This is a genomic window from Edwardsiella sp. EA181011 (assembly GCF_000800725.1).
Taxonomy (GTDB): domain Bacteria; phylum Pseudomonadota; class Gammaproteobacteria; order Enterobacterales; family Enterobacteriaceae; genus Edwardsiella; species Edwardsiella anguillarum.
In genome coordinates, this window is the sequence record NZ_CP011364.1 from 1,667,378 (window position 1) to 1,725,048 (window position 57,671).

The 57,671-nt window shown below is 61.1% G+C and carries 46 protein-coding genes, 3 tRNA genes and 4 pseudogenes (1 of these 53 cut by a window edge); 31 read left to right on the top strand and 22 right to left on the bottom strand.

The features are described from left to right. Positions 1–27 precede the first annotated feature (27 nt). The 5 genes from QY76_RS07385 to QY76_RS07405 form a co-directional block, all read right to left on the bottom strand. Positions 28–102, bottom strand: a tRNA-Gln gene (locus tag QY76_RS07385). Positions 103–124: 22 nt separating this feature from the next. Continuing rightward, positions 125–209, bottom strand: a tRNA-Leu gene (locus QY76_RS07390). Between the two features lie 19 nt (positions 210–228). After that, a tRNA-Met gene (locus QY76_RS07395) sits at positions 229–305 on the bottom strand. A gap of 230 nt (positions 306–535) precedes the next feature. Further along, the gene (gene asnB, locus QY76_RS07400) at positions 536–2,197 is read right to left on the bottom strand and encodes an asparagine synthase B (protein WP_045427882.1); all 1,662 of its coding nucleotides are present in this window, start codon (positions 2,195–2,197) and stop codon (positions 536–538) included. Positions 2,198–2,418: 221 nt separating this feature from the next. Further along, positions 2,419–3,177 carry an HAD-IIA family hydrolase gene (locus QY76_RS07405; protein WP_045427879.1) on the bottom strand — a complete coding sequence of 253 codons (759 nt, stop codon included), beginning with the start codon at positions 3,175–3,177 and terminating at the stop codon, positions 2,419–2,421. A gap of 176 nt (positions 3,178–3,353) precedes the next feature. On the opposite strand from QY76_RS07405, the gene QY76_RS07410 reads away from it, so the two are divergent. Further along, a complete protein-coding gene (locus QY76_RS07410) occupies positions 3,354–4,121 on the top strand; it encodes an alanyl-tRNA editing protein (protein ID WP_034164184.1) in 768 nt (255 codons plus the stop codon). A gap of 19 nt (positions 4,122–4,140) precedes the next feature. Here the strand turns inward: QY76_RS07410 and QY76_RS07415 are convergent, their stop codons facing one another. The 3 genes from QY76_RS07415 to nagB are packed head-to-tail and all read right to left on the bottom strand — an operon-like array spanning position 4,141 to position 7,368. Next, on the bottom strand, positions 4,141–5,367 hold the full coding sequence (locus QY76_RS07415; RefSeq protein ID WP_034164185.1) for an N-acetylglucosamine repressor: 1,227 nt from the start codon (positions 5,365–5,367) through the stop codon (positions 4,141–4,143). Between the two features lie 23 nt (positions 5,368–5,390). Then, on the bottom strand, positions 5,391–6,545 hold the full coding sequence (nagA, locus tag QY76_RS07420; RefSeq protein ID WP_034164186.1) for an N-acetylglucosamine-6-phosphate deacetylase: 1,155 nt from the start codon (positions 6,543–6,545) through the stop codon (positions 5,391–5,393). Between the two features lie 22 nt (positions 6,546–6,567). Next, positions 6,568–7,368: a glucosamine-6-phosphate deaminase gene (gene nagB / locus QY76_RS07425; protein WP_015462098.1), complete on the bottom strand. Its 801-nt coding sequence runs from the start codon at positions 7,366–7,368 to the stop codon at positions 6,568–6,570. Between the two features lie 325 nt (positions 7,369–7,693). Here nagB and nagE point away from each other — a divergent pair, with 325 nt between their 5' ends. The 5 genes from nagE to QY76_RS07450 all read left to right on the top strand — a co-directional run bounded on the left by nagE (position 7,694) and on the right by QY76_RS07450 (position 16,648). Continuing rightward, positions 7,694–9,718: an N-acetylglucosamine-specific PTS transporter subunit IIBC gene (gene nagE, locus QY76_RS07430; protein ID WP_071844136.1), complete on the top strand. Its 2,025-nt coding sequence runs from the start codon at positions 7,694–7,696 to the stop codon at positions 9,716–9,718. A gap of 227 nt (positions 9,719–9,945) precedes the next feature. Continuing rightward, positions 9,946–11,613 carry a glutamine--tRNA ligase gene (glnS, locus tag QY76_RS07435; protein ID WP_045427875.1) on the top strand — a complete coding sequence of 556 codons (1,668 nt, stop codon included), beginning with the start codon at positions 9,946–9,948 and terminating at the stop codon, positions 11,611–11,613. Between the two features lie 562 nt (positions 11,614–12,175). Continuing rightward, a complete protein-coding gene (locus tag QY76_RS07440) occupies positions 12,176–13,573 on the top strand; it encodes an OprD family outer membrane porin (protein WP_034164189.1) in 1,398 nt (465 codons plus the stop codon). Positions 13,574–13,630: 57 nt separating this feature from the next. After that, positions 13,631–13,963: a ChiQ/YbfN family lipoprotein gene (gene chiQ / locus QY76_RS07445; protein WP_034164190.1), complete on the top strand. Its 333-nt coding sequence runs from the start codon at positions 13,631–13,633 to the stop codon at positions 13,961–13,963. Positions 13,964–13,981: 18 nt separating this feature from the next. Then, the gene (locus tag QY76_RS07450; RefSeq protein WP_034164270.1) at positions 13,982–16,648 is read left to right on the top strand and encodes a beta-N-acetylhexosaminidase; all 2,667 of its coding nucleotides are present in this window, start codon (positions 13,982–13,984) and stop codon (positions 16,646–16,648) included. A 199-nt stretch (positions 16,649–16,847) separates the two neighbouring features. Here QY76_RS07450 and fur read toward each other — a convergent pair whose 3' ends face one another. The 4 genes from fur to QY76_RS07470 form a co-directional block, all read right to left on the bottom strand. Next, positions 16,848–17,297, bottom strand: a complete 450-nt coding sequence (gene fur, locus QY76_RS07455) for a ferric iron uptake transcriptional regulator (RefSeq protein WP_034164191.1) — start codon at positions 17,295–17,297, stop codon at positions 16,848–16,850. Between the two features lie 275 nt (positions 17,298–17,572). Next, positions 17,573–18,100 (bottom strand): flavodoxin FldA, encoded by a 528-nt coding sequence (gene fldA, locus QY76_RS07460; RefSeq protein WP_034164192.1) that lies wholly within the window; start codon positions 18,098–18,100, stop codon positions 17,573–17,575. A 184-nt stretch (positions 18,101–18,284) separates the two neighbouring features. Beyond that, the gene (ybfE, locus tag QY76_RS07465) at positions 18,285–18,563 is read right to left on the bottom strand and encodes a LexA regulated protein (RefSeq protein WP_034164271.1); all 279 of its coding nucleotides are present in this window, start codon (positions 18,561–18,563) and stop codon (positions 18,285–18,287) included. A gap of 213 nt (positions 18,564–18,776) precedes the next feature. Continuing rightward, complete coding sequence (locus QY76_RS07470) at positions 18,777–19,559, bottom strand: alpha/beta fold hydrolase (RefSeq protein WP_370634786.1); 783 nt, start codon at positions 19,557–19,559, stop codon at positions 18,777–18,779. A 263-nt stretch (positions 19,560–19,822) separates the two neighbouring features. Here QY76_RS07470 and seqA point away from each other — a divergent pair. Both seqA and pgm read left to right on the top strand, forming a co-directional pair. Beyond that, positions 19,823–20,361: pseudogene (gene seqA / locus QY76_RS07475) on the top strand (replication initiation negative regulator SeqA). Positions 20,362–20,390: 29 nt separating this feature from the next. Beyond that, a complete protein-coding gene (pgm, locus tag QY76_RS07480; protein WP_034164195.1) occupies positions 20,391–22,031 on the top strand; it encodes a phosphoglucomutase (alpha-D-glucose-1,6-bisphosphate-dependent) in 1,641 nt (546 codons plus the stop codon). A gap of 83 nt (positions 22,032–22,114) precedes the next feature. Here the strand turns inward: pgm and kdpE are convergent, their stop codons facing one another. The 6 genes and pseudogenes from kdpE to QY76_RS07510 form a co-directional block, all read right to left on the bottom strand. After that, positions 22,115–22,804 (bottom strand): two-component system response regulator KdpE, encoded by a 690-nt coding sequence (kdpE, locus tag QY76_RS07485; protein ID WP_034164196.1) that lies wholly within the window; start codon positions 22,802–22,804, stop codon positions 22,115–22,117. Beyond that, complete coding sequence (gene kdpD / locus QY76_RS07490; protein WP_045427872.1) at positions 22,801–25,509, bottom strand: two-component system sensor histidine kinase KdpD; 2,709 nt, start codon at positions 25,507–25,509, stop codon at positions 22,801–22,803. Before kdpD ends, kdpE begins: the two co-directional genes overlap by 4 nt. A 26-nt stretch (positions 25,510–25,535) precedes the next feature. Continuing rightward, positions 25,536–26,141 (bottom strand): potassium-transporting ATPase subunit KdpC, encoded by a 606-nt coding sequence (gene kdpC / locus QY76_RS07495; protein WP_034164198.1) that lies wholly within the window; start codon positions 26,139–26,141, stop codon positions 25,536–25,538. A gap of 11 nt (positions 26,142–26,152) precedes the next feature. Beyond that, a pseudogene (gene kdpB, locus QY76_RS07500) lies at positions 26,153–28,218 on the bottom strand (potassium-transporting ATPase subunit KdpB). 17 nt (positions 28,219–28,235) lie between these two features. Continuing rightward, positions 28,236–29,933, bottom strand: a complete 1,698-nt coding sequence (gene kdpA / locus QY76_RS07505) for a potassium-transporting ATPase subunit KdpA (protein ID WP_034164200.1) — start codon at positions 29,931–29,933, stop codon at positions 28,236–28,238. Next, positions 29,933–30,022, bottom strand: coding sequence for an ATPase (locus QY76_RS07510; protein ID WP_034164201.1), 90 nt, complete (start codon positions 30,020–30,022; stop codon positions 29,933–29,935). Before QY76_RS07510 ends, kdpA begins: the two co-directional genes overlap by 1 nt. 409 nt (positions 30,023–30,431) lie before the next feature. On the opposite strand from QY76_RS07510, the gene QY76_RS07515 reads away from it, so the two are divergent. The 6 genes and pseudogenes from QY76_RS07515 (at position 30,432) to QY76_RS07540 (ending at position 36,258) form a co-directional block, all read left to right on the top strand. Further along, positions 30,432–30,632, top strand: a complete 201-nt coding sequence (locus QY76_RS07515; RefSeq protein ID WP_034164202.1) for a YbfA family protein — start codon at positions 30,432–30,434, stop codon at positions 30,630–30,632. Positions 30,633–30,732: 100 nt separating this feature from the next. Continuing rightward, positions 30,733–31,686, top strand: a complete 954-nt coding sequence (locus QY76_RS07520; protein WP_034164203.1) for a DUF1722 domain-containing protein — start codon at positions 30,733–30,735, stop codon at positions 31,684–31,686. A gap of 8 nt (positions 31,687–31,694) precedes the next feature. Beyond that, entirely contained in the window at positions 31,695–33,125 is a 1,431-nt protein-coding gene (gene phrB, locus QY76_RS07525) for a deoxyribodipyrimidine photo-lyase (protein ID WP_034164204.1), read from the top strand. A 54-nt stretch (positions 33,126–33,179) separates the two neighbouring features. After that, a pseudogene (locus QY76_RS07530) lies at positions 33,180–34,185 on the top strand (MBL fold metallo-hydrolase). A gap of 56 nt (positions 34,186–34,241) precedes the next feature. Continuing rightward, the gene (locus QY76_RS07535; RefSeq protein ID WP_034164206.1) at positions 34,242–34,985 is read left to right on the top strand and encodes a type 2 GTP cyclohydrolase I; all 744 of its coding nucleotides are present in this window, start codon (positions 34,242–34,244) and stop codon (positions 34,983–34,985) included. Between the two features lie 610 nt (positions 34,986–35,595). Beyond that, positions 35,596–36,258 carry an acyl-homoserine-lactone synthase gene (locus QY76_RS07540; RefSeq protein WP_034164207.1) on the top strand — a complete coding sequence of 221 codons (663 nt, stop codon included), beginning with the start codon at positions 35,596–35,598 and terminating at the stop codon, positions 36,256–36,258. Here QY76_RS07540 and QY76_RS07545 read toward each other — a convergent pair. The 3 genes from QY76_RS07545 to QY76_RS07555 form a co-directional block, all read right to left on the bottom strand. After that, positions 36,239–36,958, bottom strand: coding sequence for a LuxR family transcriptional regulator (locus QY76_RS07545; protein ID WP_034164208.1), 720 nt, complete (start codon positions 36,956–36,958; stop codon positions 36,239–36,241). The two genes, QY76_RS07540 and QY76_RS07545, sit on opposite strands and share 20 nt — an antisense overlap. A gap of 761 nt (positions 36,959–37,719) precedes the next feature. Continuing rightward, positions 37,720–38,058, bottom strand: a complete 339-nt coding sequence (locus QY76_RS07550) for a zinc ribbon domain-containing protein YjdM (RefSeq protein ID WP_034164209.1) — start codon at positions 38,056–38,058, stop codon at positions 37,720–37,722. 289 nt (positions 38,059–38,347) lie between these two features. Beyond that, positions 38,348–38,884 (bottom strand): GNAT family N-acetyltransferase, encoded by a 537-nt coding sequence (locus tag QY76_RS07555; RefSeq protein WP_034164210.1) that lies wholly within the window; start codon positions 38,882–38,884, stop codon positions 38,348–38,350. A gap of 236 nt (positions 38,885–39,120) precedes the next feature. On the opposite strand from QY76_RS07555, the gene nei reads away from it, so the two are divergent. After that, positions 39,121–39,972, top strand: coding sequence for an endonuclease VIII (gene nei / locus QY76_RS07560; protein ID WP_034164211.1), 852 nt, complete (start codon positions 39,121–39,123; stop codon positions 39,970–39,972). Here nei and QY76_RS07565 read toward each other — a convergent pair. Continuing rightward, positions 39,969–41,252 carry a citrate synthase gene (locus QY76_RS07565; RefSeq protein WP_012849416.1) on the bottom strand — a complete coding sequence of 428 codons (1,284 nt, stop codon included), beginning with the start codon at positions 41,250–41,252 and terminating at the stop codon, positions 39,969–39,971. The two genes, nei and QY76_RS07565, sit on opposite strands and share 4 nt — an antisense overlap. 632 nt (positions 41,253–41,884) lie before the next feature. On the opposite strand from QY76_RS07565, the gene sdhC reads away from it, so the two are divergent. From sdhC to tolA, 16 genes and pseudogenes are all read left to right on the top strand, one after another. Further along, a complete protein-coding gene (gene sdhC, locus QY76_RS07570) occupies positions 41,885–42,274 on the top strand; it encodes a succinate dehydrogenase cytochrome b556 subunit (RefSeq protein WP_034164272.1) in 390 nt (129 codons plus the stop codon). Further along, complete coding sequence (sdhD, locus tag QY76_RS07575; protein ID WP_034164273.1) at positions 42,268–42,615, top strand: succinate dehydrogenase membrane anchor subunit; 348 nt, start codon at positions 42,268–42,270, stop codon at positions 42,613–42,615. Before sdhC ends, sdhD begins: the two co-directional genes overlap by 7 nt. Then, positions 42,616–44,382 carry a succinate dehydrogenase flavoprotein subunit gene (sdhA, locus tag QY76_RS07580; protein WP_034164212.1) on the top strand — a complete coding sequence of 589 codons (1,767 nt, stop codon included), beginning with the start codon at positions 42,616–42,618 and terminating at the stop codon, positions 44,380–44,382. It begins immediately after the preceding gene. An 18-nt stretch (positions 44,383–44,400) separates the two neighbouring features. Further along, complete coding sequence (locus QY76_RS07585) at positions 44,401–45,117, top strand: succinate dehydrogenase iron-sulfur subunit (RefSeq protein WP_034164213.1); 717 nt, start codon at positions 44,401–44,403, stop codon at positions 45,115–45,117. Positions 45,118–45,379: 262 nt separating this feature from the next. Then, positions 45,380–48,187, top strand: a complete 2,808-nt coding sequence (gene sucA / locus QY76_RS07590; protein WP_034164214.1) for a 2-oxoglutarate dehydrogenase E1 component — start codon at positions 45,380–45,382, stop codon at positions 48,185–48,187. A 55-nt stretch (positions 48,188–48,242) separates the two neighbouring features. After that, entirely contained in the window at positions 48,243–49,454 is a 1,212-nt protein-coding gene (gene odhB / locus QY76_RS07595; RefSeq protein WP_045427869.1) for a 2-oxoglutarate dehydrogenase complex dihydrolipoyllysine-residue succinyltransferase, read from the top strand. 86 nt (positions 49,455–49,540) lie between these two features. After that, positions 49,541–50,706, top strand: a pseudogene (gene sucC / locus QY76_RS07600) (ADP-forming succinate--CoA ligase subunit beta). Then, positions 50,706–51,578, top strand: coding sequence for a succinate--CoA ligase subunit alpha (gene sucD / locus QY76_RS07605; RefSeq protein WP_045427866.1), 873 nt, complete (start codon positions 50,706–50,708; stop codon positions 51,576–51,578). Before sucC ends, sucD begins: the two are co-directional and overlap by 1 nt. 626 nt (positions 51,579–52,204) lie before the next feature. Then, positions 52,205–53,767 carry a cytochrome ubiquinol oxidase subunit I gene (gene cydA / locus QY76_RS07610; RefSeq protein ID WP_034164218.1) on the top strand — a complete coding sequence of 521 codons (1,563 nt, stop codon included), beginning with the start codon at positions 52,205–52,207 and terminating at the stop codon, positions 53,765–53,767. 15 nt (positions 53,768–53,782) lie between these two features. Further along, positions 53,783–54,922, top strand: coding sequence for a cytochrome d ubiquinol oxidase subunit II (gene cydB, locus QY76_RS07615; protein ID WP_034164219.1), 1,140 nt, complete (start codon positions 53,783–53,785; stop codon positions 54,920–54,922). Positions 54,923–54,941: 19 nt separating this feature from the next. After that, a complete protein-coding gene (gene cydX / locus QY76_RS17835; protein ID WP_071844137.1) occupies positions 54,942–55,052 on the top strand; it encodes a cytochrome bd-I oxidase subunit CydX in 111 nt (36 codons plus the stop codon). After that, positions 55,052–55,345 (top strand): cyd operon protein YbgE, encoded by a 294-nt coding sequence (gene ybgE, locus QY76_RS07620; protein WP_034164274.1) that lies wholly within the window; start codon positions 55,052–55,054, stop codon positions 55,343–55,345. Before cydX ends, ybgE begins: the two co-directional genes overlap by 1 nt. A gap of 249 nt (positions 55,346–55,594) precedes the next feature. After that, positions 55,595–55,990 carry a tol-pal system-associated acyl-CoA thioesterase gene (ybgC, locus tag QY76_RS07625; protein ID WP_034164220.1) on the top strand — a complete coding sequence of 132 codons (396 nt, stop codon included), beginning with the start codon at positions 55,595–55,597 and terminating at the stop codon, positions 55,988–55,990. Next, positions 55,987–56,670 (top strand): Tol-Pal system protein TolQ, encoded by a 684-nt coding sequence (gene tolQ, locus QY76_RS07630; RefSeq protein WP_034164221.1) that lies wholly within the window; start codon positions 55,987–55,989, stop codon positions 56,668–56,670. Before ybgC ends, tolQ begins: the two co-directional genes overlap by 4 nt. 12 nt (positions 56,671–56,682) lie before the next feature. Then, on the top strand, positions 56,683–57,105 hold the full coding sequence (gene tolR, locus QY76_RS07635) for a colicin uptake protein TolR (protein WP_012849402.1): 423 nt from the start codon (positions 56,683–56,685) through the stop codon (positions 57,103–57,105). Positions 57,106–57,234: 129 nt separating this feature from the next. After that, on the top strand, positions 57,235–57,671 hold the start of the coding sequence (gene tolA / locus QY76_RS07640; protein ID WP_045427862.1) for a cell envelope integrity protein TolA. It continues 736 nt past the right edge of the window; only the first 437 of its 1,173 coding nucleotides appear in the window; its start codon is at positions 57,235–57,237; its stop codon lies off the right edge, out of view.

Below are 57,671 nucleotides of genomic sequence, written 5' to 3' on the forward strand. Positions count from 1 at the left end.
ATCCAGTCTCCATCGAGACAGAAAATATGGCTGGGGTACCAGGATTCGAACCTGGGGATGGCGGGATCAAAACCCGCTGCCTTACCGCTTGGCGATACCCCATCCGACACAAGCCGGGTTGAAATGGTGCGGGAGACGAGACTTGAACTCGTACACCTTGCGGCGCCAGAACCTAAATCTGGTGCGTCTACCAATTTCGCCACTCCCGCCCACTTGCGTAATAAAGAGTGGTGGCTACGACGGGATTCGAACCTGTGACCCCATCATTATGAGTGATGTGCTCTAACCAACTGAGCTACGTAGCCGTTCTTTATTCGCTAGCCTTCATCGGCGTTGCGGGGCGCATTATGCGGATATGGGGGGGAAGCGTCAACCCCTTTTTTAGCAGAAACGCCATCGTCGCGCACGTTTGCCGATTGATTATACAGGTCGGCGTGAAAAGCAGCAAAAGTCGGTGAAAAGTAGGCTAACGCCGGCCTGACAGGGGGAGTCGGTGCGGCGCGCCCGCTAGGGAAGAGGGCGCTGCCGCGGGAGGTTAATAGGCGGACTGGTGTACGCCGACGGCGCGTCCGGAGGGGTCGTCCATTTTACGCAGGGACGCGTCCCACTCGATGGCCTTGGCGGAGGAGCACGCGACGGAGGGGCCACCGGGCACGCACTCCGCGGCGCTCGGCAGCGGGAACAGCTGCTCAAAGATATCGCGGTACAGGTAGGCCTCCTTGCTGGTCGGCGTGTTGTGGGGAAAGCGGAAGCGGGCGTTGGCCAGCGCCTGGTCGCTGACCTGGACGGCGGCGGCCGCTTTCAGCGAGTCTATCCAGCTGTAGCCGACGCCGTCGGAGAACTGCTCCTTCTGGCGCCAGGCGACGCTGGCCGGCAGGTAGGACTCGAAGCATTCGCGCAGCAGCTGCTTTTCGATGCGTCCGTCGCCGCACATCTTGTCGCGCGGGTTGAGGCGCATGGCCACGTCTAAAAACGCCTTGTCGAGGAACGGAACCCGCGCCTCGACGCCCCAGGCGGCCATCGCCTTGTTGGCGCGTGCGCAGTCATACATATGCAGCGCCAGCAGCTTGCGCACCGTCTCGTCGTGGAACTCTTTGGCGTTGGGAGCCTTATGGAAATAGAGGTAGCCGCCGAACACCTCGTCGGCGCCTTCGCCGGAGAGCACCATTTTGATCCCCATCGCTTTAATTTTACGGGCCATCAGGTACATCGGCGTCGAGGCGCGGATGGTGGTGACGTCGTAGGTTTCGATGTAGTAAATCACGTCGCGGATGGCGTCCATACCCTCTTGGACGGTGAAGTGGATCTCATGGTGCACCGTGCCGAGGTGGTCGGCGACCTCTTGGGCGGCCTTCAGATCCGGCGCCCCCGGCAGGCCGACGGCAAAGGAGTGCAGCTGTGGCCACCAGGCGGCGCTGCGCTCGTCATCTTCGACGCGGCGGGCGGCAAACTTCTTGGTGATGGCGGAGATAATGGACGAATCCAGCCCGCCGGAGAGCAGAACCCCGTAGGGCACGTCGGACATCAGGTGGCTTCTGACCGACTCCTCCAGCGCGCAGCGCAGCGCGGCGGCGTCGGTGGGGTTATGTTCGACGGCGGCATAGTCGAACCAGTCGCGCCGGTAGTAGCGGCGGATCTCGCCGTCGCGGCTCCACAGGGCGCTGCCGGCGGGGAATTCACGCAGCGTCCGGCATACCGGCACCAGCGCCTTCATCTCGGAGGCGACAAACAGGTTGCCGTGCTCATCGTGCCCCATGTACAGCGGGATGATCCCCAGGTGATCGCGGCCGATCAGATAGGCGTCCCGCTCGGCGTCATACAGAATAAAGGCAAACATGCCGCGCAGCTGGTCGAGGAAGTCCGGGCCATACTCCTGGTACAGCGCCAGGATCACCTCGCAGTCGGAGCCGGTCTGAAACGCATAGCGATCGCCCAGGCGTTCACGCAGCGCCTGGTGGTTATAAATTTCACCGTTGACCGCCAGAACATGGGTGCGCTGTGCGTTGTACAGCGGCTGGGCGCCGGTGTTGACGTCGACGATAGACAGGCGCTCATGGGCCAGAATAGCGCGTTCACCGGCATAGATGCCGGACCAGTCCGGGCCGCGGTGGCGCATCAGTCGGGACATCTCCAGCGCTGTCTTGCGCAGCGCCTGCGGATCGGTTTTCAGGTCGAGCACTCCAAAGATCGAACACATAGCGTTTCCCCTACGGCATTGGCGGTATCAGGTGGCGCGGCGCCCTGCGGCGCGGCGGATGACATCAACATGCGTCATCCGATGAATGAAAATCAAGTATTTTGCTCTGGCGGGATAAAAAAGTTTTTTGCTGGCGCTTATTTTTAGATAGATTTCAAAAAAAACGCGATTTTATTGAAGAATATCTAAAAAAAGGCGGCCGTGGCCGCCGCAGGGGGCGATTACAGAATGTCGATGTCGGCCACCGACGGATAGATATAGCTGGGGCGGAAGGGCATGGTGTCCACGTCTTCCAGGGTGGAGACGCCGGAGAGCACCAGAATGGTCTCCAGTCCTGCCTGGAAGCCGGCCAGAATATCGGTTTTCAGGTTATCGCCGATGATAACGGTGCTTTCCGAATGGGCCTGCATCTTGTTCAGCGCGGCGCGGATAATCCACGGGCTGGGTTTGCCGACGTAAAACGGCGCGCGGCCGGCGATCAGCTCGATGGGCGCGCACAGGGCGCCGCAGGCGGGAAAGAAGCCGCGGCCGTGGGAGTCGGGGGTGGTGGCGATAAAGCGCGCGCCGTGGGCGACGAAGTAGGCCGCCTTGTGGATCATCTCCCAGTTATAGGAGCGGGTCTCGCCGACGATCACGAAGTCCGGGTTGATGTCGGTGATGGTGAAGCCGGCCTTGTACAGCTCGTGGATCAGCGCCCCCTCGCCGATGACGTAGGCTTTCTTGCCCTCCTGTCGCTTGAGGAAGTCGGCGGTCGCCATGGCGGAGGTGGAGGTATAGAACACCTGCTCAGGGACGTCGATGCCGGCGGAGGCAAAACGGTTGGCCAGATCCTGCCCGGTCTGCGCGGGGTAGTTGGTCAGGATCACCAGCGGCATCTCCTGCTGCTGCAGCCGCTGTAAAAACTCACGGGCGCCGGGAACCGGCGTATTGTCGTGCATCAGGACGCCGTCAATATCGCAAATAACGCTTTTTATTGTCATAGCTGAGAGCTTCTCGTTGATAATGCAGTTAGTGACTATACCACGGCTGAGCGTATTATCGCCCGCTTCACGCCGGGCCGGGGCGGCAATCAGAGGGTGCCGTCGCCGGTCCGCTGGGGTAGAGTCAGAGGGACGTACGTGCGGGGATACCCAGATCAGGATAAATGAGGACGAATATGGAATTTCACTATGACCGTGACCGCGTCTATGCGCAGCCGGCGACGCAGCGGGTATATAACCAGGAGCCCTACCTGACCCGCCTGGAAGCTACGCTGCTGTACCTTGAAAACGATCTGGCGGTGTTCGACAGGACCATCTTCTACGCCGAGTCGGGGGGACAGGTTTGCGACGTCGGGTCGATCCGCTCCGCCGCGGGCGGAACGCCTTGCCCGGTGGTCGATGTGCAGCACCGGCTGGGGCATAAGCTGTATATCAAGCGCGAGGGGGTCAACGTACCGCTGGTGGACGTGGAGACGCGGATCGTACACCGCCTGGCCCACGCGGCGGATCTGCAGCCCGGCGACCGCGTTATCATGCAGATCGACTGGCCGCGGCGCTACGCCATCATGCGCCACCATACGCTGGCGCACTTTCTGTTCTCCGCCATTAACCGCCACTTCAGCGCCGGCGTCGGCGTCAAGGGGTGCACCATCGATGCGCAGAGGGCGGTGTTCTCACTGGATAAGAAGCTGAGCGAGGATGACTTCTCCGCCATTCAGGCCCATACCCGCGATATGCTGGCGCAGGCGCACCCCTTGGCGGTAGAGCCGGCGCCGGAGACGGACAGCCTCTTCTATTGGCGCTATGGCGAGACGCTGATCCCCTGCGGCGGCACCCACGTGCAGGCACTGTCCGAGGTCAGCGACGCGGCGATCTTTTTCCATAAAAAGAGCAGCGGCCGCGAGCGCAGTCGGATCGCTATCGCGCTGCAGCCCCTGGTATAACCGACGCGCCGCGCGATTCTCAGTCGTGATGCTCCAGCAGACGCTGCAGCAGCGCGCCGTTCAGCATGGCGCGCTTGACCAGCGCGAAGGCGCCGATGGCGGAGCGGTGGTCGAGCTCGGAGGTGACCACCGGCAGGTTGTGGCGAAAGTTTTTCAGCGTCTGGGTCTGAATGCAGCGCTCGATGGCCGGCAATAGGATCTTGCCGGCTTCGGTTATCTCGCCGGCGATGACGATCTTCTGGGGATTGAACAGGTTGATGGTGATAGCGATAGCGCGCCCCAGGTTGCGCCCGACCCGTTCAATCACCTCGACGGCTAAACTATCGCCGCGGTTGGCGGCCCGGCAAATGGCGTTGATGGTACAGCCGTCGGCCGTCAGGCTGCTAGGGTAGCCCTGCTCCAGCAGGCGACGGGTATGCTGTTCGATAGCCGCATTGGCCGCCACGGTTTCCAGACAGCCAAAGTTGCCGCAGTGGCAGCGTTCTCCCAGTGGATCTATCTGGATATGGCCGATCTCCCCGACGTTGCCGTTGCTGCCGAGGAAGATGTTCTCATCGACGATGATCCCGGCGCCGGTGCCGCGGTGCAGCCGCACCAGGATCGAGTCCCGGCAGTCGCGGCTGGCGCCGAAGTAGTGTTCGGCCAGCGCCAGGCTGCGGATATCGTGACCGATAAAGCAGGCCAGGCGGAAGCGCGCCTCTAGGCGTTCAACCAGCGGCCAGTCGCTGACCGTAATGTGTGGCATGTAGCGGACGATACCGAGATCCGGATCGACCAGCCCGGGCAGCATCAGGGCGATGGCTATCAGCTCGCGGATTTTGCGCTGGTAATCGTTAATGAAGTGGTCGATGGCCTGAAACAGGGCGTGCTCGACGGTCTCCTGGGTGCGCTGCGGCAGCGGGTAGTGCGTCTCCGCCAGCGCCTTGCCGCTGAGGTCATACAGGGTGATGGTGGCGTCGTGGCGCCCCAGGCGAATGGCGATCGCCTGGAAGCGACGCGTCTCGGTGACGATGGAGATGGCGCGCCGCCCGCCGGTGGAGGCCTGCTGATCGACCTCTTTGATCAGCCCGCGCTCCAGCAGCTGGCGGGTGATCTTGGTGACGCTGGCGGGGGCCAGCTGGCTGTATTCGGCAATCTGAATCCGTGAGATCGGACCCTGCTGATCGATCAGGCGGTAGACCGCCGCGCTGTTCAGCTGCTTTACCAGATCGACGTTACCAATTTGTCCCTGTCCGCCAGTGGCCATCACTCTCTCACCTGTGTTGTCATTCAACCGCCGCGCTGGTAGACGGTTTCGCCGTTAACGATGGTCGTGGTTACCCGGAAGTCGCGGGTAAACGCCGTCAGGTTGGCGACCTTACCCGGCTCGATGCTGCCCAGCCGCTGCGCGACGCCGATGGCGCGCGCCGGATAGAGGCTGGCCATGCGCAGAGCTTCATCCAGCGCAATGCCGACGTGCTCAACGCTGTTTTGCACCGCCTCTATCATGGTCAGCGCCGATCCGCTCAGCGTACCATTTTCATCCACGACCAGCCCATTGCGGTAATATACTGTTTTCCCCGCGAAAATGAAGCTGTCAATGTCTGAACCCGCCGGCGCGGTGGCGTCGGTGACCAGCACCAGGTGGTCGCCCTTGAGCTTTTTCGCCATGCGGATGTTCGGCCAGGCCACGTGGTGGCCGTCGGCGATGATACCGGTATACACCTCAGGGGTGTCGAAAATGGCGCCCATCAGCCCCGGCGCGCGGCCGCTGATCGCCGGCATCGCATTGTAGAGGTGGGTGGCAAAGCGCATTCCGGCGGCGAAGCCGCGGCGCGCCTCTTCGTAGCTGGCGTTGGAGTGGCCGGCGGAGACCACGATCCCGGCGGCGCGTAGCTGTTGAATGGCCGCGTCGTCGCTCATCTCCGGCGCCATGGTCACCTTGACGACGGCCTCGGCGTGGCTGCAGATAAAGTCGAGCATGGCGCGATCCGGGCGGCGGATATAGCGCGGGTTATGGGTGCCCTTTTTCTCCAGGCTGATATAGGGCCCTTCAATATGCAGCCCCAGCGCCTGGTTACGCTGGCGGCGCAGATAGGACTGCATCACCGTAATACCGCGTTGCATCATGGCGTCGCTGCAGGTGATCAGCGTCGGCAGGTAGCTGGTGCAGCCGGCACGCTCGTTGGCGCGCTGCATGATCTCCAGCGTCTGCTCGCTGACGGCCTCTTCGCTGTCGTTAAACTGCACGCCGCCGCAGCCGTTGAGCTGAACGTCGATAAAGCCGGGGGCCAGGATGGCGCCGCCCAGATCGCGGGTGGCGATATCCGGTGCGAGCGCAGACTCGGGACAGATTTTTTCAATTAAACCATTGGCGATCACCACAGCATGGTCGTCAAGAATATCGTGGCCGGTATAAATCCGACAGTGAGTTAAGGCGTACATCACATTCCCCCGGACGTAATTATCAGAGATCTTTCATATTTTCCGCTTCGAGCTCGCGGAAATAGTTAACGGTTTTAACCTTCAGCTCCATGGTCGCCGGCTGATCGCAGACCACCACGGACTTAGGATGCAGCTGCAGGGCGCTGATAGTCCACATATGGTTGACGCTGCCCTCGACCGCGGCCTGCAGCGCCAGGGATTTAGCGTGACCGGTTACCAGGATCATCACCTCTTCCGCGTCCAGCAGGGTGCCCACGCCGACGGTCAGCGCATACTTCGGCACCAGACTGATGTCGCCGTTGAAGAAGCGGGAGTTGGCGATGCGGGTATCTTCGGTCAGGGTCTTGATCCGGGTGCGCGAAGCCAGCGAAGAGGCTGGCTCATTGAAGGCGATATGCCCGTCGTTGCCGACGCCGCCCATGAACAGATTGATCTTACCATAGGCGCGGATCTTCTCTTCGTAGCGGCGGCACTCGGCGTCCACGTCCGGCGCGTTACCATTTAACAAATTGATATTTTCTTTCTGAATATCAATATGGTTGAAGAAATTATTATACATAAAGCTGTGATAGCTTTCCGGGTGTGATTCTGCCAGACCTACGTATTCATCCATGTTGAAGGTGACGACGTGGCGGAAGCTCACCTCACCGGCCTGATAGAGTTCGATCAGACGCTTATAGGTTTGCAGCGGGGTGCTACCGGTCGGCAGACCCAGCACAAACGGGCGCTCGGCGGTAGGCTTGAACGCGTTGATGCGCTTAACGATATGGCGGGCAGACCACAGGCCAACGTCGGTCGCGTTATGCAGCGGAATAAGTCTCATAGGGCACCTTTTACAAAACGGGAAACTGAACGAAAAGCGGGTTCGGCGCCGGTGATGACCCATTGGCTCCCGGCTCTCCTGCGAAGGAGCCTACCGCGCCGATTGATTTTTCGAATAATAAAATAAGTTTTCATAGATAGCCAGCCTGCAGACAACATTTCACCTATTGTTGGTGATAATAATCACAAATCAGGAGGTTTTAATTTGCGGAGAAAAATAATTTTTTTACACTCTCCAGTGTGGTTCATATTATCAACAAAATACTTAAATCAGTGATGATGAGACCGGCAGTGCCCTTTGCATTGTAGGTCCAATAGGGGGAAATGTGAGTATTCTCGGTTATTTGCAAAAGGTAGGCCGCGCGCTGATGGTGCCGGTAGCGACGCTACCGGCCGCAGCAATACTAATGGGTGTCGGTTATTGGATCGACCCGGTCGGCTGGGGAGGAGACAACGCGCTGGCGGCGTTCTTCATCAAGTCGGGCTCAGCCATCATCGATAATATGTCGGTGTTGTTTGCCATTGGTGTTGCGTATGGTATGTCCAAAGATAAAGACGGCGCGGCGGCGCTGGCCGGCTTTGTCGGTTTCTTGGTGGTGACCACCCTGTGTTCACCCGCCGCGGTGGCGATGATCCAGAAGATTCCTGTGGATCAGGTTCCTGCCGCCTTCGGTAAGATCAATAACCAGTTTATCGGTATCCTGGTCGGTATCATCTCGGCCGAGCTGTATAACCGCTATAGCAGCGTTGAGCTGCCCAAGGCGCTCTCCTTCTTCAGCGGCCGCCGTCTGGTTCCGATCCTGACCTCGTTCCTGATGATCATTCTGGCCTTTATCCTGATGTATATCTGGCCGGTGATCTTTAACGGTCTGGTGAACTTCGGTGAGCATATCCAGAAGCTGGGCTCCGTGGGGGCCGGTGTGTATGCCTTCTTTAACCGTCTGCTGATCCCGGTCGGTCTGCACCACGCCCTGAACTCCGTGTTCTGGTTTGACGTCGCCGGCATTAACGATATTCCGAACTTCCTGGGCGGCGCCCAGTCCATCGAGAGCGGTAAGGCGGTGGTCGGTATCACCGGTCGCTATCAGGCAGGCTTCTTCCCGATCATGATGTTCGGTCTGCCGGGTGCGGCGCTGGCCATCTACCACTGCGCCCGTCCGGAGAACAAGGCGAAGGTCGCCGGTATCATGTTGGCCGCCGCGTTTGCCGCCTTCTTTACCGGGATCACCGAGCCGCTGGAGTTCTCCTTCATGTTCGTGGCGCCGGTGCTGTACGTGCTGCACGCCATCCTGACCGGTATCTCCGTCTTTATCGCGGCCAGCATGCACTGGATCTCCGGCTTCGGCTTCAGCGCCGGCCTGGTGGATATGGCGCTGCAGTCCCGTAACCCGCTGGCGACGCACTGGTATATGCTGATCCCGCAGGGGCTGGTCTTCTTCGTTATCTACTACGTGGTGTTCCGTTTCACCATCACCAAATTCAACCTGATGACGCCGGGGCGTGAGCTGAGCGGCGCGGGTGAAGAGGTCGATGGCAACGATGAAGATCTGGATCTGACCAAAGACGCGGACGTCAGCGAGCTGGCTCGCCAGTATATCGCCTGCGTCGGCGGCTCCGCCAACCTGACCGGTATCGATGCCTGTATCACCCGTCTGCGTCTGACGGTGAAGGACTCTTCGCTGGTCAACGAAGCGATGGCCAAGAAGCTGGGCGCCTCCGGCGTGATCCGCCTGAACAAGACCAGCGTACAGATCATCGTCGGCTTCGTGGCCGAGAAGATCGCCAACGCGATGCGCACGGCGGGCACGGTACCTGCCGCCGCGGCAAGCGCCGCCGCCCCGACCGCGCCAGCGGCGAAGGCCCAGGCGACGCCAAACGCCGCCGCCGGCGTCCACTCGACGCTGGTATCACCGATCACCGGTGAGGTGGTGGCCTTGAGCGAGGTGCCGGACGAGGCGTTTGCCAGCAAAGCCGTCGGCGACGGTCTGGCGGTGCGTCCGACGGATAAGATGGTCGTGGCGCCGGCCAACGGCACCGTGGTGAAGATTTTCAACACCAACCACGCCTTCTGTCTGGAGAGCGATGACGGTGTGGAAGTGGTGGTGCACATGGGGATCGATACCGTGGCGCTGAACGGGCAGGGCTTTAAGCGCCTGGTGGAAGAGGGAGATGTGGTGAAGGTCGGCCAGCCGGTGCTGGAGATGGATCTGGATTACCTGAACGCCCATGCGCGCTCCATGATAAGCCCGGTGGTGGTCAGCAATATCGATGACTTTGGCGGCGTGGGGGCGTTGGCCTCCGGTCAGGTGGTCGCCGGTCAGAGCAAGCTGTATACCCTTCTGAACAAGTAACGCCGCCGTCATACGGTTGCGTCACGCGGCGGGGGGCCCGAGAGGGCCCCCCGTTTTTTTTATTGTCCGGAGCCGGGGGAGGGCGCGGCGCGGCGCGCTTATCCGCTACTTCCGCGGAGATCACAAAAAAAACGTCGGTATTTTACCGATAGAACGGTTGTTTCCGCCCGAGGGTTGTTAGATCATGGAACGATGAGAACGCGTTTTTTGGCATAGAGGAACAGAAGATGAGTGAGGCTGAAGCCCGCCCAACCAACTTTATCCGTCAGATCATTGATGAAGATCTGGCGTCCGGTAAACACACCAGCGTGCATACCCGTTTCCCGCCGGAGCCAAACGGCTACCTGCACATTGGCCACGCCAAGTCCATCTGTCTGAATTTCGGCATCGCCAGAGACTATCAAGGGCTGTGCAACCTGCGCTTCGATGATACCAACCCGGTCAAAGAAGACATCGAATACGTTGAGTCCATCAAGCGTGACGTACAGTGGCTGGGCTTCGAGTGGAGCGGCGCGGTGCGTTACTCCTCTGACTATTTCGATCAGCTGCATCAGTACGCCCTGGAGCTGATCGGCAAAGGGCTGGCCTATGTGGATGAGCTGAGCGCCGAGCAGATCCGCGAATACCGCGGCACCCTGACCTCGCCCGGGAAAAATAGCCCGTTCCGCGACCGCAGCGTGGAGGAGAACCTGGCGCTGTTCGAAAAAATGCGTCTGGGCGAGTTCGCCGAAGGCAGCGCCTGCCTGCGCGCCAAGATCGATATGGCGTCGCCGTTTATCGTGATGCGCGACCCGGTGCTGTATCGGATTAAGTTTGCCGATCACCACCAGACCGGCAATAAGTGGTGCATCTACCCGATGTACGACTTTACCCACTGCATCTCCGATGCGCTGGAGGGCATCACGCACTCCCTGTGCACCCTGGAGTTCCAGGACAACCGTCGCCTGTACGACTGGGTGCTGGATAATATCTCGATTCCGTGCCATCCGCGTCAGTATGAATTTTCGCGCCTGAACCTGGAATACGCCATCATGTCCAAGCGTAAGCTGAACCTGCTGGTGAGCGAGAAGATTGTCGAGGGCTGGGACGATCCGCGTATGCCGACCATTTCGGGTCTGCGCCGCCGCGGCTATAGCGCCGCCGCCGTGCGCGAGTTCTGCCGTCGTATCGGGGTGACTAAGCAGGGCAACAACGTCGAGATGGCGGCGCTGGAGTCCTGTATCCGCGACGATCTCAATGAAAACGCCCCGCGCGCGATGGCGGTGCTGGATCCGGTGCGCCTGGTGATCGAAAACCTGCCGGCCGACAGCGTACAGCTGCTGACCATGCCGAACCACCCGAGCAATCCGGAGATGGGCAGCCGTGAGATGCCGTTCGCCCGCGAACTGTACATCGATCGCGCCGACTTCCGCGAAGAGGCCAACAAACAGTACAAGCGTCTGGTGCTGGGCAAAGAGGTGCGTCTGCGCAACGCCTACGTGATCCGCGCCGAGCGCGTAGAGAAAGACGCCGACGGCGAGATCACCACCATTTACTGCAGCTACGATGCGGACACCCTGAGCAAGGATCCGGCGGATGGCCGCAAGGTGAAAGGGGTGATCCACTGGGTGTCCGCCAGCCATGCGCTGCCGGCGGAGTTCCGCCTATACGATCGCCTGTTCAGCGTGGCGAACCCGGGGGCGGCGGAGGATTTCCTCTCCACCATTAACCCTGAGTCTCTGGTTATTCGTCGCGGTTTCGTCGAGCCGACGCTGGCCGCAGCGGTGCCGGGGGTGACCTACCAGTTTGAGCGTGAGGGCTACTTCTGCGCCGACAGTCGCTACTCCTCCGTCGAACATCTGGTGTTTAACCGCACCGTTGGCCTGCGCGATACCTGGGCCAAAGCGGCGCTCTGAACGACACGGCGCACGGCGTAGTACGCCGGTAGAGTGCCAATATCAACGCCACGGGCCGCCGGTCCGTGGCGTTTTTTTGTCTGCGCTGGCGGGATGCTTCCCGGGTCGGCGCGCCCTCTTTCGCGGCGGCGTATGCCCACTCTGGCGCGGTGTGGGTCAGGAGATAGGAGATGATGACTTCGCGTTGCAAATTAATAAGGTGTTGTAATGTAATAATTATTCATTAATGAAGTAAGTCCCCCCGCGCTCCCCGCCGTAAGCTTCCCCAATATCACTAATGGTATTACAAATATATCTCTGTTTTTTAATGGTATTTTTCATTAATAATGCCAATTATACCGCAATGTAACTAAATATAAGAATATGTGCACTCGGTCAAAAATTGATACATCTTTTTTACTTTTCATTTGATAATTCGCGTCGCGAAAAATAGTCTAGTAGTGCAGTAAGTGAACGGGATTTTACCCGGACACCCAATAACTTTTACCCCTGTGGGGATATTGGCGACCTGGTCGGGCGCTGCTCCGCCAGCCGCATTTTTCAGTCAAAGAGGAATTTTTCTATGGTTACGCATCGTGCTAAGCGCAGCGTGCTGGCGCTCGCTGTTGCCGCAGCAACGCTGGGCAGCGGCTTCATGGCGCCCTCACAGGCGCAGGCTGAAGGGTTCATCGACGATTCAACCATGACCGGTGGGATCTACTACTGGCAGCGCGAGCGCGATCGCAAGGATGTGGAGACCGGTCAGTATAAGACCAACCTGTCTCACTCCACCTGGAACGCTAGCCTCGACTTCTCCTCCGGCTACGCCGCCGACTTTATCGGTCTGGACGTCGGCGCCTTCACCGCCATTGAGATGGCCGAATCGGCGGAGAGCAGCCACCCGAACGAAATCGCCTTCTCCTCCATCAACAAGGGCTACGACGAAAACTACAGCGGCGATAAGAGCGGCATCAGCCTGTACAAGGCGGCGGCCAAGCTGAAGATGGGGCCGATGTGGGCGCGTGTCGGCTGGATCCAGCCGACCGGCCAGACCCTGATCGCCCCGCACTGGAGCTTCATGCCGGGCACCTATCAGGGGGTTGAGACCGGCGCCAACTTTGACTTTGATAGCGCCGGTGCGCTGAGCTTCTCCTATATGTGGACCGACCGCTATAAGGCACCGTGGCATCTGGAAATGGACAAGTTCTACCAGGGCGGCCTGGGCGATAACCGCGGGGAGGAGGTCTCCTACCTGCACTCCCTGGGCGGGAAATATGACTTCAAGAACGGCCTGGTGCTGGAAGCGGCCTTTGGTCAGGCCCAGGGCTTTATGAATCAGTACTTCGCCAAGGGGACCTACAAGTTTGACGTCGCCGGCAGCCCGCTGACCACCAGCTACCAGTTCTACGGCGCGCACGATCGCGTCTCCGACGCCAACAGCAGCGCCAATATCTATGACGGCACTGCCTGGCTGCAGGCGCTGACCTTCGGCTACAAGGCCGGTCAGTTCGATCTGCGTCTGGAAGGCACCTGGGTGAAGGCGGAAGGCAAGCAGGGCTACTTCCTGCAGCGTATGACGCCGGCCTACGCCTCCTCCAACGGTCGCCTGGATATCTGGTGGGATAACCGCTCCGATTTCAACGCCAACGGGGAAAAGGCCGTCTTTGCCGGCGTGATGTATGACCTGAGCAAGTGGAATATGCCGGGCTGGGGCGTCGGTGCCTCCTATGTCTATGCCTGGGATGCCAAGCCGAACAGCACCTGGGCTGACCAGAGCGAGCGGGTTAAAGAGAGCGCCTACAGTCTGGATGCGATGTACGTGATTCAGGACGGTCGCGCCAAGGGCACCCTGTTTAAGCTGCACTACACCCAGTATGACAACCACTCCGACAACCCGAGCTGGGGCGGCGGTTACAACAACATGTTCCAGGATGAGCGCGACGTGAAGTTTATCGTTATCGCCCCGTTCACCGTGTTCTGAGTTATTGCCCCCTCCGCACGCGCGGAGGGGCGCTAAGCGAATCAAGGGAGAGAGAATATGAAAGCGATTCTGGGTGTGGCCATGGCCGCCATCGTACTGACCGGCTGCGCGCAGCCGAGCGCGCCGTCCCAGGACGGCCAGCTGCTGAAGCAGGCCTACGGCAAGTGTATTCAGGATGCCGACGGCAAACATGACAAGGTCGCCTCCTGCCAGACCATTCTGGAGGTGATGAAGCAGAGCAAGGCACACGCCGCGTTCGCGCAGAAAGAGAGCGTGAGCGTGCTGAATTACCAGCAGTGTATTGAGGCGGCGATGAGCGGCGCCGGTGACAACTATACGGCCCGCTGCGGCAAACTGTGGCAGGAAATCCGCGCCAGTAACGCGAACTGAGAAAAGGGAAGCGAGATGATGAAAGGATATAAACTGAGCGTAGTCGCCACGGCACTGGGTATGCTGGGCGTTTCCGGCGTAGCGCAGGCCGATCAGCAGCTGGTGGACAGCATCAGCAGCCAGGTGAAGGTGAACTACGCCGTCACCGACAACCGCGGCGCGGAGAACGGCGTCAACTGTGCGGCGCTGGGCGCCGACTGGGCCTCCTGCAACCAGGCGGTGATCAGCCTGACCAACGATGGCAGCGCCATCGAGGGGAAAGACTGGGCCATCTACTTCCATAACATCCGTCAGATCCTGAAGAGCGGCAACGATCAGTTCAAGATCACCTTCGTAACCGGCGATCTGCACAAGATTGAGCCGACGGATAAATTCAAGGGCTTTGCCGCGGGTGAGCGCATCGAGATCCCCATCGTCGGCGAATACTGGCAGCTGTTCGAAAGCGACGTGATGCCGCGCTGGTACGTGACCTCGCCGGACGCCAAGCCGAAGGTGATCGCCAATACCGATACCGAAGATCTGCGTCAGTTCGTGACGCCGTTTGCCGGCGACCTGTGGAAGCGCATCAAGGATGATAAAAACGTTCTGATGACGCCGGAGAACCGCTTTGCCAAGAACGCCGATGTGAAGACCCTGCCGGCGGCTAGCCTGCGCGGCCAGATTATGCCGACGCCGCTGACGCTGAAAGTGCATCAGCAGGACGCCGATCTGGCGCGCGGCGTTAGCCTGGATCTGACGGTGCTGAACACCGCCAGCGCCGATGTTATCAAGCAGCGTCTGGGCCAGCTGGGCGTGAAGCAGGCCCAGAAGGGCTACCCGATCAAGACACAGATCGCCACCAAAGCCTTTAAAGGCGATATGGCGGTACCGGGCGCATACCAGCTGAAGATCGGCACCAAGGGCGCGGAGGTGACCGGTTACGATCAGGCCGGGGTGTTCTACGGTCTGCAGTCTATCCTGTCGCTGCTGCCGGCCAACGGCAGCGCCAAGATCGCCACGCTGGACGCCGAAGATGCGCCGCGTTTCCAGTACCGCGGCATTGAGCTGGACGTGGGGCGTAACTTCCACTCCCTGGCCTCCATCGAGCGCCTGCTGGATCAGATGGCAGCGTACAAGCTGAACAAGTTCCACTTCCATCTGACCGACGATGAGGGCTGGCGCATTGAGATCCCGGGCCTGCCGGAGCTGACCGAGGTCGGCGGCAAGCGCTGCCATGATCTGAGCGAACAGCAGTGTCTGTTGCCGCAGCTGGGCTCTGGCCCGGACAGCAACAACAACGGCAGCGGTTACTTTACTCGCGCCGACTATATCAAGCTGCTGAAGTATGCCCAGGCGCGCCACATTGAGGTGATCCCGGAGATCGACATGCCGGCCCACGCCCGTGCGGCGGTGGTGGCGATGGAGGCGCGTTATAACAAGCTGAAGGCCGCCGGTGACGAGAAGGGCGCCAACGAGTACCGCCTGCTGGATCCGACCGATGACTCCAACACCACCTCGGTGCAGTTCTACGATCGTCACAGCTACCTCAACCCGTGCCTGGACTCATCCAAGCGCTTTGTCGACAAAGTGATCGGCGAGATGGCCCAGATGCACCGCGAAGCCGGCCAGCCGCTCACCACCTGGCACTTCGGCGGCGATGAGGCGAAGAACATCCGCTTAGGGCCGGGCTACACCGACGTGAACAAGCCGGAGCCGGGCAAGGGGATGATCGACCTGAGCAAAGAGGACAAGCCGTGGGCGAAGTCTCAGATGTGCCAGGCGATGATCAAAGAGGGCAAGGTGGCCGATATGGAGCACCTGCCGAGCTACTTCGCGGTCGAAGTCAGCAAGATGGTCAAGGATCACGGCATCGGCAAGATGCAGGCCTGGCAGGATGGCCTGAAGGATGCCAAGGATGCCAAGGCATTCGCGACGCCGCGCGTCGGGGTGAACTTCTGGGATACCCTGTACTGGGGCGGCTTTGACTCGGCCAACGACTGGGCCAACAAGGGCTATGAGGTGGTGATCTCCAACCCGGATTACGTCTATATGGACTTCCCGTATGAGGTCAATCCGCAGGAGAACGGCTACTACTGGGGCACTCGCTTCAGCGATGAGCGCAAGATCTTTGCCTTCGCGCCGGACAACCTGCCGCAGAACGCCGAAACGTCGGTCGATCGCGACGGTAACTACTTCAGCGCCAAGAGCGACAAGCCGTGGCCGGGCGCCTATGGCCTCTCTGCTCAGCTGTGGAGCGAAGTGGTGCGCACCGATGAGATGATGGAGTACAAGATCTATCCGCGCATCATGGCCGTCGCCGAGCGTGCCTGGCATCAGGCGGGCTGGGAACAGCCGTATCAGGCCGGGCGTGAATACAAGGGCGGCGAAACCCATCTGGTCGATCAGCAGGCTCTGCTGAAGGATTGGCAGCGTTTCGCCAACCTGATGGGGCAGCGTGAGCTGGCCAAGATGGATAAGTCTGGCGTGGCCTATCGCGTACCGCAGCCAGGCGCCCGCGTAGTGAACGGCAAGCTGGAGACCAACGTCGCGATGCCGGGCCTGATCGTGGAGTACTCCGTCGACGGCGGTAAGCAGTGGCAGCGCTATGATGCCAAGGCGAAGCCGAGCGTGAGCGGCGAGGTTCAGGTGCGTACCGCGTCGCCGGACGGCAAGCGCTTTAGCCGCGTGGAGTCCGTCAAATCCTGACGGGATTTTACCCTCATTTTCCCCCGCCTCGCGCGGGGGCCTTAGGATGAGCGCCCGCGGCGCGGCCTCATCCTCTCCTTATTCCGGTTTCGATCTGAGTAGTAGTGAGCAGTAATTGCCCTCGGTCTGTGAGGGCTTTTTTTTTACCCGCGACGGGCAAAAAAAACGGCCCCGGTGGGCCGCTTCGCTGACGGTGGGTTTAGGCCTTTTCGTCGTGCAGGGTATCATCGCTGCGGCAGTCGCTCTCGGCGCAGTGGCCGTAGAGATACAGGCTGTGGTTGGTCAGCTGGATGCCGTGTTTTTTGGCGATTTCGCGCTGACGCTTCTCGATGGACTCATCGCTGAACTCGATGACCTTGCCGCAGTCCAGGCAGATCAGGTGATCGTGGTGGTGCTGCTGGGTCAGTTCAAAGACCGATTTCCCGCCCTCAAAGTTATGGCGGGTAACGATGCCGGCATCGTCAAACTGGTTGAGCACGCGGTATACGGTTGCCAAACCGATCTCCTCGCCCATGTCGATCAGCTTCTTGTACAAGTCTTCAGCACTGACATGATGGCACGTAGGATCTTGCAGTACTTCCAGAATCTTGAGACGGGGAAGCGTGACTTTAAGGCCAGCTTTCTTTAACGCGGTGTTGTTGTCAGTCATTCGGATTCTGTCCTGTCACAGCGCCCGGCAGCGCCCAGAGGCCGTTACCGAACGGAAAATAATAGTGAGATTCATTATAAGGCCGATATCCCTAAATGGGAACCGTGGCGCGGCGTGTCCGGCGTGGGGTGCCCGCGGCGTGGGCCAGATATAACTCGCGAGTAATGAGGAAGATAGAAACAAATGACGCAGCGAACTGCGCACTATCGTTTTTATTGATGGCTGAAATACCTGCCGGCTATTAAACGGGGCTCCGCGCCGGCAGGCGACAGGCATTAGCCCAGGATATCGGCCAGATGCATCTCTGCGCTGAGCTGCTTGACCCAGGCGTCCACGCGCTCGGCGGTTAGCTCCGGTTGGCGATCCTCATCGATGGCCAGGCCGACGAAGGTGTTGCTGTCGACCAGCGCCTTGGAGGCTTCAAAGTGGTATCCGGCGGTCGGCCAGTGGCCGACGATGGTGGCGCCGCGCGCCTCAACTAGCTCGCGGATGGTGCCCATTGCATCGCAGAAGTACTCGGCATAGTCCTCCTGATCGCCGCAGCCGAACAGCGCAATCAGCTTACCGGAGAAGTCGATCTCCTCCAGCGAGGGGAAGAAGTCATCCCAGTCGCACTGCGCTTCGCCGTAGTACCAGGTGGGGATACCCAGCAGAAGGATATCAAACGCCTCAAGGTCTTCCTTGCTGCTCTTGGCAATGTCATGAACTTCAGCAACGTCTTTACCCAGTTGCTTCTGGATCATCTTAGCAATGTTTTCCGTGTTGCCGGTGTCGCTGCCAAAGAAAATACCTACGATTGCCATATCGCGAATTTACCTTTTATCTCAGAAATTAAATCAGGCTGTGCCCTGACCGTCGCGGGCGACGGACGGGATTAGGCGCTGAGCCTAACCGGGCGCGGTCACACACCCAGCCTACCTACCAGTCGAATACTATAACATTTTTGGCGTCGCGGCTTTATCGTCATTGTGCGCTGCGCCGGGCGGGTCAGGTGTCCAGCGGTAGCTGACGGAGCAGCATCTGCTCGATCAGCTCGCTGCGGCTGATGTTGCGCTCCTGCGCCAGACGGTTGAGGAGATCGACCGCCTCTTCATTCATCTTCAGCTCGACGCGGCGCAGCCCTTTCACCCGATCGCGCCGCAGCTGGTTACGCTTGTTAATCCGCAGCTGCTCTTCCCGGGAAAGCGGGTTGGTTTTGGGACGACCTGGACGACGTTCTTCCGCGAACAGATCGAGCGTCGTGCGGTCCGTTTGTTCTTTGGCCATATTCAGGTAGCGGTACTGCAAGGAGAAGGGAGCACGGGAACCCCGGACTCCGATTAACGTATATACGGGATTTCCCCCGACGGCACCGTACGGGGACGCGCCGCCCATTTTAGCGCGCCATCATACCCCAGGGAGTGGAGCAGCGACAATCCCTTATCGGCGTCGGCGCGCGTTCCCGCACCGATGAGGGCACGATCCGATCCGCCGGACGCTTCACGCCCCTGCGCCGGAGGGGGGATCGAGAAAGCGGCGCACCGCGCGCAGGACGTTGTCTGGCTGTTCGGCGTGCAGCCAGTGGCCGCTGCCGCTGACCACGTGGGCGCGGGCGCAGGGAAACTGGCGGGCGATCGCCTCGCGATAGTCATCGAGAATATAGGGCGAGTCCGCGCCCTTGATGAACAGCGTCGCCCCCGGGTGGGGCGCCTGCGGCTGCCAGCCGAGGATCTGCGGGTAGTGCTGCTGCAGGGCCGCAAGATTAAAGCGCCAGCGTCCCTGGTAAAAGGACTTGAGCAGAAACTGCACCACCCCCTCCTGCTGCAGAAAGCGGCGCAGGATCTGCGCCGCCTGCGGGCGGGTCTGTACCGCCGCCGTCTGCACCGCGTTCAGGGCGGCAAAGACCGCGTCGTGACGGCGGGTGGGGTAGGCCACCGGCGCCATATCTAGCACCACCAGACGGCGCAGGCGCTGCGGGGCGAGCGCCGCCAGACGCATCGCCGCTTTTCCGCCCATGGAGTGGCCAATGATGTCCAGCGGCGCCAGGCCGTAGGCGTCGATCAGCGCGATGAGATCCTCGGCGAGCAGGTCATAGTTCATCTCGGGGGTATGGGGGGACTGCCCGTGGTTACGCAGATCGACCAGCAGTACGTCGCGCTGGGGATTGAGCGCGCGGGCGAGCTGGCCCAGGTTGTCCAGCGAACCGAACAGGCCGTGGATCAGCAGCAGCGGCGGTTGGCTCGGCGGCTGCGGCGCCCGCAGCAGCAGATGATTCAGGGTCAGGATCATGGCGAGATAAATTGTTCGGTTAATGTTGCGTATAGGTTACCACGCCGGCGGCGAATTGTCCGCCGCTCGGCGGGGTTGACCCCAGCGGGCCGGGCATCTACGCCGATTTCCGAGCCGTATGGCTGTCCGCGCCGCTTTTGTGCCGCGCAGGCACCAAAATGGACGTTAATCACCCCGCCGTGGCGCTAAACGCTATCCGCTCAAGGCGTTTAACCTTATAATCCAATCTGACCACGTAGCAAAAGTACTGGATAACGATGAAAACGATTGAAGTCGACGAGGAGCTCTACCGCTATATTGCCAGCCACACCCAGCGGATTGGCGAGAGTGCTTCCGACATTCTGCGCCGGCTGCTGAAAGTCGGTATGGAGAGCAAGCCGGCCGCCGTCGCTGGCGCGGCGCTTCCTGCGCTGGTGACCCCCCTGCCGCGGCGGTATCCCGGCCGCAGGATCGCGTGCGCACCATGCGCGAGCTGCTGCTGTCGGACGAGTATGCTGAACAGAACAGGGCGGTCAGTCGCTTTATGCTGATCCTGACCACGCTGTACGCCATTGACGCCGATGGGTTTGCGGCGGCAACGGATGCCCTGCACGGGCGCACCCGCGTCTACTTTGCCGGCGATCGCAATACGCTGCTGCAGAGTGGCAATCACACCAAGCCCAAGCAGGTACCCGGCACCCCTTATTGGGTGATCACCAATACCAACTCAGGCCGCAAGCGCGCGATGATCGAACACATCATGCTGGCGATGCAGTTCCCCGTGGAGCTGATCGAGAAGGTTTGCGGCACCATTTGATAAATAACAAGCGTTAGGGAGAAGCGCAGATGGCAAATCACCCGCGCGCCGGGCAGCCTGCCCGGCAGAGCGATTTGATCAATGTGGCTCAGCTGGTTGCACAGTATTACAGCCTGCGTCCGCAGGCGGATAATCCGTCCCACGCCGTGAAGTTCGGCACCTCCGGTCACCGCGGCAGCGCGCAGCGCCAAAGCTTCAACGAGGCGCACATTCTGGCGATCGCCCAGGCGATCGCCGAGGTGCGCAAGGCCAACGGCGTCGAGGGACCTTGCTTTGTCGGTAAAGATACCCATGCGCTCTCTGAGCCGGCCTTCGTCAGCGTGCTGGAGGTGCTGAGCGCCAACGGCGTTGCGGTGGTGGTGCAGGAGAACAATGGTTTTACCCCGACGCCGGCGGTGTCTCATGCCATTCTGACCCATAACCGTCGCGGCGGCGCGCTGGCCGACGGTATCGTGATTACGCCCTCCCATAACCCGCCCGAAGACGGCGGCATCAAATACAACCCGACCAACGGCGGCCCGGCGGACACCAATCTGACCCGCGTTATCGAGCAGCGTGCCAACCAGCTGCTGGCGCAGGATCTGGCCGGCGTGAAGCGTCTGACGCTGGACGCGGCCTGGCGCAGCGGCCATATCCACGCGCGCGACCTGGTGCAGCCCTACGTCGAAGATCTGCGTGATATCGTCGATATGCCGGCGATTCAGCGCGCCGGTCTGAAGCTGGGCGTCGATCCGCTCGGCGGCTCCGGTATCGAATACTGGCAGCGCATCGGCGAGCATTACGGCCTGGATCTGACGCTGGTCAACGACCATATCGATCAGACCTTCCGCTTTATGCATCTGGACCACGACGGCGTGATCCGCATGGACTGCTCCTCGGAGAGCGCCATGGCGGGGCTGCTGGCGCTGCGCGATCGCTTCGATCTGGCCTTTGCCAATGACCCGGACTACGACCGTCACGGCATCGTAACGCCGGCCGGGCTGATGAACCCGAACCACTATCTGGCCGTGGCCATCGACTACCTGTTCCGCCACCGTCCGCAGTGGGGGGCCGAGGTGGCCGTGGGTAAGACGCTGGTCTCCAGCGCGATGATCGATCGGGTGGTTAAGGCGCTGGATCGCCGCCTGGTGGAGGTGCCGGTCGGCTTCAAGTGGTTTGTCGACGGTCTGTTTGACGGCAGCCTCGGCTTTGGCGGCGAAGAGAGCGCCGGGGCATCGTTCCTGCGCTTCAACGGCACGCCGTGGTCTACCGATAAGGATGGCATCATCCTGTGCCTGCTGGCGGCAGAGATCACCGCCCAGACCGGTAAGAATCCGCAGCAGCATTACGATGCGCTGGCGGCGCGCTTTGGCTCGCCGAGCTATAACCGTCTGCAGGCACCGGCGACCCATGCCCAGAAGGCGGCGCTCTCCCGTCTCTCTCCGGAGATGGTGCAGGCGGACCGGCTGGCGGGCGATCCGATCACCGCCCGTCTGACCCGCGCCCCGGGCAACGATGCGCCGATCGGCGGGCTGAAGATCATGACCGACAACGGCTGGTTTGCCGCGCGTCCGTCCGGCACCGAGGAAGCCTACAAGATCTACTGTGAAAGCTTCCTGGGTGCGGAGCATCGCCAGCGTATCGAGAAAGAGGCGGTCGATATTGTGAGCGCCGTACTGGCTAACGCTTAAGCGCGTCATTACACCTACCGCAACGCCGCGCACTGCGCGGCGTTTTTTTATGGGCGTAGTCCGGGGAGAGGCGATCGCGCCCGCTAAGGCATAAAGCGGTAGCCGACGCCGGTCTCGGTCAGCAGGTGGCGCGGGCGGGCCGGTTCGGCCTCCAGTTTCTGGCGCAGGTGTCCCATGTAGATGCGCAGGTAGTGGCTGTGCTCGACGTAGTTGGGGCCCCAGACGCTGCTGAGCAGCTGGCGCTGGGTCAGCACCTTCCCGCTGTTGGCGATAAGCTCGGCCAGCAGGCGAAACTCGATCGGCGTGAGGTGCAGCCGCTCGCCGCAGCGGGTGACGCTGCGCGCCAGCAGATCCACCTGGACGTCGGCGAAGCAGACCAGCGGGCTCTCCTGCTGCTGGCGGGTGTGACGCCGCAGCGCCACCCGTACCCGCGCCAGCAGCTCCGCAACGCCGAAGGGCTTGCTCAGAAAGTCCTCGGCGCCGGCGTCGAGGGCCTCAACCTTATCGGCCTCATCGCAGCGCGCCGAGAGCACGATCACCGGAATGGCGCTCCAGCGGCGCAGATCGCGGATAAACTCCACGCCGTCGCCGTCCGGCAGCCCCAGATCGAGAATGATCAGATCCGGCTGGCGGGTTGCGGCCTCGATCAGGCCTCGCTGCAGGCCATCGGCGTCTGCGACGCGCCAGCCTTCGTTTTCCAGGGCGGCGCGCACAAAGCGGCGGATGGCCTGTTCGTCTTCGACGATCAGAATAGTGATGGGGGCAGCTGTCACGGGTTGTCTGTCATCTCCTCATCGGTTTCCGGGTCGATCTCCGGCACGGTTTCCAACGGCAGGGTAAAGTGAAAATGGGCGCCGCCCTGCGGCGGGCTCTCGACCCAGATTCTACCACCGTGTATATCAATAATGGCACGGCAAATCGCTAACCCCAAACCGACGCCGGGAATGGCGGACTCTTTATCACCGCGGGTAAACTTGTTGAAGATATGCGGCAGCTGGTCTGCGGGAATCCCCGGCCCGCTGTCGCTTAACTCCACCTCGAGCCCGTCGGCGCCGACCCGAGCGCCGATGGCGATGCTGGCCGCGCTGCCGGCGTATTTCCCCGCGTTCTCCAGCAGATTCTGCAGGACGCGCTCGATGAGCGCCCCGTCGCAGTTCACCAGCGGCAGATCCGCCGGCAGGCTGAGGGCGAGGGGATGGCCGGCCAGCATCGGCTCCAGCGTATGGATGGCGCTGCCGACGATCTCCTCCAGCGACTGCCACGCCTTGCGCAGACGGAAGCCGCCGGACTGGATGCGGGCCATGTCGAGCAGGTTGTTGACCAGACGCGAGGTGTTGAGGATCTGCTGGCGGATCTCCTCCGCCTGCGGGGCGTGGGCCGATCGCTCGCTGGCCAGATCCAGCGTCAGTATCTCCGCCTGCCCGAACAGCACCGTCAGCGGGGTGCGCAGATCGTGAGAGAGGGCGGCCAGCAGCGAGTTGCGCAGCTGCTCCCGCTCGGCTTCCAGGCGGGCGGCCGCCGCGCTGTGGGCCAGGTGCAGGCGCTCCAGCGCGTTGGCGATCATGACGGTATAGGTTTGCAGCAGGCGCTGCTGCTCCGGCACCATCAGCTGACGCAGGTTGCTCGGTTCAATGGCCAGTACGCCAAAGGTGTTCTGGGCGCTGGAGAGGGGCAGCAGCTGATAGGGAACGCCGGGCAGGGTATCGGTTCCGGCGCCAGCGGGCTGGCGACGATCCAGACACCACTGGGCGATGGCCAGATCGACGTTGGCTACCCCGGCCTCATCGCCGTGGCGGGGGTGCAGCAGGCCGTCGCCGTCCGGCAGCAGCAGCGTGGTACGGGCGCCAAAGCTGTGATTAAGGGAGGCGCAGGCGCTGTGTACCACCGCGTCGTGATTTAACGCGTTGCCCAGCGCCTTGGACATTTCATACATGTGGCGGGCGCGCTGTTCGCGGTAGCGCGCTACCCGCGCCTGATAGCGCATGCCGGCGGTGAGGTTCCCGATCAGAATACCGACGATCAGCATCACGCCAAAGGTGACCAGGTACTGGACGTCGCTGACGGCGAAGGACCACTGCGGCTGCACGAAGAACAGATCGAAGCTGGCGACGCTGATGCAGGCGGCGAACACCGACGGCCAGCGGCCAAAGAACAGCGCCACCACCACCACCCCGAGTAGGTAGACCATCACCAGGTTGACCTGATCGAAGGCGGGCAGCATCAGCCTGCCGCACAGCGAGATCAGCGCGCACAGCGCCGCGGCCACCAGGAACCCTTGGATCTGCACCCGCCACTTTTCGCCGAACGGGCGCGGATCGCTTTCCCGCGGGCCGCTGGGGCGATCTTCGACGGCGACGATCAGCAGGTCGAGGTCGGGGCCCAGGCGGGCCAGGCGATCGACAAAGCTGGCACCGGGCCAGCGCAGACGCCGGGCCTCGCGCTGGCGGCGACCCAGCAGAATTTTGCCCAGATTGTGTTCGCGGGCATAGCGCAGGATGGCGCGCTCCGGGGTGGGATCGGAGAGGGTGGCGGTCTCCGCCCCCAGCTCCTGCGCCAGGCGCATGCTGCGCAGGATGGTGCGCCGCTCGTTTTCCGGCAGGCGGTGCAGGTGCGGCGTCTCCACGTAGACGGCGTGCCAGACGCAGCCCAGCCGCCCGGCCAGACGGGCAGCGGTGCGCACCAGCTTATCATTGTCGGCGTACTGGCCTATGCACAGCAGCAGGGCATCGCGGGTGTGCCAGACCCGGCTGCCGCCGGGGCCGCTGCGAAAGGCGCGCATCTGATCATCGACCCGATCGGCGGTGCGGCGCAGGGCCAGCTCACGCAGGGCGATCAGGTTTCCCTTGCGGAAAAAGTGCTCGATGGCGCGCTCGGCCTGACCCGGAATATAGACCTTGCCCTCCTTGAGACGCTGACGCAGGTCGTCCGGCGGCAGATCGACCAGCACGACCTCGCTGGCGGCGTCAAACAGCCGGTCCGGCACCGTTTCGCGCACCTGTACGCCGGTCACGCTGCCGACGATATCGTTCAGACTCTCCAGATGCTGTACGTTGACGGTGGTCAGCACGTCGATACCGGCCGCCAGCAGCTCCTCGACGTCCTGCCAGCGCTTGGGGTGGCGAGAGCCGGGCGCATTGGTATGCGCCAGCTCATCCATCAGGATCAGCGCGGGGGCGCGCGCCAGCGCCCGGTCGAGGTCGAATTCGCGGATCTGGCGCCCCCGGTGGTGGATCCGCTTTTGCGCCAGCAGCTCCAGACCGTCGAGCAGGGCGGCGGTTTCGCTACGGCCATGGGTTTCTACGACGCCGACCGCCACGTCCAGCCCCTGGGCGCGCAGGCGCTGCGCCTCCTGCAGCATGGCGTAGGTTTTACCGACGCCGGCGCAGGCGCCGAAGAAGACCTTGAGCCTGCCGCGCGCGGGGTCGTTGACCTGGGCCAGAAGGGCGTCGGGGTCGGGGCGCTGTTCATCATCAACCATGAAACATCCTTATCGAGCGAAAACGGTTAGCGTAAGCGGGGTGTTGCCTCCGATGATAGCCGATCCAGCGCCAGATTCAGCCGCAATACGTTGACCGTCGGCTGTCCGAGAAAGGCCGGCCAGCGCGGCTCGGTGTCATCGGCTATCAGGGCATCGACGCGGCTCAGCGCGAGTCCGCGCGCCGCGGCGATGCGCGCCGCCTGATAATGGGCGGCCTGCGGCGAGATATCCGGGTCGAGGCCGCTGGCGGAGCTGGTGAGCAGATCGACCGGTATCGGCTCGCCGACGGGCTCCTGCGCATCGCGCTGGCGCAGGCGTTCGGCGCGCGCGGCCAGCGTCCGGGTCAGCAGCGGGTTACTGACCGCCAGATTGCTGCCGCCCGACGCCATGGCGTTGTAGGGGTGCCCGGCGGTGGCCGACGGGCGCGGCCAAAAGTAGTCGTCGCGCTGGAACGGCTGGCCGATCAGCGCAGAGCCCACCGGGCGGCCATCGCGCAGCAGCAGGGATCCGTTGGCCTGCAGGGGGAACATCAGCTGCGCCAGCGCCGTGGTTAACAGGGGATAGAGAATACCGGTGATCAGGGTAAGCACCAGCATCATGACCAGGGTGGGACGTAGTAAGGGCTGTGTCATGGTGGGCTCCTTTAAGCCAGGCCGCATAAGGTTAATAACAGATCGATCAGCTTGATGCCGATAAAGGGCACCACCAGTCCGCCGGCGCCGTAGATCCACAGGTTGCGCCGCAGCAGCGCGCCGGCGCTCAGCGGGCGGTAGCTGACGCCGCGCAGGGCCAGCGGGATCAGGAAGACGATGATCAGCGCGTTGAAGATCACCGCCGACATGATGGCCGACGCCGGTGAGCTCAGGTGCATCACGTTGAGCTGGTTGAGTTGTGGGTAGGTGGCGGCAAAGGCGGCCGGGATGATGGCGAAGTACTTGGCCACATCGTTGGCGATGCTGAAGGTGGTCAGCGAACCGCGCGTCATCAGCATCTGCTTGCCGATGTGTACCACCTCGATAAGCTTGGTCGGGTTGGAGTCCAGATCGACCATGTTGCCGGCCTCTTTGGCCGCCTGGGTGCCGGAGTTCATCGCCACCGCCACGTCGGCCTGGGCCAGCGCCGGGGCGTCGTTGGTGCCGTCTCCGGTCATGGCGACCAGACGTCCTTCGGCCTGATACTGGCGGATCAGCGCCAGCTTGGCCTCCGGCGTCGCCTCGGCCAGGAAATCATCGACTCCCGCCTCGGCGGCGATGGCGGCGGCGGTCAGGCGGTTATCGCCGGTGATCATCACCGTTTTGATCCCCATGCGCCGCAGCTCGGCGAAGCGCTCTTTGATCCCCCCTTGACGATATCCTTCAGCGCGACGACGCCGAGGATGCGGGCATCCTCCGCCACCACCAGCGGGGTGGCGCCGCTGCGCGCGACGCGCTCGACGGCCTCTTCCACCGAGCGGGGGAAGTGGCCGCTGGCGGACTCGACGTAGCGGCGGATCGCGTCGACGGAGCCTTTGCGGATCATGCGGCCCTGGATGTTGACCCCGCTCATGCGAGTCTGGGCGGAGAAGGGGACAAAGGTGGCGTTCAGGCTGCTCAGGTCGCGTTCGCGCAGGTTAAAGCGCTGCTTGGCCAGCACCACGATGCTGCGTCCCTCTGGGGTTTCGTCCGCCAGGGAGGCCAGCTGCGCGGCGCTGGCCAGCGCCTGCTCGCTGACGCCGCTGACCGGCAGGAACTCGGAGGCCTGGCGGTTGCCCAGGGTGATGGTGCCGGTCTTATCCAGCAGCAGGACGTCGACATCCCCGGCGGCCTCGACCGCCCGTCCGCTGGTAGCGATGACGTTGGCGCCCAGCATCCGGCTCATGCCGGCGACACCGATAGCCGAGAGCAGACCGCCGATGGTGGTAGGGATCAGGCAGACCAGCAGCGCCACCAGTACGGTTACGGTTACCGGGCTGCCCATCTGGCTGACCTGAGCCCCGAAGAGTGAGAAGGGATACAGGGTGGCGCAGGCCAGTAAAAAGATGATCGTCAGGGCGATCAGTAGGATGGTCAGGGCGATCTCGTTGGGCGTTTTGCGTCGCTTGGCACCCTCCACCATCGCGATCATGCGATCGAGGAAGGTTTCGCCGGGGTTGACGCTGCACTGTACTACCAGCCAGTCGGAGAGCACGCGGGTGCCGCCGGTGACCGAGGAGAAGTCGCCGCCGGACTCGCGGATTACCGGCGCCGACTCCCCGGTGATGGCGCTTTCATCCACCGATGCGCCGCCCTCCAGCACCTCGCCGTCGCAGGGCAGGGTATCGCCCGCCTCGACCAGAACCAGGTCGCCTTTGCGCAGGCTTTCGGCGGCCACCTTCTGCCACGGGGTGCCGTACTGCGCCTGCGCCAGCTTTTTGGCCCAGCCGCTCTTCTTCACCCCTTTCAGGCTCTCGGCCTGCGCCTTGCTGCGCCCTTCGGCCAGTGCCTCGGCCAGGTTGGCAAACAGCACGGTAAACCACAGCCACAGGGCCAGGCTGCCGGTGAAGACGGCGCTGCCGTCGGTCTGGCCGCACAGGATCATCAGCCAGATAAAGCTGGTCAGCAGGCTGCCCAGATAGACCACAAACATCACCGGATTGTGCCACTGGACGCGGGGATCCAGCTTACGCAGCGCATCGCGCAGCGCCGTTTTCAGCAGGGCCGGTTCGAATAGTGCACGCTGTTTATGACTCATGATAACTCTCTCTTCCCTTATGGCCGTACGCCGCTCAGCGTCATCTGTAGCTGTTCCGCCAGCGGGCCGAGCGCCAGCGCTGGAATAAAGGTCAGGGCGCCCACCAGCAGAATGGTGCCTACCAGCAGGCCGACGAACAGCGCGCCGTGGGTGTGCAGGGTGCCGTTGCCCGCCGGCTGGCGCTTTTTCAGCGCCAGCGCGCCGGCGATCGCCATGACCGGCACGATCACCCCGAAACGCCCCAGCAGCATGGCCAGCGCCAGCAGCAGGTTGTAAAACGGCGTATTGACGCTCAGGCCGCCGAAGGCGCTGCCGTTGTTGTTGGCGGCGGAGGAGAAGGCGTACAGCACCTCGCTGAAGCCGTGGGCACCCGGATTGAGGATCGCGCTGCGTCCGGCGTCGCACAGTAGCGCGATGGCGCTGCCGGTGAGCACCAGGGCCGGCGGGATCAGAATGGCCAGGGCGGTCATCTTCATTTCATAGACGCCGATCTTTTTCCCCAGGTACTCCGGGGTACGGCCGATCATCAGTCCGGCGATGAAGACGGTCAGCAGCACGAACAGCAGCATGCCGTACAGGCCGCTGCCCACGCCGCCGAAGACCACCTCACCTATCTGCATCAGCCACATCGGCACCATGCCGCCCAGGGCGGTGAAGGAGTCGTGCATGGCGTTGACCGCGCCGCAGGAGGCGGCGGTCGTGACCACGGCATACAGCGCGGAAGAGAGGATGCCGAAGCGGCTCTCCTTACCCTCCATGTTGGCACTGCTGTCGGCGCCCAGCGCTATCAGATGTGGATTCCCCTGCAGCTCGGCGTACATCACACAGCCTGCGGCGACGATGAAGATCAGCGACATGGTCCACAGCAGGGCGTGGCCCTGACGGCTGTCGCCGACGCTGCGGCCGAAGGCGAAGCACAGGGCGGTCGGCAGCAGAAAGATCGCCACCATCTGCAGCAGGTTGCTCAGCGCGGTCGGGTTTTCAAACGGGTGAGCGGAGTTGGCGCCGAAGAAGCCGCCGCCGTTGGTGCCGAGCAGCTTGATGGCCTCTTGGGAGGCGACCGGCCCCATCGGCAGCAGCTGAGTGCCCCCCTCCAGCGGCGTCACGCTGACATAGCCGCTAACATTCTGGATCACGCCCTGACTGACAAAGAGCAGGCTCAGCAGCAGCGACAGCGGCAGCAGGACATACAGGGTGATACGCCACAGATCGACCCAGGCGTTGCCCAGCGACGGATCGGCGTGGCGGGCGAAGGCGCGGATCAGGGCAAACAAAACGGCGATGCCGCTGGCCGCCGACAGAAAGTTTTGTACGCTGAGCCCGGCCATCTGGCTGAGGTAGCTCAGGCTGCTCTCGCCGCTGTAGGCCTGCCAGTTAGTATTGGTGACAAAGCTGACGGCGGTATTGAGAGCCAGATCCCAGCGCAGGCCGGGGAATCCCTGGGGATTGAGGGGCAGCAGACCCTGCGCCATCAGCAGCGCGAACAGCAGCGCAATGCCCAACAGGTTAAAGGCGAGGATCGCCAGCAGATAGTGACGCCAGTCCATCTCATGGGGCGTCACGCCGCACAGGCGCCACAGGGTGTTTTCCGTGCGCGCCATAGCGCGGTACGGTTCGCCGTCGATCAGACGGCTCAGCAGGCTGCCCAGCGGCGGTGCCAGGATCAGCAACGGCAGCATCAGCAGACCGATGAGCATTAGTGCATTGGTAAACATCAGAAGTCCTCCGCATGCCACAGGGCGTACACCAGATAAACCAACAGGAGTAGCACCAGTACGGCACAGGCGATCAGTCCCAGCGTCATTTTTTATCTCCTTGAGCGCGATGACGGTATCAGGATAGGAGCTCCCGGATATAAATGAGGCAAAAAGCGCTGCCGTCGCCGTAAAAAAAGTATAAAAATGGCGGTGCCGCGCGGGGAGGGGGCGGCTATGGTCAGGGGATGCCGGGCTGTCGGCTCGCGGCGGTAAAGGAGGGGATAGCGCGGATCCCCCGTGCAGGTCATGGGTATGCGTCGCGCCTGGCGATGCGCCAGATCGGCCGGCGTTATCGTGTGTCTCCTTTATTGCGTAGCGGCGTACGCGGGGGCGTAAGTGGTCGGATGAGTGCTTGATCTTTGTGCGTTCCAGGGCTATGTTGGTGCTGTTTCGGCCACGTCTCCGGCCGATTTTTGACGCTCCCGGCACCGGCGGGCGTATTTGCAAGGAGGTCACATGTACCAGCGCTATTCCTGGCCGCGTATCTGGCTGCGCCGCAGCGGCGTGATTCTGGTGGGTACCCTGGCCTTGCCCGTGATGCTGCTGCGTCACGATCGAGCACGCTTCTATAGCTATCTGCACCGGGTCTGGTCGAAAACCAGCGACAAGCCGGTGTGGCTGGCTGAATCGGAGAAGGTCCGCCCCGACTTCTTCTGAGTCCGCGCGCGTCCCGATATCTGGCAAACCCCGTTCGGCGATCTACACTTGGCGTACAGACTCCACGCGGTCATGGAGATAGAACAAGGGGGGCCACGCCATGTCTTCTGCGATTCCTGTCGGGATCAGCGCCTGCCTGCTCGGTCAGGCGGTGCGCTTTGACGGCGGTCACCGGCGCTTCGCCTTCGCCGCCGATACCCTGGCGCCGTTTTTTCACTTTCTGCCGCTGTGTCCCGAGATGGGGATCGGCCTGCCGTCGCCGCGCCCTGCGCTGCGCCTGACTCGCCGCGATGCGTCGTCGCCGGTGGCGCTGGTCAACAGCCGGGATCCGGCGCTGGACTATACGGCGGCGATGGCGGATTTCGCCGCGCGTCAGCTGCCGCAGCTGCAGTCGCTGTGCGGTTTTATCCTGTGCGCCCGCTCGCCCAGCTGCGGCATGGAGCGGGTGAAGGTGTATACGCCGCACGAGGCACGTAAAAGCGGGATGGGGCTGTTCGCCGCCGCCCTGATGGCGGCGATGCCCTGGCTGCCGGTCGAGGAGGATGGGCGCCTGAGCGACGGCGCGCTGCGGGAGAACTTTATTGCCCGGGTATACGCGCTGCACGAGTTTAACCAGCTGTGGCCGTCGGGGCTGAGCCGCGGGGCGCTAGTGGCGTTCCACAGCCGCTATAAGCTGCTGTTGCTGGCCCACTCTCAGCCCGCCTATCGCGCGCTGGGGCGGATGGTGGCGGAGATAGGCCAGTGGCCTTCGACGGCGGCGTTTGCCACAGAATACCGTCACCGGCTGATGGCGCTGATGCGACAGCCCGCCTCACGCCGTAACCATACCAATGTGCTGCAGCACGTACAGGGCTACTTCAGCCCACGCCTCAATCCTGCCCAGCGTGCTGAGCTGAGCCAGCTGATCCTACAGTATCGTCAGGGGATACAGCCCCTGCTGGCGCCGCTGACGCTGATCAACCACTACCTACGGGAATACCCGGACGACTATCTGGCGTCGCAGCGCTATTTCTCCCCCTACCCGGACGCCCTGCGTCTGCGCTACGGTCATTAGGCGGCGCGATGAGGACGCACGTGGTGTGGCTGCGCAGCGATCTGCGCATGACGGATAACCGGGCGCTGCACGCGGCCTGCGCCGATGCCCGGGCCCGGGTGGTGGCGCTGTATGTGGCGACGCCGCGCCAGTGGCTGGCGCAGGAGATGGCGCCGCGTCAGGCGCAGTTTATCTGGCAGAATCTGTCGGCGCTGCAGGCGGCGCTGGGGCAGCGCGGGATCCCGCTGTACTGTCTGAGCGTGGACGACTATGCAGCCCAGGCGCGGACGGTGCGCGCGGTGTGCCTGCGCGAGTGCGCCGATGCGCTGTTTGTCAACCGTCAGTATGAGCTGAATGAACGGCGCCGCGACGATGCGTTGGCCGCCGCGCTGACCATCCCGTGCCATTTTTTTGACGACGCGCTGCTGCTGGCGCCGGGGACGGTGCTGACCGGCGCGGGACAGATGTTTAAGGTCTTTACGCCGTTTAAACGCGCCTTTCTGCGCGGGCTGACATCGGTCGATCTGCGCGTGCTGCCGGCGCCGTCGCCGCGCCAGCCGACCCCCGCGGCTCCGACGCAGGTCGCGCGCTTCGATTATCCGGATGCCGCGGTGGATAGCGCGCTGTTTCCCGCCGGTGAGGCGGCGGCCCAGGCGCGCCTGACGCTGTTTTGCCACGGGGCGCTGGCGGCGTACGCGGCCCGGCGCGATTTTCCGGCGCAGGCGGGAACCAGCCGGCTCTCTCCCTACCTGACGCTGGGTGTGCTATCGCCGCGCCAGTGTCTGGCGGCGCTGCAGTCGCAGGCGCTGGCCTCGCCAACCCCATCCGCCGGCGCCGAGGCCTGGTTAAATGAGCTGATCTGGCGTGAGTTTTACCGCCACCTGCTGGTGGCCTGGCCGGATCTCTGTCGCCATCGCCCCTTTATTCCCTGGACGGCGCAGATCCGCTGGCGGGACGATCCGGCGGGACTGCAGCGCTGGCAGCAGGGGATGACCGGCTTTCCGCTGGTGGATGCCGCCATGCGTCAGCTGAATCGCTGCGGCTGGATGCATAACCGACTGCGCATGCTGACGGCCAGCTTTCTAGTCAAAGATCTGCTGATCGACTGGCGCCTTGGCGAGCGTTATTTTCTGCGTCAGCTGCTCGACGGCGATCTGGCCGCGAACAACGGCGGCTGGCAGTGGGCCGCCTCGACGGGCTGCGATGCCGCGCCCTATTTCCGCATCTTTAACCCACGTGTACAGGGGCAGCGCTATGATCCACAGGGGCAGTTTATCCGCCGGTGGCTCCCTGAACTGCGCGATGTCCCGGACAGTGACATTCATCACCCTCAGCGCTGGGCGCTGCGGCGGCAGCGCGTGCTAGACTATCCCGATCCGCAGGTCGATCACGCCCGCGCGCGGCAGGACACGCTGTTGGCCTTTGCCCGCGCCCGCGCCGGGGACGACGGCGCGGCATGAGGCGCAGGCGCCGCAGCGTGGCAGAGACAGGGAGAGTGGCAGATGATGCAGAGGATGTGGCGCAGATGGGTGGCCGGTGGCGCGCTGCTGTGCGGGCTGGCGATGTGCCCCGCGCAGGCCGCCTTTGAACTGGTGGCGTTGGGCAGCGGCGGCGGGCTGAACGGCGATAACCTGAACGCCTATCTTATCCGCCATGAGCGCGATGCGCGCTATGTTGCGCTGGACGCCGGCACCACCCTGCCGGGGATCGCCCGGGCGCTTGAGCTGGGGGGCGTTTCCGACGGTGAGCGCCGCGCGCGCCGCGCCCTGGACGCCGCAGGGCTATGTGCTGAGAGAGCTCATTGCCGCCTACTTCATCAGCCATCCCCACCTGGATCACGTCGCCGGCCTGCTGCTGGCGGCGCCGGAGGATAGCCATAAGCCGATCTACACCCTGGCGGACAGCGCCGATACCCTGCGCAATCACTATTTTAACTGGAAGAGCTGGCCGAACTTCAGCGATGCCGGGCAAGGGCAGCGGCTGGGTACCTACCGGATCCACAGCGTCCGCCCGGGGCAGCGCTTTACGCTGGGCGTCAGCGGTCTGCGCGGGGTGGTCTACCCGCTCAGCCACGGCGGAGAGACGTCGTCGATGATCCTGCTGGAGCGAGAGGGGGAGTACGTGGCGTACTTTGGCGATACCGGCGCCGATCGGATAGAGAACAGCCAGCGCTTGGATCACATCTGGCGCCGGCTGGGGCCGCTGGTGGCCAGCCGGGCGCTAAAGGGGATCATCATTGAGACCTCCTTCAGCGACGAGGTGCCCGAGACGCGGCTGTTTGGGCACCTAACCCCGGCGCTGCTGAACCAGGAGATGATCAATCTGTCCCGCTACAGCGGTGGCACGGCGGCGCTGGCGGGTCTGCCGGTGGTGATATCGCATATCAAGCCGTCGCTGCGGGCCGGCGCCGCGGCGGAGCAGCAGATCATGGCGCAGCTGGCGGCCGGGAACCGCAGCGGCGTGGCGTTTCGCCATCTGCGCCAGGGGGAGCGGACGCGGTTTGCCGGAGGGGATGAGTAGCGTATTATCCGCAGTACGATCGATGACGGCGGCAGGCGAACTGCCCGGGAGACCCCATGGATAATTTGGTTTTGGAGCAGCGGATTAACCGGTTGCTCGACGTAGACAGTATGCAGGATTACGCCCCCAACGGCCTGCAGGTGGAGGGGCGTCGCGAGGTGCGGCGTATCGTTACCGGCGTGACCGCCTGTCAGGCGCTGCTGGATGCCGCCGTGGCGGCCGAGGCCGATGCGGTGCTGGTTCACCACGGATACTTTTGGAAGAGCGAGGCCCCGACGGTACGCGGGATGCGGCGGCAGCGCCTGAAAACGCTGCTGGCTAACGACATCAATCTATACGCCTATCATCTGCCGCTGGATGCCCATCCCGAGCTGGGCAATAACGCCCAGCTGGCGCGGAGGCTAAAGATCGCTCCGCATGGGCTGATTGCGCCGCTGTTGCCCTATGGCGAGCTGGAGAGCCCCTGCAGCGCCGGAGAGCTGGCGGGACGTCTGGAGCGTAAGCTGCACCACGGCGTTCTGCACTGCGGCGATAGCGGGCCCGCGCTGATCCGGCGCGTGGCCTGGTGCAGCGGCGGTGGGCAGGGATTTATTGAGCAGGCGGCGACCTTTGGCGTCGATGCGTTTATCAGCGGTGAGGTGTCCGAGCAGACGATTCACGTTGCCCGCGAGATGGGCATTCACTTCTTTGCCGCCGGCCATCACGCCACCGAGCGCGACGGCGTTCGGGCGCTGGGGGAGTGGTTGGCCCGAGAGCATGCGCTGGACGTCACCTTTATCGATATCGCCAATCCCGCATAGCCGGGCGGCGCGGCGGGCGCTTCCCGCCGCGTGAGTGCCGTCATAATACCAAACCAATACCATGGCGCGCTGCCCTAATATAATCGGTCGCGATATTCCGTCATTAGCCTAAACGGCGCTGACCGATCGCCGGATGCAGGCTGAGAGGGCGCCTGAGGGTATCTCAGTATGATAAAAATAAGATTATGAGAGTTATTATTTTCCCAATGATTGCGCGTATGACGTTAGGTTATTCCTAGCGTCTCGCAGTTGCATTTCAACTGACGCTGAAGCATAATCCGAAGAATCTGTAGCCCACTTAACCTCCTGTCGATAAACAGAAAAGTGTTTATTTTCCTCCGTCAGACGAACGCACTACCACCGCGCGTTCTACCTTACTTAGCGTCGCAGATGCTAAAATCTCAGTATATTGGACGGGGTTATTATGTTATGGTCAATAACATGGATTCACGGCGGAGTTAATCGCTCTGCTGGATTGTATTCGGATATTTTCTTAGTAAATGAAATATAGGATTGTAGTGGCACGCGTCAGCGTAGGGTAAGGCACCGTTTGGCTTACGCTGAGTTACGTGGTGGGTGTGTACACAGGCGGGGCGTTAAAGGACAGAAAATGTTTGAGATTTTTGATGTTGACTACCAGTCTCTGTCAAGAACGACATCAACAGAGCTATTTTCCCTGCGTAAGGGGACGTTTAAGGATCGGCTCAATTGGGCGGTAACCTGCAGCGATGGGATGGAGTTCGATGAGTATGACAGCGAGCATACAACCTATCTGCTGGGGGTGAAGGATAACGATGTGGTGTGCAGCGTACGCTTAATTGAAACCTGTCATCACAACATGATTGTCGGCACGTTTTTCCGCTACTTTGAGAAAGGCGAGATCCCGGCCAGCAGCCAGTTTTTTGAATCCAGCCGCTTCTTTGTCGATAAGCGTCGCGCCCGCACTCTGCTGGGCAATCAATATCCGCTGTGTCATCTCCTGTTTCTCGCCATGATTAACTATACGATGGCCTCTGGTCACCGTGGTATTTATACGATTGTTAGCCATTCGATGCTGCGGATTTTGACCCGCTCCGGCTGGAATATTACCGTAGTCGAGCGCGGCGTGTCGGAGAAGGCGCAGGATATCTATCTAGTCTATTTGCCGACGGATGCGGCCAACCAGCGTCTGCTGATGGAGCGAATTAATCAGGATCAGCCTTTTGATGAGGAGGCCCTGCAGAGTTGGCCTCTGGTGCTGAAGGCCGATACGCTCAGCCCTCAATCGGCTTAATCAGCTGCAGCTCAACGCCAAGCCGGATCGCGTGCTTGGCGTTTAATACCCCCAGCTTTTTGACCACGTTGCCAATGTGAAACTTGACGGTGCCGGTTTTAATGCCGAGGATCAGCGCAATTTCTTGGTAGGTTTTCCCCATGCTAGCCCAGTACAGAATTTCATTCTCACGTGTGGAGAAAATGTTCTCTATTGGCTCTTTTTTACTGTAGTAGTGCTGTGCGGTAATTTGGCGCTGGCCATTCATAAAGCGCTCATGGGCATCGATCAGCAGCATTTGCAGGACGCCTCTGCTGCGCTCAATCTCCGCCAGTCCACGATCGTCGACCATCAGTGAAAGCATCGCCAGCTGATTATCTGCATCATGCAGTACAAAGGTGTAGCCTCTGCTCACCTGGTATTTCTTGGAAAGATTAAAAATTTTCGAGAGGTTCAGCTTCGAGTTGACGGTGATCTTCTCATCCCACAGGAAGGGGGATACTCGGCGCAGGGCGGAGATCACCACCGGATCGATGTGCTGATAATGGTGCTCTTTATACAGCGTCACCCATTCATCTGGGTAATTGGAGATGATGATAATGTCCGATGGATTTTTCTTGTTGAGCAATAAATAAGCAAACTGAGTGTGGCCGTAAGCGACCAGTGACCGATCGATAAATTGCTTGATCTCTCTTGTCAGGCTCTCATTATCAGCAAACACGCTCGTTTCTTCTCTCAATCACCTTATCGCGAAAGATATACAGTAATACGTTCCGCTGTTAATTACATCCTCTATCTTACGTGTCAACGGGAATTTTACATAGCCAACAGAGGGGTATCCGCATGATAGCTATACCTTAGTCTAACTAGACGCTATCGGCAGATGTCAATAGAATTACAACCAGGCCGAAAAGGTAAAAAAAAACCTGATTCATCGCTGAATCAGGTTGCCAATTTCGGCCAACACCAGGGAATACGACGCAATCAGGCTGATACTTTCCGTGTCATATAAATAGAGAAGGTACACCTGATTGACTCACTGCGTATTGCAACCTGCCCTACGCATATATATTCAAACAGACGGAATATATCCTCATTCTGCTTCCGCTCCGTACTGTCATGGATAGCTTACATAAAAATTTCTGCGGAATATAGACCCCTTGCTATTTTTTTTCTGTAATTTACAAAATAACAGAAAAAAAGCCGCGATTATCCCCTTTGTTACTGATCGTTTTTAGAGCATAATTATTATTAGTGTTTGATATTAAAAGACTTTAATAATAAAAGCGTCGGCTTTCGTCACCAAAGTCAGCGAATGATTTGCATGTTATTTACCATGAAATATTGCATCTTTGATGTAAATGAATAGTAAAAAATCATGTTTTTATTAATTCAGTACTAAAAAAGATCATTCATTTACGAATGATCTTATTTAATTGTCTACTAATGGTATTATCGCCCGCTATTCGCCGCGGGAGCGAATCAGTTCTTTTTGACGAATTCTGACTTGAGCTTCATCGGGCCAAAGCCGTCGATTTTGCAATCGATGTTATGATCGCCTTCGACCAGGCGAATGTTTTTGACCTTCGTGCCGATCTTCAGCATTGAGGAGCTGCCCTTGACCTTCAGATCTTTGATCACGGTGACGCTGTCGCCGTCCGCCAGCAGGTTGCCGTTGGCGTCTTTGACGATCAGGGTCTCCTCTTCCGCGCTCTCGGCGGCGGCGTCATTCCACTCATAGGCGCACTCTGGGCAGACATACATATCATTGTCCTGATAGGTGTATTCAGAATGGCACTTCGGGCAGTGTGGCAGTTGCATGTTATGGCCTCGCAAAAGTAAAAACCGCCGGGAAGGGCCCTGAGTGACAGGAGCGCCGGGCGGTGAAAAGAAGTGAAAACAAACAATACGCCCGTATTATAATCCATCTATCATTATTTTTGTTAAAAAATCTTTTTATCCCCCTCGTGTAGGGCAGGTAAACATCTGTTTTTATGGCGATGATTTGTATTTTTTAGCATTAAAATCAATATATTGTTTTTGTCTTCTGCAGATTGTCGTGGAAATGTTTGCTTTTCACTTCATTACACTGAAATATGCTGCTTCCTGATCAGTCAAAGCGCCGCAGGTAGATATTTTGATCGTAGCGTACGCCGTCAAGCTCCTCGCTGCGGCGGCGCGTCTCGACCAGCGTGAAGCCGTTGCGCAGGGCGACGGCGTTGCTGCGTTGGTTGATGACCATGCACTGAATGACAAAGCGGGTGACCAGGCCCTGCGCCACGCAGTGGTACATCAGGGCCTGCAGGGCGGTGGAGATGAGCCCTTTTCCCTGATGGGCTCGATCGATCCAGTAGCCGATCGGCGCGCAGCGGCGTTCGCGATCGATGCTGTTAAGGGAGATCAGCCCGATGCAGCGCTGGCGGTAAACAATGACATAGTGGCGCGCGCTTCCCGCTCGGTGGGCATCGGCCTGGGCACGCAGGGTCTGCAGCGTGTTATCGATATGCACCATACTGTGGGGCCAGGGCATAAAGCGGGTGAGGTGATCGCGGTTGTTGTCGACCAGCGTGAAGAGGGCGCGGGCAAAGCGCGGGTGCGCTGGGATCAGCGCCAGATCGGGGCCGGCCTGCAGGGCGGTGTGATACATGGAAGCTCCTGTATGGGCGCACCCTGGGCGCGCCGTCGGCCTGTCAGTATAGCGCTTGTCGGCGGCATCGGGGCAGCCAAAAGGCGCTGCCGTGCGACGGGGTTGAAAACGGCCGTCGCGCCGCCACTTAGGTATACCCGACTCCGCGGCGTAGCGGTAGGAGGCTCACGCCTGCGCAGGGCTGGGGATATCCATTTTCGGCCACGTTGCCAAACATACATCATCAGGGGGCATATATGCCGGAGGGACCAGAAATTCGCCGGGCGGCAGATGGGCTGCGCGCCGCGGTCGGGGGAGAGACGCTGACCCAGGTCTGGTTTGGCGCGCCGTCGCTGCAGCGCCACGCCGCCGGACTGGTGGGCTGTCAGATTACGGCGATCGAGACGCGCGGCAAAGCGCTGCTGATCCACTTCTCCAGCGGCATGAGTATGTACAGTCACAATCAGCTGTACGGCGTCTGGCGGGTGGCCGCCGCCGGCGAGACGCCGCCGACGCCGCGCTCGCTGCGTGTGCGCCTGGAGACCGCCGAGCGGGCTATCCTGCTCTACAGCGCCTCTGATATTCAGCTGGCGCCGCGGGCGCAGATCCTCCGCCACCCCTTTTTACTGCGCATCGGCCCCGACGTGCTGGATCCCGCCCTAACGGAGGCGCAGGTACGCGAGCGTCTGTGCTCGCCGGCGTTTCGCCGCCGCCAGCTGGGGGGGCTGCTGCTGGATCAGCGCTTTCTGGCCGGACTGGGGAACTACCTGCGGGTGGAGATCCTGTGGCAGGTGGGGCTGTCGCCGCAGCGGCGGGCGACGGAGCTGAGTCCGGCGCAGCTGACATCGCTCTGCCATGCGCTGCTGGCGCTGCCGCGTCTCTCCTATGCCACGCGTGGTCAGGCCGACGAGGGGCATCACCACGGGGCGCTGTTCCGCTTTCGGGTATTTCATCGCGCGGGGGAGGCATGTGAACGCTGCGGGACGACGCTCATCCGCGCGCAGGCGGCGTCGCGTCCGTTTTACGGCTGTCCGCGCTGCCAGGAGGGGCTGGAAGAGACGCAGGAAGGAGAAACCGGCGGGCGTCGTTCCCGCCGGGAGGACGATTAACGCTGATCCAGCCGTGAGCTGAAGTCGCGGCGCGTATAGCCGGTATACAGCTGGCGTGGGCGGGCGATCTTCAGGCCGTCCTCGTGCATTTCATTCCAGTGGGCTATCCAGCCGACGGTGCGCGCGATGGCGAAGATGACGGTGAACATGCTGGAGGGGATCCCCATGGCCTTCAGGATGATGCCGGAGTAGAAGTCGACGTTGGGGTAGAGCTTTTTCTCGATGAAGTAGGGATCGTTCAGCGCGATGTGCTCCAGCTCCAGGGCCACCTCCAGCAGATCGTCATTCATACCCAGCTCATTGAGCACCTCATGGCAGGTTTCGCGCATCACGGTGGCGCGCGGATCGTAGTTTTTATAGACCCGGTGTCCAAAGCCCATCAGACGGAACGCATCATTCTTATCCTTGGCGCGCTTGATAAAGGCCGGAATGTGCTCCACGCTGCGGATCTCTTCCAGCATCTTCAGGCAGGCCTCGTTGGCGCCGCCGTGGGCGGGTCCCCACAGCGAGGCGATACCGGCGGCGATGCAGGCGAAGGGGTTGGCGCCGGAGGAGCCGGCGGTGCGCACGGTCGAGGTGGAGGCATTCTGCTCGTGGTCGGCGTGCAGGATCAGGATGCGATCCATCGCGCGCTCCAGCACCGGGTTGACCACGTACTCTTCGCACGGCGTCGCGAACATCATACGCAGGAAGTTGCCGGCGTAGGAGAGGTTATTCTGCGGGTAGATAAAGGGCTGTCCCAGCGAGTATTTGTAGCACATGGCCGCGACGGTCGGCATCTTGGAGAGCAGGCGGAATGCGGCGATCTCTCGGTGGCGCTCGTTGCTGATGTCCAGCGAGTCATGGTAAAACGCGGCCAGCGCACCGGTAACGCCGCACATGACGGCCATCGGGTGAGAGTCGCGGCGGAATCCCTGCAGCAGACGGGTGATCTGCTCGTGGATCATGGTGTGGCGGGTGACGGTGCTCTTGAAGACATCGTATTCCGCCTGCTCAGGCGCCTCGCCGTACAGCAGAATGTAGCACACCTCTAGAAAAGATGAGTTTTTAGCCAGCTGGTCGATGGGATAGCCGCGGTGCAGCAGGATCCCCTCATCGCCGTCAATATAGGTAATTTTGGATTCGCAGGAGGCCGTGGAGGTGAATCCCGGGTCAAAGGTGAAGTAGCCCTGGCTACCCAGCTTGCGAATATCGATCTCTTCATTTCCTAACGTCCCCGCGAGGACATCGAGCTCTATATGCTCTGCGCCCACCGTCAGCGTTGCTTTCTTCTCTGCCATACAGCCTCCTTGGGTACTGCTATTTTTAGACTCATTAACGATGCACAGGGTGCAGCGCGGTAAGCTTTCCTGGCATGTGATGATCGGCATCCGGCCCTGCGGCGTCAGACCCTGCGGGGTCAGCCTCTGTCACGATAGCCACGCTGTTGCCGTTACTCGTTGTTAAAAATATGCTTCCAAAACTGCGCGCTGATTATGATTATTATGTTGACGGTATGGAAAAGGGTTTCCCGATCGACCGCCTAACGTTTTCTCATAGGAACGCCGCGTGGGCAACATCTAATCATAGTGCACAGTTTTAATCCTTTCATTGTTGCTAAAATGTTACGGTTTTGTCTGTAAATCCAGTTTATTTATTAACCTCTGGTGAATGCGTGACCGCTGTCACTGTTCCAGTTAAATGTTATTAATCATTTTGTGTTGTAATTGTAATCAATTTGTATCGACCCTATACTGCCGCCAGGTCTCCGGGACTTACCCTCGGGTGAGAGCACCTGCCGTGGAGCACCCAGCAGCAAACCCCCCGTTGCAGTCAGGCCCGCCCGCCGCCGGCCCGCTGCGTCAGCCCCGTGGGATTTGCGCCGCTGCTTGATACCGCCCCAGGTCCGGAGGAGGAAAATAATAAGAGCTATGTGGGCAAAATTGTGAAAAAACAAAGACCTGTCAATCTGGATTTGCCAACAATCCGCTTTCCTGTTACCGCGATTGCGTCAATCTTGCACCGCGTCAGCGGCGTCGCCGTCTTCATCGCTATCGGCATTCTACTGTGGCTGCTCGGCCTCTCCCTCTCCTCCGCCGACGGGTTTGCACAGGCCGCGGCGCTGCTGAATAGCGCGCTGGCCAGGCTGGTGCTGTGGGGCATCCTGACGGCGCTGGCCTATCACCTCTGCGGCGGGATCCGTCACCTGCTGATGGACTTTGGTTATCTCGAGGAGAGCTTTAGCGTGGGGTGCCGCTCGGCGCAGCTGGCGTTTGCCGCGACCGTGCTGCTCTCCGTCTGCGCGGGGGTATGGGTATGGTAAGCAACGCATCGGCGCTGGGGCGCAACGGTATTCAGGATTGGCTGCTGCTGCGCGCATCCGCCATCATCATCACGCTGTACGTTATCTATCTGCTGGCCTTCGTGGCCGGCGCAGGCCCGCTCAACTATACGCTGTGGCTTGATTTCTTCTCTTCGCGGATCACCCAGGTGTTTACCCTGCTGACCCTGCTGTGCATCCTGATCCACGCCTGGATTGGGATGTGGCAGGTGCTGACCGACTACGTCAAGCCGCTGGCGCTGCGTCTGGTGCTGCAGCTGGCGATCGTGGTGGTCCTGGTGATCTATCTGGTTTACGGAACATTGGTTGTGTGGGGGATATAGATGAAGCTGCCAGTCAGAGAGTTCGACGCCGTCGTGATCGGCGCCGGTGGAGCAGGGATGCGCGCGGCGCTGCAGATTTCTCAGGCGGGGTTTCGCTGCGCACTGCTGTCCAAAGTGTTTCCGACCCGCTCCCACACCGTTTCGGCCCAGGGCGGGATCACCGTCGCGCTGGGCAATACCCATGAAGACAACTGGGAATGGCACATGTATGACACCGTGAAGGGGTCAGACTATATCGGCGATCAGGACGCGATTGAATATATGTGCAAAACCGGCCCGGATGCCGTGCTGGAGCTGGAGCACATGGGGCTGCCGTTTTCACGCCTGGAGGATGGACGCATCTACCAGCGGCCGTTTGGCGGCCAGTCGAAGAACTTTGGCGGGGAGCAGGCCGCGCGCACCGCGGCGGCGGCGGATCGCACCGGTCATGCGCTGCTGCATACCCTGTATCAACAGAATCTGAAGAATCACACCACGATCTTCTCCGAGTGGTACGCGCTGGATCTGGTGAAGAATCAGGATGGCGCCATCGTCGGCTGTACGGCGCTGTGCATTGAGAGCGGCGAGGTGGTCTACTTCAAGGCGCGTGCCACCATTCTGGCCACCGGCGGCGCCGGACGCATCTATCAGTCGACCACCAACGCCCACATCAACACCGGCGACGGCGTCGGCATGGCGCTGCGCGCCGGGGTGCCGCTGCAGGACATGGAGATGTGGCAGTTTCACCCGACCGGGATCGCCGGCGCCGGCGTGCTGGTGACCGAAGGCTGCCGCGGCGAAGGGGGCTACCTGCTAAACAAGCACGGCGAGCGCTTTATGGAGCGCTATGCGCCCAACGCCAAGGATCTGGCCGGCCGCGACGTGGTGGCGCGATCGATCATGATAGAGATCCGCGAAGGGCGCGGCTGCGATGGCCCCTGGGGGCCTCACGCTAAGCTGAAGCTTGACCACCTGGGGAAAGAGGTGCTGGAGTCCCGCCTGCCGGGGATCCTGGAGCTGTCGCGCACCTTTGCCCACGTCGATCCGGTCAAGGAACCGATACCGGTGATCCCGACCTGCCACTACATGATGGGGGGGATTCCGACCCGCATCAGCGGACAGGCGCTGACCCTGGACGCCAGCGGCGCCGACCGGGTGATCCCCGGGCTGTTCGCCGTCGGTGAGATCGCCTGTGTTTCGGTACACGGCGCCAACCGGCTGGGCGGCAACTCGCTGCTGGATCTGGTGGTGTTTGGCCGCTCGGCCGGCCTGCATTTGGAGGAGAGTCTGCGTGAGCAGGGGCCGCTGCGCGACGCCGGCGAGTCAGACGTCGAGGCCAGCCTGGCGCGGCTTGAGCGCTGGAACGGCACCCGTAACGGAGAGGATCCGGTGCAGATCCGCAAAGATCTGCAGTCCTGTATGCAGCATAACTTCTCGGTATTCCGCGAAGGCGAGGCGATGGCGCAGGGGCTGGCCGAGCTGAAGACGATCCGCGAGCGCCTGGATCACGCCCGTCTGGACGATACCTCCAGTGAATTTAATACCCAGCGCATCGAGTGTCTGGAGCTGGACAACCTGATGGCGACGGCCTTCGCCACCGCGATGGCCGCCAACTACCGCACAGAAAGCCGCGGGGCACACAGCCGCTTTGACTTCCCGGAGCGCGATGACGCCAACTGGCTGTGCCATACCCTGTACCTGCCGGAGAGTGAGAGCATGGTGCAACGCCGCGTCAACATGCAGCCCCGGCTGCGCGCGGCCTTCCCGCCGAAGGTGCGTACTTACTGATTTGCCGAGGAGCAGGTAATGAAACTCGAATTTTCTATTTACCGTTACAACCCGGACGTGGATAGCGCGCCGCGCATGCAGGATTATACCCTGGAGGCGGAAGAGGGGCGTGACATGATGCTGCTGGATGCGCTGATCCAGCTGAAAGAGCAGGATCCGACCCTGGCCTTTCGCCGTTCCTGCCGCGAGGGAGTGTGCGGTTCGGATGGGGTCAACATGAACGGCCAGAATGGTCTGGCCTGCATCACCCCGCTCTCGGCCCTGCGCCGGGGGGGAAAGAAAATCGTCATTCGCCCGCTGCCGGGGCTGCCGGTGGTGCGCGATCTGGTGGTGGACATGGGCCAGTTTTATGCCCAGTACGAAAAGATCAAGCCCTACCTGATTAACGATGGCCGAACGCCGCCGGCGCGCGAGCATCTGCAGTCGCCGGAGGAGCGCGCCAGGCTGGACGGGCTGTATGAGTGCATCCTGTGCGCCTGCTGCTCTACCGCCTGCCCATCCTTCTGGTGGAACCCGGACAAGTTTGTCGGTCCCTCCGGGCTGCTGGCGGCCTACCGCTTCCTGATCGATAGCCGCGACACGGCGACGGCGCCGCGCCTCGACGCGCTGGACGACGCTTTCAGCGTATTCCGCTGCCACGGCATCATGAACTGTGTCAGCGTATGCCCGAAGGGGCTAAACCCGACGCGCGCGATTGGTCACATTAAATCCATGCTGCTGCAGCGCGGAGCCTGAGGGGCATAAAAGCATAGAATTCCGCGCGATACGCCGGATAATGGTCTCGCGCTCTCTCGGTCTGTCGCGACGGGGAGCGCCAGGAAAGCGAGAAGGCGCCCACAGAGGCGCTCAGAATGTCAGCGGGGTTATCACCGGGTGACGCCCGCGCTGGCCATCTCGATAATTTTTTTTAATAACATTCAGTTAATACAAGAATATCTGTTAAAAATAAGATATTCACCACGGCGAATAACAGGCTTTACGAGCTTAAGGGATCACAATGCAGAACGGCACCATGAAGGCCTGGCTGGATTCCTCCTATCTGGCGGGCGCGAACCAGTCATACATAGAGCAACTGTATGAGGACTATTTGACCGACCCCGATTCAGTGGAGGGGAGCTGGAAAACCCTTTTTCAACAACTTCCGGTTAATGGACTGCCGCCGGATCAGCTGCACTCCCAGACCCGGGAGTACTTCCGCCGCCTGGCCAAAGATCCGACGCGCTTCGGCCTCGCGTTCAACGATCCGCAGACCGACGTCAAGCAGGTGAAGGTGCTGCAGCTGATCAATGCCTTTCGCTTCCGCGGTCATCAGCAGGCCAACCTCGATCCGCTCGGACTGTGGAAACAGGAGCCGGTCGCCGATCTCGACCCGGCGTTTCATCATCTGACGCCGGAGGATTTCAACGAAACCTTTAACGTCGGCTCATTCGCCATCGGCAGCGATACCCTGCGCCTGGCGGATCTCTACCGGGCGCTGCAGCAGACCTACTGCGGCACCATCGGCGCAGAATATATGCACCTGACCAACACCGACGAGAAGCGCTGGCTACAGCAGCGACTGGAGTCGGTGATGGGGCAGCCAGCGTTTAGCCCGCAGGAGAAGCGCCGCTTTCTGCAGGAGCTGACCGCCGCCGAGGGGCTGGAGCGCTATCTGGGCGCCAAGTTCCCGGGAGCCAAGCGCTTTTCGCTGGAGGGGGGCGATGCGCTGATCCCGATGCTGAAAGAGCTGATCCGCCACGCCGGGCGCAACGGTACCCGTGAAGTGGTGCTGGGAATGGCGCACCGCGGGCGTCTGAATGTGCTGATTAACGTCCTGGGCAAGAGCGCCGGCGAGCTATTTGACGAGTTTGCCGGCAAGCATAAGGATCATCTGGGCACCGGCGACGTGAAGTACCACATGGGCTTTTCGTCGGATATGGAGACGGAGGGCGGCCCGGTGCACCTGGCGCTGGCCTTTAACCCGTCGCACCTGGAGATCGTCAGTCCGGTGGTGATGGGATCGGTGCGCGCGCGCCGCGATCGCCTGGATCGCACCCGCAGCGACATCGTGCTGCCTATCACCATCCACGGCGATGCGGCCGTCGCCGGCCAGGGCATCGTTCAGGAGACGCTGAACATGTCCCAGGCGCGCGGCTATGAGGTGGGCGGCACGGTGCGCATCGTGATCAATAACCAGATCGGTTTTACCACCTCAAACCCGCTGGATGCCCGCTCGACTCAGTACTGTACCGACATCGGCAAGATGGTGCAGGCGCCGATCTTCCACGTCAACGCCGACGATCCGGAGGCGGTGGCCTTTGTCACTCGGCTGGCGCTCGATTTCCGCAACTGCTTTAAGCGCGACGTCTTTATCGATCTGGTGTGCTACCGCCGCCACGGCCATAACGAGGCGGATGAGCCGAGCGCCACCCAGCCGGTGATGTATCAGAAGATCAAAAAGCACCCGACGCCGCGCAAGCTGTACGCCGATCGCCTGACGGAGCAGGGGGCGATCACCCTGGAGGACGCCACCGAGATGGTCAACCTCTATCGCGATGCCCTGGACGGCGGCGGCTGCGTCGTGGCGGAGTGGCGCCCGATGACCATGCACAGCGTAGCCTGGGATCCCTATCTGCACCACGAATGGGATGAGCCGTATCCCCATGCGGTGGCGCCGCAGCGCCTGCAGGATCTGGCGCGCAGTATCAGCCGGGTGCCGGAGGCGGTAGAGATGCAGGCGCGGGTAGCCAAAATCTACGCCGATCGCGCCGAAATGGCCGAGGGCGAGCGCCCCTTCGACTGGGGCGGGGCGGAAAACTTGGCCTATGCCACGCTGGTGGATGAGGGCATTCCGGTGCGTATCTCCGGCGAGGACTGCGGCCGCGGCACCTTCTTCCACCGTCACGCGGTGATCCACAGCCAAAGGGATGGCGCGGTGTATGTGCCGCTGGAGAACGTGCACAACGGCCAGGGGGATTTTAAGGTGTGGGACTCGGTGCTGTCCGAGGCGGCGGTGCTGGCCTTTGAGTATGGCTACGCTAGCGCCGAGCCGCGTACCCTGACGATCTGGGAGGCGCAGTTCGGTGATTTCGCCAACGGGGCCCAGGTGGTTATCGATCAGTTCATCAGCTCCGGCGAGCAGAAGTGGGGACGCCTGTGCGGCTTGGTCATGCTGCTGCCGCACGGCTATGAGGGGCAGGGGCCGGAGCACTCCTCCGCTCGCCTGGAGCGTTACCTGCAGCTGTGCGCCCAGCAGAATATCCAGGTCTGCATCCCCTCTACGCCGGCGCAGGTTTACCACATGCTGCGCCGTCAGGCGCTGCGCGCCATGCGCCGCCCGCTGGTGGTGATGTCGCCGAAGTCCTTGCTGCGCCATCCGCTGGCGGTCTCTTCGCTGGAGGATCTGGCGCAGGGCAGCTTCCAGCCGGCGATCGGGGAGATCGATCCCCTCGATGCCCTGCGGGTGAAGCGGGTGGTGATGTGCTCCGGTAAGGTGTACTACGATCTGCTGGAGCAGCGGCGGAAGAATGGCCAGGACAACGTGGCGATCATCCGCATCGAACAGCTCTACCCGTTCCCTCATCAGGCGGTGCAGGCGGTGCTGGCGCCCTATACCCAGGCGCGCGATTTTATCTGGTGCCAGGAGGAGCCGCTCAATCAGGGGGCCTGGTACTGCAGTCAGCATAACTTCCGTGAGGTGATCCCTTTCGGCGCGGTGCTGCGCTACGCCGGCCGTCCGGCGTCGGCCTCGCCGGCGGTGGGATATCTGTCGGTTCACCGCGAGCAGCAGCAGGCGCTGGTGGACGATGCCCTGAATGTGGAATAAAGGGTGCGGGCGCTGCCGCCCGTATTCGCGACACGTATTAATACAAGGATAAACAATGAGCAGCGTAGAAATTCTGGTTCCCGATCTGCCTGAATCCGTCGCCGACGCCACGGTCGCCACCTGGCATAAGCAGGTGGGCGACAGCATCGCCCGCGATGAGGTCATCGTCGAGATCGAGACGGACAAAGTAGTTCTGGAGGTGCCGGCGGCGGAGGCCGGCGTGTTGGAGGCTATCCTGGAGCCGGAGGGCACGACGGTAACGGCGCGTCAGCTGCTGGGGCGGCTGCGTCCGGCCGACGTAAGCGGCGTTACGATTAGCGCAGGTGCGCAGGCGGCGCAGACGACGCCAGCCGAGCGCCATACCGCCGCTTTGGAGACGGGCAGCAGTGATGCCCTGAGTCCTGCGGTGCGCCGTCTGGTCGCCGAGCACGGCGTGGATCCGTCATCGCTGCAGGGCAGCGGCGTCGGCGGGCGTCTGACGCGAGAGGATGTCACCAGGCATCTGGCCGGGCAACCGAGCGTGGCGCCGGTCGCCGCGCCGTCTCAGGCCGCCGCACCGCGGAGCGCGGAGCGTGAGAAGCGGGTGCCCATGACCCGCCTGCGCAAGCGGGTGGCCGAACGCCTGCTGGAGGCGAAGAACAGCACCGCGATGTTGACCACCTTTAACGAAGTGAACATGAAGCCGATCATGGATCTGCGCAGCCAGTACGGCGAGGCGTTTGAAAAACGCCACGGCGTGCGCCTGGGCTTTATGTCTTTTTATATCAAGGCGGTATTGGAGGCGTTGAAGCGCTATCCGGAGGTGAACGCCGCCCTTGACGGCGAAGAGGTGGTCTACCACAACTACTTCGATATCAGCATTGCGGTATCGACGCCGCGCGGGCTGGTGACGCCGGTGATCCGCGATGTCGATACCCTGAGCATGGCGGACATCGAAAAACAGATTAAGGCGCTGGCGCTGAAGGGGCGCGACGGCAAGCTGACGGTGGAGGAGCTGACCGGCGGTAACTTTACCATTACCAACGGCGGCGTATTCGGCTCCCTGATGTCCACGCCGATTATCAACCCGCCGCAGAGCGCCATCTTGGGCATGCATGCCATTAAGGATCGCCCGATGGCGGTCAACGGCCAGGTGGTGATCCTGCCGATGATGTACCTGGCGCTCTCGTATGACCACCGGCAGATTGACGGGCGTGAGTCCGTGGGCTTCCTGGTGACGGTAAAAGAGATGCTGGAAGATCCGGCGCGTCTGCTGCTGGATGTGTAACTCCGTGTAATCCGTGCTATGCACAGGCCCGCGCCGGCGGGCCTGCTCCTAACAGTAAGAGTCAGCCCCTATAGGGATAGAACATCATGAACTTACACGAATATCAGGCAAAACAGCTGTTTGCCCGCTATGGACTGCCAACGCCGGTGGGGTACGCCTGCAGTACGCCGCGTCAGGCGGAAGAGGCGGCCTCTAAAATCGGCAGCGGCCCCTGGGTGGTCAAGTGCCAGGTGCACGCCGGCGGGCGGGGTAAGGCGGGCGGCGTGAAGTGCGTGGAGAGTAAAGAGGCGATCCGCGCCTTCGCCGAACAGTGGCTGGGTAAGCGGCTGGTGACCTACCAGACGGATGCCCAGGGGCAGCCGGTGCGCCAGATTCTGGTGGAGGGGGCGACCGAGATCGCGCGCGAGCTGTATCTGGGGGCGGTGATCGATCGCAGCTCCCGGCGCGTGGTGTTCATGGCGTCGACCGAGGGGGAGTGGAGATTGAGCAGGTGGCGCAAAAGACGCCCCACCTGATCCACCGGGTGGCGCTCGATCCGCTGACCGGGCCGCAGCCCTATCAGGGGCGCGAGCTGGCGTTTAAGCTGGGGCTGAGCGGTAAGCAGGCGCAGCAGTTTGGCCAGATTTTCATCGGGCTGGCGACGCTGTTTTTGCAGTGCGATCTGACCATGGCGGAGATCAACCCGCTGGTGATCACCCCGCAGGGGGATCTGCTGTGCCTGGACGGTAAGCTGGACGTCGACAGCAACGCCCTGTTCCGCCAGCCGGCGTTGCGCGAAATGGAGGATCCCGAGCAGAACGATGCGCGTGAGGCGCATGCGGCGCAGTGGGAGCTGAACTACGTCGCGCTGGAGGGCAACATCGGCTGCATGGTGAACGGCGCCGGCCTGGCGATGGGCACCATGGATATCGTCAAGCTGCACGGCGGCGCGCCGGCCAACTTCCTGGACGTGGGCGGCGGCGCCACCAAGGAGCGGGTGACGGAGGCGTTTAAGATCATCCTGTCCGACGAGCACGTTAAGGCGGTGCTGGTCAATATTTTCGGTGGCATCGTACGCTGCGACCTGATCGCCGACGGCATCATCGGCGCCGTGGCGGAGGTGGGCGTTCACGTACCGGTGGTGGTGCGCCTGGAGGGCAATAACGCTGAGCTGGGCACCCGAATACTGGCCGACAGCGGCCTGAACATCATTGCGGCCACCAGTCTGACGGATGCCGCGCGCCAGGTGGTTAGCGCCGTGGAGGGGAAATAATGTCGATACTGATCAATCATGAAACCCGGGTCATCTGCCAGGGCTTTACCGGCAGCCAGGGGACATTCCACTCCGAGCAGGCGCTGGCCTACGGTACCCGCCTGGTGGGCGGGGTAACGCCGGGCAAGGGGGGCAGCGAGCATCTCGGCCTGCCGGTATTCAACACCGTGCACGAGGCGGTCTCGGCGACCGGCGCCAACGCCAGCGTGATCTATGTCCCTGCGCCGTTCTGTAAAGACTCCATTCTGGAGGCGATAGACGGCGGTATTTCGCTGATTATCTGTATTACCGAGGGGATCCCGACGCAGGATATGCTGGTGATCCGGGCCAAGCTGGATCAGAGCCCTGGGGTGCGGATGATCGGCCCGAACTGTCCGGGGGTGATCACGCCGGGCGCCTGTAAGATCGGCATTATGCCGGGGCATATCCACCAACCGGGGCGTATCGGGATCGTTTCCCGTTCGGGAACATTGACCTACGAGGCGGTGAAGCAGACCAGCGACGTCGGGCTGGGGCAGTCCACCTGCGTCGGTATCGGCGGCGATCCGATCCCCGGCTCCAGCTTTATCGACATTCTGGCGCTGTTCCAGGCCGACCCGCAGACCGAGGCCATCGTGATGATCGGCGAGATCGGCGGCAACGCGGAGGAGGAGGCGGCGGCCTATATCAAGGCGCATGTGACCAAGCCGGTGATCGGCTATATCGCCGGGGTGACGGCGCCCAAGGGTAAGCGAATGGGCCATGCCGGGGCGATTATCGCCGGCGGCAAGGGCACCGCGGATGAGAAGTTTGCCGCCCTGGAGGCCGCAGGGGTCGTCACGGTGCGCAGCCTGGCCGATATCGGTCAGGCTGCGCTGCGGGCTCTGGCCTGACGCAGCGAGCCGCGCGATACGGGCCACCGGCGGGTGGCCTTTTTTATTGTCCTAATAGATGACAAATGAAATATTACCGCGCCGGAAAGGGATCCTCGACGGCGGAATATATCACTCCAACTCATAGTTAAACAGTTTTCTCTATATTATTTAACATGATCCGTACATTTTACCGCACTCACTAATTGATTGAATTTTGCGCTCTTTGATCTAATTTGGCGCTGTAAATAATGCTTGTAATGTAATTTTTTGTTAATCTTGCGACAGATCAATATTCGCGAGCGCTGTATATGTAGGCAAATATTGACCTAACAATGGAAATCCAAGCAGCGTCACGTAAAAAGTGATTTATTGTGTCTGGCTGTGAGGGTAATATTTGTCAGACTGTAATACATGGTCAGACCTATTGTTATATTTGTTATCTTTTTTCGGTTCTTAGTCGCGAACGTTTTCTGCGCTATGCTTGCTAAAGCGGCGCTGCCGCGGAGAGCGTAGGCCGTTAAGAATTGGGACAGGGTGCATTTGTGGGTGAAGGGCATTCATTGCTGGTTGTTATGTGACTTCCGTAAAAACGGAAGCCGGGTTGCCGCAAGTCGGAGTCTTCCTGCGAGGAGCAAGGAGTCAAGATGTTTGATATTGTCGAACTGTCGCGTTTACAGTTTGCCTTAACGGCGATGTACCATTTCCTGTTTGTCCCGCTAACGCTGGGGATGGCGTTTTTGCTGGCCATCATGGAAACGGTATATGTGCTGACCGGCAAGCAAATCTATAAAGATATGACCAAGTTCTGGGGTAAGTTGTTCGGTATCAACTTCGCCCTGGGGGTCGCTACCGGTTTGACCATGGAGTTCCAGTTCGGGACCAACTGGTCGTACTACTCTCACTACGTCGGCGATATCTTCGGTGCGCCGCTGGCCATCGAAGGGCTGATGGCGTTCTTCCTTGAGTCTACCTTCGTCGGGCTGTTCTTCTTTGGCTGGGATCGCCTGGGCAAAGTGCAGCACATGATGGTGACCTGGCTGGTCGCGCTGGGTTCCAACCTCTCCGCGCTGTGGATCCTGGTGGCCAACGGCTGGATGCAGAACCCGATCGCCTCCGACTTTAACTTTGAAACCATGCGCATGGAGATGCTGAGCTTCTCCGAGCTGGTGCTAAACCCGGTCGCCCAGGTGAAGTTTGTGCACACCGTCTCCGCCGGCTACGTCACCGGCGCCATGTTCATTCTGGGCATCAGCGCTTACTATCTGCTGAAGGGCCGTGACTTCGCCTTTGCCAAGCGCTCGTTCGCCATCGCCGCCGCCTTCGGTATGGCGTCGGTGATCGCGGTGAGCCTGCTGGGCGATGAGTCTGGCTATGAGATGGGCAGCGTGCAGAAGACCAAGCTGGCGGCCATTGAGGCCGAGTGGGAAACCCAGCCGGCACCGGCCTCCTTCAACCTTATCGCCCTGCCGGATCAGCAGACGGAGAGCAACCGCTACGCGATTGAGATCCCCTATCTGCTGGGCCTGATCGCCACCCGCTCTCTCGATCAGCAGGTCATCGGCCTGAAAGATCTGATGAAGGAGAACGAGGGGCGCATCCGTAACGGGATGAAGAGCTACCAGCTGCTGCAGGAGCTGCGCACCGGCAATACCGATCCGGCGGTGCGCGATGCCTTTAACCACAGCAAGCAGGATTTGGGCTACGGTCTGCTGCTGAAGCGCTATACCGATAACCCAGCTCAGGCCAGCGACGAGCAGATCGCCAAGGCAACCAAAGACTCCATTCCGGAGGTGGCGCCGCTGTACTTTGCCTTCCGTATCATGGTCGGCTGCGGCGTGCTGATGATGCTGCTGATCCTGGCGTCGTTCTACAGCGTAGTGCGCGGGCGCATCGGCGAGAAGCGCTGGCTGCTGCGCGCGGCCCTGGTGGGGATCCCGTTGCCGTGGATTGCCTGTGAGGCGGGCTGGTTCGTGGCCGAGTATGGCCGTCAGCCGTGGGCGATCAACGATGTGCTGCCGACGGCGGTCGCCAACTCGTCGCTGACCACAGGTGATCTGTGGTTCTCGATCATTCTGATCTGCGGTCTGTATACGCTGTTCCTAGTCGCTGAGCTGTATCTGATGTTCAAGTTTGCCCGCCTGGGGCCGAGCAGCCTGAAGACCGGTCGCTATCACTTTGAACAGACGAATGCGGTAGACGCACGGTAAACAGGAGTCCACACTATGTTCGAATATGAAGTATTGCGCTTTATCTGGTGGCTGCTGGTCGGTGTGCTGCTGATCGGATTTGCGATCACCGATGGTTTTGATATGGGGGTCGGGATTCTCTCCCGTATCCTCGGTAAAACCGATACCGAGCGGCGGGTGATGATTAACGCCATCGCGCCGCACTGGGACGGTAACCAGGTATGGCTGATCACCGCGGGCGGCGCGCTGTTTGCCGCCTGGCCGATGGTATACGCCGCCGCCTTCTCCGGCTTCTATGTGGCGATGATCCTGGTGCTGGCCGCCTTGTTCTTCCGCCCGGTGGGCTTTGACTACCGCTCTAAGATTGCCGATCCGCGCTGGCGTAACATGTGGGACTGGGGCATCTTCATCGGTAGCTTCGTGCCGGCGCTGGTCTTTGGCGTGGCGTTCGGTAACCTGCTGCAGGGCGTGCCGTTCCATATCGATGAGTATCTGCGCCTGTTCTATACCGGCAACTTCTTCCAGCTGCTCAATCCGTTTGCCCTGCTGGCCGGCGTGGTCAGCCTGACCATGCTGCTGGTGCAGGGGGCGGCCTATCTGCAGATGAAGACCGCCGGTGAACTGCGCCTGCGCGCCCGCGCCACGACGCAGATCTGCGCGCTGGTGATGATGGTGGCCTTCCTGCTGGCTGGGGTATGGCTGGTGAAGGGGATCGATGGCTATCTGGTGACTTCGATTCTTGACCATGCGGCGCCGTCCAACCCGCTGCATAAAGAGGTGGCGCATCAGGCCGGCGCCTGGCTGGTGAACTTTGATGCGCATCCGATCCTGTGGCTGATTCCGGCGTTGGGCGTGGTGCTGCCGCTGCTGACTATCCTGACCTCCCGTCTGGATCGCTGCGGCTGGGCATTCCTGTTCTCCTCGCTGACCATCGCCTGCGTGATCCTGACCGCCGGTGTGACCATGTTCCCGTTCGTGATGCCGTCCATCACCAACCCGAACATGAGCCTGACCATGTGGGACGCCACCTCCAGCCTGCTGACGCTGAAGGTGATGACGATTGTGGCGATCATTTTTGTACCTATCGTGCTGCTGTACACCCTGTGGTGCTACTACAAGATGTTTGGCCGACTGGACAAAAACTTTATCGAAGACAATAAACACTCACTGTACTGATCCGCTGGGGAGCTTAAGCATGTGGTATTTTGCCTGGATTTTGGGAACGCTTATGGCCTGCTTTTTCGCTATCATCACCGCGATGGCGATTGAGAATCGCGAGAGCAAGGCGGCACAAGACGGTAAATGATGACCGGACTGGCAGACAGGCTGTATAGCCTGATGGATAAGGGCCCGCTGCGGGCCCTCTCCCTGATTCTGGCGCTGGCGCTGGCGGGCTGTATCTTTTGGGATCCGACCCGCTTTGCGGCGAAAACCAGTTCGCTGGCGATCTGGCAGGGGCTGCTGCTGATGTGGGCCGTCTGCAGCGGCGTGGTGCACGGGGTCGGATTCCGTCCCCGCCGTCTGCGCTGGCGCGGGTTCTTTTCGCCGCTGCCGGCGCTGATCCTTCTGATCGCCGGACTGCTGTTCTTCTTCCGCTGAGATCGGGGCCGCCGAGCGGGACGAGGCAGCCGACGCCGCCCGGAGCACGGCGCTATCAGACGCGCGGAGGCGGGTCCGCATCAAGCGCCGTCCGCCTATCGATAAGTCAGTGATCGTTCACTTCCATTATGGGTCATCCGTCGACCCATAATTATTTTAGCTCTCAGGTTTCTCCCCCATTCCAAACCCCATTTCAGTTGCGTATAGTATCCGCGTTGTTTAGCTATACTGGGATGTAGAGTGAGTCATATGGTATTCCAATGGCCGGTACGGGTGTACTTTGAGGACACCGATGCCGGGGGTGTAGTCTATCACGCACGCTACATCGCCTTTTATGAAAGAGCGCGCACGGAGATGCTGCGTCAACATCATTTTAGTCAGCAACAGTTGCTGACTGAGCATGTCGCTTTTGCGGTCCGTCGCATGACCGTGGACTATTTGGCTCCCGCCCGCCTGGACGATCTGTTGGTGGTGGAGAGCGAGATTTCCGCGCTGCGGGGGGCTTCCCTTACGTTTGCGCAGCGCATTGTCAATTCTGACGGTCTGGTTCTCAGCCGGGCCGATGTGCTGATTGCATGTATCGATCAAAATCTAATGAAGCCGATTGCGCTTCCAAAGTCTATTGTCGCGGAGTTTAAGCAGTGACTGACATGAACATTCTGGATTTATTCCTGAAAGCAAGCCTGCTGGTAAAGCTTATCATGCTGGTATTGATATGCTTTTCGGTTGCCTCCTGGGCGATCATTATCCAGCGTACTCGCATCCTGAATGCGGCTACGCGTGATGCCGAGGCTTTTGAGGATAAATTTTGGTCCGGCATCGAGCTGTCCCGTCTGTATCAGGAAAGCCAGACCCGGCGCGATGCCCTGAGTGGCTCCGAGCAGATCTTCTACTCCGGATTTAAGGAGTTTGCTCGCCTGCACCGCATGAATAGCCATGCGCCGGAAGGGGTGATCGAAGGGGCATCGCGCGCGATGCGCATTTCGCTCAACCGGGAGATCGAGGCGATGGAGAACCACATTCCGTTCCTGGGCACCGTCGGTTCTATCAGCCCTTATATCGGCCTGTTCGGTACCGTTTGGGGGATTATGCACGCCTTTATCGGTCTGGGCGCCGTGAAGCAGGCGACGCTGCAGATGGTGGCGCCGGGTATCGCCGAAGCGCTGATCGCGACGGCGATCGGTCTGTTCGCCGCGATCCCGGCCGTGATGGCCTATAACCGCCTCAGCCTACGGGTGAATAAGCTGGAGCAGAACTATGAAAACTTCATGGAAGAGTTCATCGCTATTCTGCACCGCCAGGCCTTTGCCGCTGACGGCAAGTAAGTTGAGGATAGCATGGCAAGATTAGGTGGACGGCGCGATCTCAAGTCGGAAATCAATATCGTTCCGCTGCTCGACGTGCTGTTGGTGCTGGTGCTGATCTTCATGGCGACGGCGCCGATTATTACGCAAAGCGTTGAGGTGGATTTGCCGGATGCGACGGAGTCGAAAACCGTCAGCACCAACGATCACCCGCCGGTGATCGTGGAGGTCTCCGGAGTAGGGCAGTATGCGGTGGTGGTGGATCATAACCGCATGGAGCAGCTGCCGCCGGAGCAGGTGATCGCCGAGGCGCAGGCGCAGCTCAAGGCCGACCCGAAAACGGTGTTTCTGATCGGGGGAGCCAAAGAGGTACCGTACGATGAAATTATTAAGGCGCTCAATTTATTACATCAGGCCGGAGTCACCTCCGTGGGACTGATGACGCAGCCGATTTAAGGGATTCGCCGCCGCGTAGCGTAAGCAGACATGCAGCCTGTATGGGCTGCGTGTCTTTGTTTTACAGCGCGGCGGGTAGTGGCCCGGCACGGCAGGATCTTGGAAGCGACTAGCGGTTGGAATCGAATTGTGGGAAATGCTACTGAGCAAAAAGATAAGCTGAATCGCTCTGTCATCATCTCGGTGATTTTGCACATTGTCCTGATCGGCCTGCTGATTTGGGGCTCCCTGATGCAGGATAACCCGATGAGCGAGGGCGGTGACGGCGGCGGCGGCGGCTCGGCGATCGACGCGGTGATGGTGGATCCGAATGCGGTCGTGCAGCAGTACAACCGCCAGCAGGAGCAGCAGAACGCGGCCCAGCGCGCGGAGCAGCAGCGTCAGCAGAAAGCGGAAAAGCAGGCGCAGGAGATGCAGCGTAAGCAGGCGGAAGAGCAACAGCGCCTGAAGGCGCTGGAGAAAGAGCGTCTGCAGGCGCAGGAAGATGCCAAACAGGCGGCGGAAGAGGCCAAGCAGGCGGCAGAAGAGGCGAAGAAGGCCGCCGCGCTGGCGGTGCAGCAGGCGAA

Excerpts from the sequence above, each read along its gene's own strand:
- fldA (WP_034164192.1), bottom strand. The coding sequence starts at position 18,100 with ATGGCAATCGTAGGTATTTTCTTTGGCAGCGACACCGGCAACACGGAA.
- QY76_RS07520 (WP_034164203.1), top strand. The coding sequence starts at position 30,733 with ATGTCTTCTGCGATTCCTGTCGGGATCAGCGCCTGCCTGCTCGGTCAG.
- tolR (WP_012849402.1), top strand. The coding sequence starts at position 56,683 with ATGGCAAGATTAGGTGGACGGCGCGATCTCAAGTCGGAAATCAATATC.
- ybgE (WP_034164274.1), top strand. The coding sequence starts at position 55,052 with ATGACCGGACTGGCAGACAGGCTGTATAGCCTGATGGATAAGGGCCCG.
- nagA (WP_034164186.1), bottom strand. The coding sequence starts at position 6,545 with ATGTACGCCTTAACTCACTGTCGGATTTATACCGGCCACGATATTCTT.
- phrB (WP_034164204.1), top strand. The coding sequence starts at position 31,695 with ATGAGGACGCACGTGGTGTGGCTGCGCAGCGATCTGCGCATGACGGAT.
- odhB (WP_045427869.1), top strand. The coding sequence starts at position 48,243 with ATGAGCAGCGTAGAAATTCTGGTTCCCGATCTGCCTGAATCCGTCGCC.
- sucD (WP_045427866.1), top strand. The coding sequence starts at position 50,706 with ATGTCGATACTGATCAATCATGAAACCCGGGTCATCTGCCAGGGCTTT.
- cydA (WP_034164218.1), top strand. The coding sequence starts at position 52,205 with ATGTTTGATATTGTCGAACTGTCGCGTTTACAGTTTGCCTTAACGGCG.
- QY76_RS07540 (WP_034164207.1), top strand. The coding sequence starts at position 35,596 with ATGTTTGAGATTTTTGATGTTGACTACCAGTCTCTGTCAAGAACGACA.
- QY76_RS07515 (WP_034164202.1), top strand. The coding sequence starts at position 30,432 with ATGTACCAGCGCTATTCCTGGCCGCGTATCTGGCTGCGCCGCAGCGGC.
- kdpC (WP_034164198.1), bottom strand. The coding sequence starts at position 26,141 with ATGACACAGCCCTTACTACGTCCCACCCTGGTCATGATGCTGGTGCTT.
- QY76_RS07535 (WP_034164206.1), top strand. The coding sequence starts at position 34,242 with ATGGATAATTTGGTTTTGGAGCAGCGGATTAACCGGTTGCTCGACGTA.
- QY76_RS07415 (WP_034164185.1), bottom strand. The coding sequence starts at position 5,367 with ATGGCCACTGGCGGACAGGGACAAATTGGTAACGTCGATCTGGTAAAG.
- QY76_RS07405 (WP_045427879.1), bottom strand. The coding sequence starts at position 3,177 with ATGACAATAAAAAGCGTTATTTGCGATATTGACGGCGTCCTGATGCAC.
- fur (WP_034164191.1), bottom strand. The coding sequence starts at position 17,297 with ATGACTGACAACAACACCGCGTTAAAGAAAGCTGGCCTTAAAGTCACG.
- ybfE (WP_034164271.1), bottom strand. The coding sequence starts at position 18,563 with ATGGCCAAAGAACAAACGGACCGCACGACGCTCGATCTGTTCGCGGAA.
- QY76_RS07510 (WP_034164201.1), bottom strand. The coding sequence starts at position 30,022 with ATGACGCTGGGACTGATCGCCTGTGCCGTACTGGTGCTACTCCTGTTG.
- chiQ (WP_034164190.1), top strand. The coding sequence starts at position 13,631 with ATGAAAGCGATTCTGGGTGTGGCCATGGCCGCCATCGTACTGACCGGC.
- sdhA (WP_034164212.1), top strand. The coding sequence starts at position 42,616 with ATGAAGCTGCCAGTCAGAGAGTTCGACGCCGTCGTGATCGGCGCCGGT.
- QY76_RS07450 (WP_034164270.1), top strand. The coding sequence starts at position 13,982 with ATGAAAGGATATAAACTGAGCGTAGTCGCCACGGCACTGGGTATGCTG.
- asnB (WP_045427882.1), bottom strand. The coding sequence starts at position 2,197 with ATGTGTTCGATCTTTGGAGTGCTCGACCTGAAAACCGATCCGCAGGCG.
- cydB (WP_034164219.1), top strand. The coding sequence starts at position 53,783 with ATGTTCGAATATGAAGTATTGCGCTTTATCTGGTGGCTGCTGGTCGGT.
- kdpA (WP_034164200.1), bottom strand. The coding sequence starts at position 29,933 with ATGTTTACCAATGCACTAATGCTCATCGGTCTGCTGATGCTGCCGTTG.
- sucA (WP_034164214.1), top strand. The coding sequence starts at position 45,380 with ATGCAGAACGGCACCATGAAGGCCTGGCTGGATTCCTCCTATCTGGCG.
- QY76_RS07585 (WP_034164213.1), top strand. The coding sequence starts at position 44,401 with ATGAAACTCGAATTTTCTATTTACCGTTACAACCCGGACGTGGATAGC.
- QY76_RS07410 (WP_034164184.1), top strand. The coding sequence starts at position 3,354 with ATGGAATTTCACTATGACCGTGACCGCGTCTATGCGCAGCCGGCGACG.
- glnS (WP_045427875.1), top strand. The coding sequence starts at position 9,946 with ATGAGTGAGGCTGAAGCCCGCCCAACCAACTTTATCCGTCAGATCATT.
- QY76_RS07440 (WP_034164189.1), top strand. The coding sequence starts at position 12,176 with ATGGTTACGCATCGTGCTAAGCGCAGCGTGCTGGCGCTCGCTGTTGCC.
- pgm (WP_034164195.1), top strand. The coding sequence starts at position 20,391 with ATGGCAAATCACCCGCGCGCCGGGCAGCCTGCCCGGCAGAGCGATTTG.
- ybgC (WP_034164220.1), top strand. The coding sequence starts at position 55,595 with ATGGTATTCCAATGGCCGGTACGGGTGTACTTTGAGGACACCGATGCC.
- QY76_RS07555 (WP_034164210.1), bottom strand. The coding sequence starts at position 38,884 with ATGTATCACACCGCCCTGCAGGCCGGCCCCGATCTGGCGCTGATCCCA.
- QY76_RS07550 (WP_034164209.1), bottom strand. The coding sequence starts at position 38,058 with ATGCAACTGCCACACTGCCCGAAGTGCCATTCTGAATACACCTATCAG.
- QY76_RS07565 (WP_012849416.1), bottom strand. The coding sequence starts at position 41,252 with ATGGCAGAGAAGAAAGCAACGCTGACGGTGGGCGCAGAGCATATAGAG.
- cydX (WP_071844137.1), top strand. The coding sequence starts at position 54,942 with ATGTGGTATTTTGCCTGGATTTTGGGAACGCTTATGGCCTGCTTTTTC.
- nei (WP_034164211.1), top strand. The coding sequence starts at position 39,121 with ATGCCGGAGGGACCAGAAATTCGCCGGGCGGCAGATGGGCTGCGCGCC.
- kdpD (WP_045427872.1), bottom strand. The coding sequence starts at position 25,509 with ATGGTTGATGATGAACAGCGCCCCGACCCCGACGCCCTTCTGGCCCAG.
- nagB (WP_015462098.1), bottom strand. The coding sequence starts at position 7,368 with ATGAGACTTATTCCGCTGCATAACGCGACCGACGTTGGCCTGTGGTCT.
- sdhD (WP_034164273.1), top strand. The coding sequence starts at position 42,268 with ATGGTAAGCAACGCATCGGCGCTGGGGCGCAACGGTATTCAGGATTGG.